This window comes from Nonomuraea sp. NPDC050540, from assembly GCF_044457485.1.
Classification (GTDB): domain Bacteria; phylum Actinomycetota; class Actinomycetes; order Streptosporangiales; family Streptosporangiaceae; genus Nonomuraea.
In genome coordinates this window covers 57,091-113,124 of record NZ_JBITHA010000024.1, presented here as the reverse complement: position 1 = coordinate 113,124, position 56,034 = coordinate 57,091, and the positions used below count along the sequence as shown (strand labels likewise).

The following is a 56,034-nucleotide window of genomic DNA, read 5'->3' as shown; positions in this document are numbered from 1 at the left end:
TCCCATGCTCCTGGTGGACGGGCTTGACCCGTTCGGCGTCGCGGGGATGCCCGTCAGCATGTCGTGCCGGCTCCAGGAGATGCCTTCGGTCGCGGAGTTGCGGCAGGTGTTGCGGCGTACGTCCGCGATGGTGTGGTCGGACGCGCTGGGCCGTGCCGTTCATCTGAAGGACTCATGGTGATCGTGTGCCCATTGCTGGAAGCTGCGCGGTCGTTTCCCGGTGACGTCGGCGACGGTCGAGGTGACCAGGGACGAGGCCGAGCGGTTCTCGGCCGCCGACAGCAGCGCGTCCACGAGGGTGGGTGGGCGGCCGTCGGCCAGCATCTGTGCTCGTGCGTCCTGGACGGCGACCTCTTCGAAGCGGAGCTCGCGGCCGATCGCCGCGCCGATCGCCAGGACCTGCGCGGGGCGGCTGATCGTCTGGGGTCCAGTGAGCCGGTAGGTCGCGCCCACGTGAGCGTCGTCGGTGAGCGTGCGGACGGCGACGGCCGCGATGTCGCGCGGGTCGATGACCGCCGTCGCCGCGGTGAGCGGGCCGCGCACCACCCCGGTGGCCCGGATCTGCTCGGCCCAGCCCAGGGTGTTGCTGGCGATGGTGTCGACCCGCAGTACGGTCCGGGGCAGGCCGGACTCCTCGATCAGGCGTTCCATGCCGGCGTGCAGTGTGAAGATGGGGTCGTCTCGTTCCTCGGGGCGGCCGTCCACGCCGATCGAGGACAGGTAGACCAGGCGCTGGGCGTTCCGGGCGATCGCTTCCAGTACGCCGGGCGCGCCTTGGGCGGTGAGGAAGGGCCACACCAGGAAGACCGTCTTGATGTCGGTCAACGCCTCGGCCAGTCCGTCCGGGGCGTCGAGGCTTCCGGCCGCGACGCTGATGCCGCCGGGCACTCGGGTGGTTGCCGCCGCGCCCGGACGCACCAGGGCGCGGATGCCGGCCGTACCCATGGCGTGGAGCTGGGAGAGCACGTGTCGCCCGACGTTTCCCGTGGCCCCGATCACCAGAATCATCGCCTCATCCCTTCCCGAGGTTTCCGTTCCCGGCAATCGTGCGAATCCGGTGGGCCGCCTGGCGACTCAGAACCGGATGAACGAGCTGAATTCGACATCTCATAGGCTGGTAACGGTGGGAACCGACATCGCGGACGAGCTTGACCGGCGGCTGATCCACGCGCTCCAGCTCGACGCGCGCGCACCGTTCAGCCGCATCGCCGAGGTCCTGGGCGTCTCCGACCAGACGGTCGCGCGTCGCTACCGGCGGTTGCGTTCGGCCGATCTGCTGCGGGTCGTGGCGGTGCCGGCCGCGAACTTCTACGGGCACGGGCGGTGGATGCTGCGCCTGCGCTGTGTCCCGGGGGCGGCCGACGCGATCGCCTCCGCGCTGGCCCGCCGTCCCGACACGGCCTGGGTGCAGGTGGTCTCGGGGGGCACCGAGGTGCAGTGCGTCACCCGCGCCCGAGTGCCCGGCGAGAGCGAGCACCTTATCCTGGAACGCCTGCCTCGCAGCGGACGGGTGGTGGACATCACCGCCTACTCGCTGCTGCACACCTTCTATGGCTCACCCGGACGCGTCCGGCTGCTCAACGCCCTCACCCCGGAGGAGGCGGGCCAACTCGGCCCGGGGCCTGACGCGGTGACAGGAGCCGGCCTGCCGCACTGCGACGCCGACGACCTGCGCCTGCTGAACGTCCTCGCCCACGACGGCCGTACGGGACCGGCCGACCTCGCGGCGGCCACCGGCTGGTCGCCATCGACCGTGCGGCGGCGAATGGACGAGCTCCATGCAAGCGGCGCGCTCCACTTCTACGCCGAGTTCGATCTCGCCTACCTCGGCTACCGCGCGGGCATACGGCTGTGGGCCACGGCCCCGCCCGCCGAGCTGGCCGCCACCGGGGAGGCCCTGGCCTCCCACCCCGAAACGGTCTTCGCCGCCGCCACCACCGGGCCCACCAACCTGGTCGCCACGGTGATCTGCACCGACGCGCATGACGTGTACCGGTACCTCACCGAACGCGTCGCGGCCCTGCCCGCCATCACCCATGTGGAAACGACCCCGGTCATACAGACCCGTAAACGCGTCGGCCGCCTCCTTCGGCCCTTGGCCCCAGCACCGGCTTAGCGGCATCGACGACAGGCGGCCCGCGCCCGCCGGTCAGGTGCTCCGCGGCAGGTGGGCCAGGGCGGCGTGCATCTCGGTGGGGTAGGCGGCCCGCACACGGGCGGGCATCGGGCGGCCGATCATCGGTCGCTCTCCTTCTCGCCGGTGGTGCAGCAGTCGCCGCCGCACGTGGCCGGCTCGATCGACTCGCCGTCGCCAGCGCCGTCGCCAGCGCCAAGGCCAGGGCTGGCGACGGTGTGGGTGCGGGTGCCGGGGTGGCTGGGGAGGGCGCAGCAGGCGTCGCCGCGCCAGGCTTCGCGGCCTTCCTTTACGGCGACGGCCGCGATGACCAGGGCGGCGATCGGGTCGGCCCAGGACCAGCCGAACAAGCTGTTGAGCGCCAGGCCCACCAGCAGCACCGCGGACAGGTAGGTGCACAACAACGTCTGCTTGGAGTCGGCCACGGCGGAGGCGGAGCCGAGTTCGCGGCCGGCGCGGCGCTGGGCGGCCGACAGGAACGGCATGACGGCCAGCGACAGGGCGGCCAGGATCAGGCCGGGCGTGGAGTGCTCGGCCTCGCCGGCGCCGGCCAGGGCGCGTACGGCGTCGAAGGTGACGTAGGCGGCGAGCGCGAAGAACGAGATCGCGATGACGCGCAGTGCCGTCTTCTCCCGCTTCTCGTGGTCGGTGGCCGAGAACTGCCAGGCGACCGCCGCCGCGGAGGCGACCTCGACCACGGAGTCGAGACCGAAGCCGATCAGGGCCGAGGAGGAGGCGATGGTGCCGGCGGTGATGGCCACGACGGCTTCGATCACGTTGTAGGTGATGGTCGCGGCGACCAGCAGGCGGATACGGCGGCGCAGTACGGCCCGCCGCGCCGGTGCCGGCCCGAGGCCGGGCAGGTTCAGCGCGGTCACGCGCCCACCCCTCCCTCGGCAGGCACGGCGGTCTCGGCGCCGCCGGGGACGGAGATGGGGGCGCCGCCGGGGGTGGAGACGGGGCAGAGGGTGACGGCGTGGCCGGTGGCGGCCAGCAGTTGTTCGGCGGCGCCGAGCAGGTCCATCAGTTCGGGCCGGGTCAGGGCGTAGAAGGACTGGCGGCCTTCTGCGCGGTAGTCGACCAGGCCGCAGCCGCGCAGGCACGCCAGGTGCTTGGACACGGTGGACTGCGCCAGGCCCAGCTGGTCGGTCAGGTCCACGACGCGGGCCTCGCCCTGGGCCAGCCGCTGCACGATCTTCAGCCGGGTCTCATCGGCCAGCGAGTGGAACAGCGCCGCCGCCGGGGGGATGCCCGCGGCGATGTCGGTGTTCACACATCGACCGGCATCACTATCAATCGCCATATGGCGATGATAGTCCGGCATCGCGATATATTGTCAACGGTCATGGCGTCCGGGGCTTACCGTCGGGGTATGGCACAGGACATCGCCCTTGACCAGGGATGGGCTCCTTCGGCGTGCACGCTGCCCACGGCCGAGCGGCCGGTGCGGCTGGCCGAGTTCGACGCCTTCTTCGCCGACGCGGTCCAGGCAGTGCGGCGCCCCGGGCGTGAGCTGCTCAGGCTGGAGCTCGTCTTCAGCCCGGAGCGCGCCGCCCGTGCCGCCGAGCTGAGCGCGCGGGAGAACGGCTGCTGCTCCTTCTTCACCTTCACCCTGACCATCGCCGAGGGCCGCCTGACGCTGGAGGTGGCGGTGCCGGCCGTACACGAAGAGGTGCTGGACGCGCTCCAGGCCCGCGCCACGGCAGCAACCTCGGCATGAACGCGCGTCACGCACAGGACCCGCGCCCGCGATGAGCCGGACCACCCGCATGGAAGATCATCAGATTGCCGTCTACCTGGCCGCGATCGCCGCCGGGGCGCTGCTGGGATGGGCGTTGCCCGGACCGGGGGCGGCCCTGGCCGGGGCGATCAACCCGGTGCTGGGCGCGTTGCTGTATGTGACGTTTCTGCAGGTCCCGGCCGCCGGTCTGGTGCGCGCGCTGCGCCAGGGCCGGTTCCTGGCCGCCGTCTTGGTGGTCAACTTCGCCGTGGCGCCGGTCGTGGTCGCGGTGATGCTGACGCTGCTGCCCGCCGATCAGGCCATCCGCATCGGCGTGCTGCTGGTCCTGCTCACCCCGTGCGTCGACTACGTGATCGTCTTCAGTGGCCTGGCCGGCGCCGCCGCCGACCGGCTGCTGGCCACCACCCCGATCCTGCTGCTGGCCCAGATGCTCGCCCTGCCGGCGCTGCTGTGGCTCTTCCTCGGCGCCGACCTGGCCGCGACGGTGCGGCCCGGCCCTTTCGTCGAGGCGTTCGTCGTGCTCATCGTCATTCCGCTCGCACTGGCCTGGGCCACCCAGGCCTGGGCCGCGCGGGCCCGGCCCGGCCGCGTGCTCGCCGCGGCCGCGGGCGTCGCGATGGTGCCGTTGATGGCCGCGACCCTGCTGGTCGTGGTCGCCTCCCAGGTGCCCGCTCTCACCGCCGGCCCGGCCGATCTGGCCGATCTGGCCGGTGTGGTGCCGTTCTACGCCGCTTTCCTGATCGTCATGGCCTTCGCCGGGCTTGGCGTCGCCCGCCTGTTCCGGCTCGGCACCCGCGACGGGCGCGCGATCGTCTTCACCGGCGCCACCCGCAACTCCCTGGTCGTGCTCCCGCTGGCGTTGGCCCAGCCCGCCCACCTCGCCCTGGCCGCCGCCGTCGTGGTCACCCAGACCCTCGTCGAGGTCATCGGCATGCTCGTCTACATGCGGGCCGTACCACGCCTCCTGCCCGCTGCGCCGGAGACCGCGAACCGCGCCGAAACGAGCCCATGAGCAGATGCCCCTCCCTGGATGGGAGGGGCATCGGGGCCGGGCGGCCGCCCCCGTCAGGCCGCCGGCCGGGTCAGGCGGCGGGGCAGGTGGCGTCCTTCTGGGGGAGGGTGCCGTTGAGGAGGTAGGTGTCGATGGCGCGGGTCACGCAGCTGCTGCCGCTCAGGTACGCGCCGTGCCCCTCGCCCTCGTACGTGAGCATGACGCCGGTCTTGAGGCTGGCGGCCAGGCGGGGCGCCCACTCGTACGGCGTGGCCGGGTCGCCCTTGCCGCCCACCACCACGATCGGGGCGGAACCGGTGGCGTCGACGCGCTTGGCGTCGTCGTTGGCGCCGCGCACCGGCCAGTAGCGGCAGATGGAGGCGAGCCCGCCGTTCTCCATCATCGGGTTCACCGCGAGGGTCGCCTTCTTCACGTCCTCGATGTCGGCGTCGGTGGGGCGTTCTGGGCTGTCGACGCAGTTGATGGCCTGGAGGCTGGTCATCATGGTGTTGTACGTTCCGTCGGGCCTGCGGCCGGTGTAGAGGTCGGCCATGCTCAGGAGCGCCTGGCCGTTGCCCTTCTTGGCCGCCGCGACGGCCTGCTCCAGCACGGGCCAGCTCATCTTGGAGTAGAGGGCGGCGATGACGCCGGTCTGGGCCAGACCGCCGGTCAGCTCGCGGTCGCCCACCTTGACGGGCTTGTCGTCCAGGGACTTCAGGAAGGTCTGGAGGTCCTTCTGGACGGCGGCGGGTGTGGCGCCGAGGTCGCAGGTCTGGGCGACGCAGTCCTTGGCGAAGGCGTCGAAGGCCTGCTTGAAGCCCTTGGCCTGGGTGACGGCCCGCTCCTTGAAGCTGACCGAGGGGTCGAGGGCGGCGTCCAGGACGAAGCGGCCGACGTTCTTGGGGTGCTTGGTGGCGTAGACGGCGCCGAGCTGCGTGCCGTACGAGAGGCCGAAGTAGTTGAGCTTGTCGTCGCCGACGGCGACGCGGATACGGTCGAGGTCCTCGGCGGCGTTGGCGGTGCCCACGTGGGGGAGGATCTTGCCGGACTCCTTGGCGCAGGTCGCCGCGAACTCCTTCATCATGCGGTCGAAGTCGGCGGACTGCGGGGAGACGGCGGCGAACTTGTCGATGTCGCCGCACTTGACGCCGGAGCTGCGGTCGACGCCGCGCGGGTCGAAGCTGACCAGGTCGTAGCGGGTGCCGAGGCTGGCGAACGCCTTCGAGGCCAGGGCGAGGGTGTCGACGCCGGAGCCGCCGGGTCCGCCGAAGTTGAAGACCAGGGAGCCGAGCCGGTCGCCGGTGGCCTTGATGCGGATGAGCGCCAGGTCGAGCTTTTCGCCGTCCGGTTTGGCGTAGTCGAGGGGGACGGGGAGCTTGCCGCACTCCAGGGAGGCGTCCTTCAGGGGCTTGCCGTCGGGCCCGGTCAGGTCGGTGCAGGGGGCCCAGACGACGGCCCCGGTCGTCTCCTTCTTCTTCGCGACGGGGGCCGGGTCCGGCTTGGCCGCGGTGCTGCATGCGGTGAGCGCCGTCGCGAGCAGAAGGGTCGTCGTCAAGGTCTTCTTCATGCCCTCAAGCATGGTCAGACCGGATTTGCCCAGGTAGTGGGAGATGACAGCAGTTGCGGGTGACTTATGTCAGCGCCTGCGCCTGACAAACCAGATTCCGAACAGGCCGAAGCCGGCGCCGGTCAGACAGGTCCAGATCCACCAGGTGTTCTCGGGCGCGGGCCGGAAGATCAGCAGAACGACGAGCGCGACCGCCCAGAGCGCGGTGCCCACGGCGATGGCGGCCGGATCGTTGGTCTTGATCGGTTCCGGTTCTGGTCGCCATTCGCGTTTCACATTGTCCAGGGTAGCTTCCAATACCATCTCGATACGATCACCTACGCTTTTCATGTGTTGCGACGGCTGTCACCCTTCGCGCGTGAACAGCACTCTTGACCGGTTCTTCAGCATCACCGCACGAGGTTCGACGCTCTCCCGTGAGGTCCGCGGCGGCCTCGCCACCTTCTTCACGATGGCCTACATCGTGGTACTCAATCCCTTCATCATCGCCACCAAGCCGGACGCCGACGGACAGTTCATCGGCGACGGAACCAGCCCCAACATCGCCCTGGTCGCGGCCGGAACCGCGTTCGTGGCCGGTGTCCTGACCATCCTCATGGGCGTCGTCGGCAGGGTGCCGTTCGCCATGGCCGCCGGGCTCGGCCTCAACGCCTTCGTCACCTTCGGCATCGCCACCCAGATGAGCTGGGAGGAGGCGATGGGCCTGGTCTTCGTCGAGGGCGTGATCATCGGCATCCTGGTGCTGACCGGGTTCCGCGTGGCGGTGTTCAACGCGATCCCCACGCAGTTGAAGACCGCGATCAGCGTGGGCATCGGTTTGTTCATCGCGCTCATCGGCTTCGTGGACTCCGGCTTCGTCCGCGGCAACGCGGTGCCGCCGCTGACCCTGGGCATCGCCGGGGAGCTGACCTCCTGGCCGGTCCTGGTGTTCATCGTCGGCCTGCTGGCCACCGCGGCGCTCGTGGCGCGCAAGGTCAAGGGCGCGATCCTGATCGGGATCGTCGGCACGACCGTGCTGGCCGCGGTCGTCGAGCTGCTCTTCCGCCCGGGGGCGTTCTCCAAGGACAACCCCGGCGGGTGGATGCTGAACGTCCCGCACATCACCTCCGACATGTTCGGCATCACGAACCCGCTGGTGCTGTTCACGGAGTTCGACCCCATCGGGGGTTTCACCCGGGTGTCGGTGCTGCTGGCCGTGCTGCTGGTGTTCACGCTGCTCGTGACGGACTTCTTCGACACGATGGGGACCATCGTCGGCGTCGGCCGCCAGGCCGACCTGATCGGCCCGGACGGGCAGCTGCCCAGGACCAAGGAGATCCTGCTGGTCGACTCGATCGGCGCGGCGGCGGGCGGCGCGGGTTCGGTGTCCTCCAACACCACCTACGTCGAGTCGGCCTCCGGTGTGGCGGAAGGCGCCCGTACGGGCCTGGCCAGCGTCGTGACCGGCGTGCTCTTCCTGGTCGCGATCTTCCTGGCGCCGCTGGTCAAGGTGGTTCCGTACGAGGCGGCCGCGCCCGCGCTGGTCATCGTGGGCTTCCTGATGATGAGCGCGATCAAGGAGATCGACTTCAGCGACTACGAGGTCTCGATCCCGGCGTTCCTCACGATCGTGCTCATGCCGTTCACCTACTCGGTCTCCAACGGCATCGGCGCCGGATTCGTCAGCTACGTGCTGATCAAGGTGCTGAAGGGCAAGGGCCGCGAGGTGCACCCGCTGATGTGGGGCGTCTCCCTCCTGTTCGTCGTGTACTTCGCCCTGGGGCCGATCAGGGACCTCATCGGTTTGTAGCGCCCGCGACCAGCTCGGCCACCTTCGCCCTGGAGGTCAGGCCGAGCTTGGCCAGGATGTGCTCGACGTGCGTGTCGGCGGTCCGCTTGGAGATGTGCAGCCGCTCGGCGATCGCCCGGTTGGACAGGCCCTCGCGCAGCAGCACGGCCACCTCCCGCTCCCTGCGGGTCAGCAGCTCCATCGCGGGCCCGACGGCCACCGGGGCGCAGCCGGGCAGCCGGTCGGCGTCGGCGAGCGCGGCGCCGACCACCTTCTCCAGCGGCGTGCGGGCGCCGTGCTCGCGTTGTTCGGCGAAGCGCTTCTCGCCGAGCGCGGCCAGCACGGCGCCCGTCGCGCTCTGGTGGAACTCCTCCATCACGACCGTGCCGCTCAGCCGCAGCCCGGTCATCCGCCAGAGCCGGTCGGCCGCGCCCAGCAGCCAGGCCGCCCGCTGCGCGCGACCGCGTACGGCGGCCAGCCAGGCGTGCGTCTCCAGGCAGTAGGCCGTGCCGATCATGTCGCCCAGTTCCGTCTTGATCCCGATCGCGGTACGGCCCGCCGTCTCACACCCCTCGTAGTCGCCCTTGCCGAACAGGGCGGCACTGGTGATGTAGTACAGGTATCCGCGCAGCCACTGCTCGCCGGTGCCGTGTCCCAGCCGCAGCAGCCCGTGCTCGCACAGCCGCCGCGCCTCCTCCGGCTCGCCGGCCAGGTGGTGGCGGTAGCCGTCCTGGGCGTCGAGGGCGACCAGCCCGATCCGGTCGTCGACCTCTTCCATGATCTTCAGCGCGGTCTCGGCGGCCTCGGCCGCCTCCCCGAGCCGGCCGGCGAAGCAGAGCGCCAGGTGCCGGTAGAGCAGAATGCGCCCGGCCAGCAGCCGTTCGCCGAGCTCCTCGGCCATGGGCAGGGCCTCGTCGCAGTCGGACAGGGCGGTGTCGAGATCGCCCTGGAAGGCGATCAGGTACGCGCGCACGCCGAGCGCCCTGGCCCGCTGACGGGAGGGCGCGGTGCACCGGTGCAGCACCTGGCCCAGCCAGTAGCGGCTCTCGGTGTACAGGCACGAGATCTGCCAGTAGCCCCAGAGCGCGTTGATCAGGTCGGCGGCCACGTTCGGGTCGGGCAGGAGCATGGCGTGCTCCATGGCCGCGCGCAGGTTGGCGTGGTCGCGCCGCAGCGCCCGGTAGCGCTCCACCTGGTCGTCGTCGATGAAGTGCTCGTCGAAGTAGGCGGCCAGGCGGTGGAAGCGGGCGATCTGCCGGCCGCGCACGGCGGCCTGCTCGCCGCTGCGGGCGAGCTGGTCGGCGCCGTACTCGCGGATGGTGTCGAGCTGGCGGTAGCGGGCGCCCGGTTCGTCGGCGAGCAGGACGAGCGATTTGTCGACCAGGCCGATCAGCGTCTCCATGACGGTCTCGACGGGCAGCCGGTCGTCGGCGCAGACCTCCTCGACGGCCTCCATGTCGAAGGATCCGGCGAACACCGACAGCCTGGCCCAGAGCACTCGCTCCGCCGGGGTGCACAGGTCGTGGCTCCAGTCGATGGTGGTGCGCAGCGTCTGGTGCCGTGGCAGCGCCGTACGCCGGCCACCCGTCAGTAACCGGAAGCGGTCCTCAAGACGCTCGATGAGCTGCTCCAGCGGTACGGCCCGCAGCCGCACGGTGGCCAGCTCGATCGCCAGCGGCATCCCGTCGAGGCGGCGGCACAGCGCGACCACCTGGTCGCCGTTGGCCTCGGTGAGCTGGAAGCCGGGCACGACGGTGGCGGCGCGCAGGGCGAACAGCTCGATGGCGTTCCCGCTCCCGGCGGCGAGGGCGACGGAGTCGGGCACGGGAAGCGGCGCGATCATATACGTATGCTCGCCGGGAACGTCGAGCGGCTGGCGGCTCGTGGCCAGTACGCATACCCGGGGTGTCTCGCGCATGAGGATGTCGGCCAGGCCCGCGCAGGCGTCGATGAGGTGCTCGCAGGTGTCCAGGATGAGCAGGATGTCGCGCTCTTGGAGGTGGTCCAGGAGCGTGTCGAGCTGGGTCTGCCCGGCTTTCTCCGGAAGTCCGAGCGCCGTGCACGCGGTGTGGGTGAGGAGTTCGGGATCGCGCAATGCGGACAGCTCGATGAGGCAGATTCCGTCGGCGAAGCGCTCCTTGACGGCGTCGGCGACCCGCAGGGACAGGCGGGTCTTGCCGACGCCGCCCGGTCCGGTGACCGTCACCAGGCGCTCGCCGGTGAGGAGGGCGGCGAGCTCGGACTGCTCGGTCCGGCGCCCGATGAACGCGGTGACGTCGCGGGGGAGCTCTCCTGGCCGTCTGCGGAACGTGCCTAGTGTCATGTTCGGATCGTATTCATTGCGTAACGATCGGTTATGGGATTCCGCGCAATCCGTGGAGTACGTATGCCGAGAGAGCAGGTCGCCGGGAAATCCGTAGGGGGTACCGATAGCCGGGACGCGGGCCGTACCGGCACCCTGTGGGAGTGTGACCTCCGCTCCGCGCAGGAGCATGGATGTCTCAGCGGGCGGTGATCCGGCGTGGCCTCTGGAGGGGTGAGCCACCCCGGGTCACCGCCCCTTTTTCATGCTCGGCCAGGTCTGCTGTATCAATGGGTGAGATCTTCGGCCTGGAGGGAATGTGTCGGGTATCCATATAGTTAGCAAAGGTAATGACTCATGCTAACGAACACCCAAAAGATGGACCTGCGGAGCGACGCAGGCCTGGCTTCAGCTCTGCGCGTGTCACTGGCGCGGCTGACCAGGCGGCTACGACGACAGGCGACGGCGGCCTCGCTGACACCCACTCAGGTCGCGACGCTCGCCGCCGTGGAACGGCATTCCGCGATAACCCCCGGCGAATTGGCCGAGCTCGAGAAGGTGCAGCCGCCCTCGATGACCCGCGTGATCGCCGGGCTCGTGGAGCGAGGATTGCTCGCGCGTACACCGCACCCGACCGACCGGCGGCAAGTGACCGTGAGCGTGACCGAAGCCGCCTTGAAGCTCCTGAAGGAGGAGCGCAGGCAGAAAGAGGCTTGGCTGACGCAGCGGTTGAAGGAGCTGACGCCGGAGGAACGGGCGGTGCTCAGGCAGGCGGCCCCGATTCTGGAGAAGCTCAGCAAGATCTAGAACCTGAGGAACCCAGGACCGGGATGTTCCGGTCGCTCAGGAATCACAACTACCGGCTGTTCGCCTCCGGCAGCGCCGTCTCCAACCTCGGCGGTTGGATGCAGCGCACCGCCCAGGACTGGCTGGTGCTCGACCTCACGCACGGCAGCGCGGCGGCCCTCGGTACGGCTACCGCGCTCCAGTTCCTCCCGATGTTGCTGTTCGGCCTCTTCGGCGGCGTGCTCGCCGACCGCTACCCGAAGCGGCCCATCCTGGTCGTCGCTCAGTCGATCATGGCGCTGCTCGCGCTCGCCATCGGCATCCTGACCGTCACCGGCACCGCGCAGGTCTGGCACGTCTACGTGATGGCCTTCGCGCTCGGCCTCGTCTCCTGCGTCGAGGTGCCGACCCGGCAGACGTTCGTGGTCGAGATGGTCGGCCGCAAGGACCTGTCCAACGCCATCGCGCTCAACGCCTCGATCTTCAACCTGGCCCGCGTGGTCGGCCCGGCCGTCGCCGGTGTGCTGATCTTCATGCTGGGCGGGACCGGACCGATCTTCCTGCTCAACGCGCTGACGTTCGCCGGGGTGATCTCCAGCCTGATCTTCATGCGGAAGGCGGAGCTGAACCTCGCCGAGCCCGTCCCCAGGGCCAAGGGCCAGCTGCGCGAGGGACTGCGCTACGTGCTGGGCAAGCAGGAACTGCTGATGCCGATCCTGCTCATCGGGTTCGTGTCGATGTTCTCGCAGTCGTTCTCGATGTCGATCGCGCTCATGGCCCGCGAGGTGTTCAGCGCGGGCGCCTCGTCGTTCGGGCTGGCCTCCAGCATGTTCGCGGTCGGCGCGCTCGGCGGCGGGCTGCTGGCCGCGCGCCGCGCCAAGCCCAGCAGGAAGGTGCTGCTCACCGGCGCGATCAGTTTCGGGTTGTTCCTGGTCGCGGTCGGCGTGGCGCCCGTCTACCCGGTCTACCTGGCGCTGCTGGTCCCGGCCGGCATCGCGCTGATCACCGTCAACACCGCCGCCAACGCCAGCGTCCAGCTCGCCACCTCGCCGGAGATGCGCGGCCGGGTCATGGGCATCTACCTGCTCGTGTTCACCGGTGGCGCGCCGCTGGGGGCGCCGCTGGTCGGCCTGCTGTCGGAGTTCGGCGGCCCGAGAGCCGGAGTCATGCTCTCGGGTGCGCTGGTACTGGCCGGAACCGGCATGGCGCTGCTCATGACACGCATGATCGGCGCGCGCCGCAGGGTGGCGCTCGCCACGGCATGATGCCCGCATGAGGTTGTTCGCGGCTCTGGTACCGCCCGACGAGGTTCTCGACGAGATCGAGACGGCGATCGCTCCGCACGCCGGACAGGTACCGGGCCTGCGCTGGCCGGACCGCGCCACCTGGCACATCACCCTCGCGTTCTTCGGCGAGGTGCCCGAGCGCGTCCTGCCCGGCCTCCAGGTACGGCTGGCGCGCGCCGTAGCCCGCCACCCCGCCCTCGACCTGGCCTTCGACGGCTTCGGAGCCTTCTCGTCGGTACGCCGGGCCAGGGTCTTCTGGGCAGGCGTCACCGGCGCCTCGATGGCCCGCCTGGCCGACTCGGTCAAGGCCGGAGCCCGCCGGGCGGGCGCGGTGGAGACCGACGAGAAGCGCTTCCACCCGCACCTCACGCTCGCCCGCGCAAAGCACGAGCAGGATCTGAGCGCGCTGGTGGAGTCGCTGGCCGGATTCACCGGATCGCCGTGGCGGGCCGAGTCGGTCCGGCTGGTCAGCTCGACGCTGGGAGCCCAGGTGAGGTACGAGTCACTGGCCGAGTGGGCGCTCGCACCTCCGGAGCCCGGCTAGGCTCCACAATCGTGGACCGTCCCCGTTTCTGGCTCCTGCCCATCGTGCTCGGCCTTCTGCTGCTGATCGTCGTCGTCGGCGCGCTGGTCACCTGACCTACCAGGCGTAGTCCTCCGGCGCCGTCCTGTGCCCGGGGAAGATCTCGTCCAGGCCGGCCAGCGCCGCCTCGTCGAGCTTGACCTCCAGGGCGGGCAGACTGCTCTCGAACTGCTCCATCGTGCGCGGGCCGATGATTGGCGCGGCCACCGCGCGCTGCTTGAGCAGCCACGCCAGCGCCACGTGCGCGGGGTCGGCGCCCAGGTCGTCGCAGAGCTTCTCGTAGGCCTCGATCTTCTCGCGGTGCTTGTCGAGCTCGACGAGCATCCGCTCGGACGACGAGCGGCCCTTGTCGATCTTGCGCAGGATGCCGCCGAGCAGGCCGCCGCCCAGCGGGCTCCACGGGATCACGCCGATGCCGTAGTCCTCGGCCGCGGGCAGCACCTCCAGCTCGACCGCCCGGTTCAGCAGGTTGTAGTGGCTCTGCTCGCTGATCAGGCCCACGGAGTTTCTGCGCCGGGCGGCCTCCTGTGCCTTGGCCAGATGCCAGCCGGCGAAGTTCGACGAGCCGACATAGACGATCTTGCCCTGCTGCCGCAGGACGTCCATCGCCTCCCAGAACTCCTCCCACGGTGTGCCGCGGTCGACGTGGTGGGCCTGGTAGATGTCGATGTAGTCCGTCCGCAGGCGCTTCAGCGAGGCGTCGCAGGCCTTCCTGATGTTCAGGGCGGACAGCAGGCCGTCATTGGGCCAGTCGGTCATGCCGCCGTAGAGCTTGGTCGCGATGACGGTCTTCTCCCGGCGGCCGCCGCCCTGGGCGAACCAGTTGCCGACGATCGTCTCGGTCGCGCCCCGGCCAGCCGACTGGCCGTACACGTTGGCGGAGTCGAAGAAGTTGACGCCCGCCTCAAGGGCGCGGTCCATGATCGCGAAGGAGTCTTCCTCGGAGGTGAACGGGCCGAAGTTCATGGTGCCGAGGCACAGCGGGCTGACCTTGAGGCCGGAGCGTCCCAGGTTCACGTATTCCATGGACATCACCCTAGGTAGCTGGAGTGCACTCCAGGCTAGGATGACTTTCCGTCGTGATGGTGCTGCTTCGGTCCGCTGTTCCCCTGTTTCTGTCCATGGTGGCCGGGATGGTGGGTTCCCTGGTCGTCGCCGGCGCGCTCGGGCGGCACGCGCCCGTCACGCTGGCCGCCTTCGCCGTCATGACCGCCGTGCTCAACCCCGCCGCCACCGCCGTGGCCGGGGCGCTGCGCGGGCTGATGCCGTTCGTCGCGCCGCACAAGGACGACCCGGTACGCGCGGTGCCGATCCTGCGCGACGCGCGCTGGCTGACGCTGGCAGTCGGGCTCGCCGGGGCGCTGGCGGTGCTCGGGGTGCCGTTGCTGGCCGGTGCCGCGGGGGTGCCGCGGGAGATCGTGGCCGAGCTGGGGCCGCTGCCGTACCTGCTGGCGCTCGATCTGCTCGTGCTGGCGTCGAACGGCGGCGCCAACACGGTGCTCATCGCGCTCGGACGCGCGCGGCAGGTGCTCTGGTCCGGCCTGGCCAACACCACGACGGTGATCGTGCTGACGCTGGTCCTGGTGCCGCGCTGGGGGCTCGACGGGATGGGCGTGGCGTGGCTCGCGGCCGGGCTGGCCGGCGTGCTCGTCTCGAACGTCTGCCTGCGCCGCGCGCTCGGCCGTCCCGTCGGGCAGGCGCGCCCCCGGGTGGCGGAGATCCTCGCGCTGGCGCGGGTCAGCCTGCCGCTGGCGGGGACGGTGCTGGTCAAGTTCGGGGCGCTCGGGGTGGTGACGTTCGCCGCGACGCTGACGACCGTGCGCGAGGCCGCCGCGCACGCGGTGCTCGGGACGCTCACCGGGTTCACGTTCCTGGCGTCGCTGGCGGTGGCGCAGGCGGCGGTGCCGGAGATGGCGCGGGCCACGACCTCGGCCGAGGTGCGGCGGGTCAACCGGCGGGCGGCGGTGCTGGCCGTGAGCGCCTCGGCCGCGGGCGGGCTGGCGCTGCTGGTCTCCGGGCCGGCGCTGGCCGGACTGTTCAGCGAGGACCCCGGTGTGCGGGGGGCGGTGCTCGCGCTGGTGCCGTTGATGCTGCTGTCGTCGATGGCGGACGCGGCACAGGCCGTGCGGGGTTTCGGGCTGTCGGCGCTCAAGCGGGCCGGCGCCTCGCTGGTCTACTTCGCGATCGGGTACGGCCTGCTCGTCGCCGCGGCGGTGCCGGTGGCGCGGGTGTGGGGGATCACCGGGTTGTGGGTGGCCATGTTGGCGGTGAACGTCCTGCTTTATGCGTTGCAGAGCTGGGGGTTCCGCAAGCACAGTGCCCAGGTGGGGATGGCCGGGGCCGCGGAGCGGGCATGATGTCAGGGTGGGGGATGTCTGGATTAGGGCGATTGCCGTGACCGTGCTGGCCTGCGCGCTGCCTGCGGCGCCGGCGATGGCAGCGGCCGATGAGGCGGAAGAGAAGCTGTTCACCTTCCGCGACGCGCGGATCACGGAGTCGAGCGGGCTGGCGGTCTCGCCCACGCATGCCGGGATCTACTACACGCACAACGACAGTTCGGCCGCGGCGGAGTTCTTCGCGGTCGACGGGGCGGGCCGTACCAAGGCGGCCTTCAGGGTGTCGGGGGCGCAGGCGCGCGACTGGGAGGCTATGGCGGCCTCCAAGGACCCCGCGACCGGGCGCGGCGTGCTCTGGTTCGCCGACATCGGGGACAATCTGGACGGCGCCTGGCCGGACATCTCCATCTACAAGGTGATGGAACCCGCCTCGCTGAGAGACGCCACGGTGCCCGCGGTGCGCTACCGGTTCCGGTACGCCGACGGGGCCCGCAACGCCGAGGGGATCATGGTGAACCCCAGGACCGGGCGGTTGTCGGTGGTGTCCAAGGAGTTCACGGGGGCGGTCTACGAGGCGCCGCTGAAACTGCGGACCGGACGCGTGAACATCCTGCGCAAGGCCGCCGCCGCGCCCATGATGGCCACCGACGCGGCCTACGCGCCCGACGGGTCCTCCTATGTCGTGCGGACCTACTTCTCCGCCACGCTTTTCCGGCCTTCCGGCGACATCATCACCAAGATCTCGATGCCGCCGCTGGATCAGGCCGAGTCGATCGCGTACACGGCCGACGGCAAGGCGCTGCTGACCGGGTCCGAGGGGGCGCGCAGCCCGCTCTACCGGGTGCCGCTGCCGGAGCGGGCGCTGGCCTCGGCCGACTCCAGGCCGACGCCGTCGAAGAGCGACCCGTCGAAGAAGGCGTCGGTGGCGGCGGCCGAGACCGCCCAGGACGAACGCGGGCTGAGCGGCCAGGACATCCTGATCTGGCTGGCCGCCGCGCTCGGCGCCACCGCGGTCATCGCGGTGATCGCGCGCCGTAGCCGCTGATCTAAGCTGGACCACCCAGGTACGTCTGAGTACGTTCGCCCAGGCGTGGGGTTGACGTGCAGCGGCATCATTCTCACTATGCATCCTGATAGTGGGAAATTCCGGGTGATGGCGTGCCCGGACTGCGGGGCTCCGCTGGCCGGCACCCCGGGCGTCTGCCCGCGCTGCGCCCTGCCCCTGGCCGGGCCGACAGCGGCCGAGCTGTGGCGGGTCGACTCCGCCCTCGCCGACCTCAGGATGCGTGAGGCCGACCTCCACCGCCGCCGCGGCCACCTCCTCGGCCTGCTCCGCGAGGCACGGTCCAGGGCCCTGCGAGCATCCACGGCCGTGCCGGGCATACCGGTGGTTCCGGGCATGCCGGCCGTTCCGGGTGTGGCGGGCGTCCCGGTGGGTGCGCCCGGCGTATCGGGCACCCCGGGCACCCCGGGCATACCGGCGGGTTCGGCGGGTCGGCCGCCCATGCCGCCCATACCGCCCATACCGCCTGCGCCGGGGGCGCCCAGGTTGTCTGGGGGGCCGGGTGGGGCTGAGCCGGCGGAGGTTTCTCGGCGGACCGCGCAGAATCTGCTGCTGATCCTCGGTGGGCTCCTGCTGACCGTGGCGGCTGTGGTGTTCACCGTGGTCAGCTGGGGATACCTGGGCATCGCCGGGCGGGGCGCGATCCTGGTCGTGGTGACCGGGGTGGCGCTGGCCGTACCGGCGCTGCTGCTCAAGCGGGGACTGACGGCCACGGCCGAGACCGTCGGGGTGCTGGCGCTGGCGCTGATGGCGCTGGACGGGTACGCGGCGCACCGGGTCGGACTGCTCGGCGGGCTGTCGTGGGTCGACTACGGCGCGGGCGTGATCGCGGTCGTCGCGGCGGGGGCGGCCGTCTATGGCAGGGTGCTGCCGCTCCGGGTGGCGCCGATCATCGCGATCCTGCTCGCTCAGGTGCCCATGGTCATGTGGTTCGGTTCGACCGCGACCGGGACGGCTGCCGCGTTCACCGTCACCGCCCTGCTCGACGCCGCCGTCTGGAGCCGCGCCAAGCGCGTCGAGATCCGGGTGACGGCCGCGATCTGCCTGGGGATCAGCGCGCTCGTGGCGGTGTTCGTGGCCGCGGTCGAGTCGGTGGTGGGTGACCTGGTGTGGCCTCCGGCCGGGCTGCTGCTGGTGCTGGCGGCGGCGGGGATCCATGTCGGGATGCGGGTTGTTCCGCTGATGCGCTGGGCGCCGCTGGGGCTGGTGGGACTGGCCCTGATGTTCGCGCTGGGCTCGCCGGTGCGGCCGTTGCTGAACTCCTCGTGGCAACTGCTGCCGTACCCGCTGGCGGCGATGGTCGTCATGGTCGCGGCGCTGTGGCTGCCGGTCGTGATCCGGCGGGCCGGGGTGGTGTCCGGTGCGGTCATGGTCGTGCTGGGTGGGCTGCCGTTGGTGATGGTCGTGCTGAACGCGCTGCTCATGCCGTTCCGCAACGTGTCGGCGGTATGGGCGGGCACGCGATGGGAGGTCGCCCAGCTCGCCCTCGCTCGGCCGGGTGTCGTGTTCCTGGCCGTGGCGGCCGCGGTGTGCGTGGTGGCTGCCCGCCGGTGGAGTGTGCCGGCGGCGCGGGTCTCGGCTTCCGACCTCTCGGGGCTGGTGTTCGGGAGCGGGCTCGTTCTCGCGCTGCCGGCGTTGCTGGTGGTTCCGGCGGCCTTCGGGCTCGGGTACGCGGCCTCGGTCGGGGTGCCGCTGCTGGTCGCGGTGGCGCTCAGCGTGGCCGCGACCAGGTATCCGGCCGCTGCCTGGGGCGCCGGGACGGTGGCCGTGCTCGCGCTGACCGAGGGGCTGGCGGGAGAGGCGGCGACCTACACGGTGCTCGGCGTGCTCCTGGTGACCTGGGCCGTGCTGTACCGGCGTCCGGCCGCGCTGGCCGGCGCCGCGCTGAGCGGCTCGGGCCTGGTGTGGGCGGTCCTCTACGGGCTGGAGGTGGCGGTGCTCGACGCGGCCGCGCTCGGGTTCGCCGCCGGTGCGGTGCTCGCCCTCATCGGCTGGTACGGCACGCCCGAGCCGGCCGCTGAAGCGCAGGCCGGGGGTGCGCGGCAGGTTCCGGGGTTGAGGCTGGGCTGGGCGGTTGGGCGGGTCCTGGCCGTGGTGCTGGCCGGGGTGGCGGTGTTGCCGGTGGTGGACGTGGTGGTGCGGGGGGTGGCGAACTTCTCCGGGCTGCTCGACCCCTGGGGCGGGGCGCCTTCACTGCCGGAGGCTCGGTGGGCGGCGCTGCTCGCGGTCGTGCTCGCCGGGGCTGTGCTGGTCGCGGCGACCCGGCCCGCGGTCGCGGTGGTCGTGGCCGGGGTGCTGGTGGCGGTGGTGCCGGTGACGGTTCGCCTGCCGTACCAGGTGAGCTTGGGGTTGCTCCTGCTGGCCACGGCGGTGGCGGCGGTGCTCGCCGCGCGGCGCGCCACGGCGGGCGGGGAGTGGGTGCTCGCCGGTGACCTCGCGATCGGCGTGGCGGTGTGGCTCGGCGTGCTGTCCGTCGCGGGGGCGGCGGCAACGCAGACCGGGACGATCGTGACGTTGGCGACCCTGGCCGGGGTGGCGGCGGGCGCGAGTCTTTGGGGGCGGGGCGGGGTCGCCGGAGTGGCGCTGGCGAGTGTGCTGGCCGTCGCCGAGGTGGGCGTGGTCGCCGCCGCCCACGGCCTGCGTACGGCCAGCCTCGTCTGCGCCGGAGCGGGAGTCGTCGCGGTGGCGGCGGCGGCTTGGAAGCGGGTGCCGGCCATCGGGTATCTGGGGACCGGGTTCCTGCTGGTGTCCTCCTGGATGCGGTTGTGGGCGGAGGAGGTGACGGTGGTCGAGGCTTACACGCTGCCGTTCTCGCTGGTGCTGCTCGGGATCGGCTGGCTGCGGGGGCGGCAGGGGTCGTCGTGGAAGGCCTATGGGGCGGGGCTGTTGTTCACGTTCGGGCCGAGCCTGCTCGCCGAGCCGACGGCCCTGCGGTCGCTGCTGCTGGGGGCGGCGGCGCTCGCGGTCACCGTGGCAGGAGCCCGCCACCGGCTGCAGGCCCCGGCCGTGCTCGGCGCGCTGACGCTGGCCGCGGTGGCCGTCCGGGAGCTGGCGCCGTGGGTCGCCGGGCTGGTCACGGCGCTGCCCCGGTGGGTGCCCATCGCGGTGGGCGGCATGCTGTTGCTGGTGGTCGGCGCCACGTACGAGGCGCGCAAGCGCGACCTCGTCCGGCTGAAGGACGCCGTCGTCAAGCTCAAGTAGACGGATCAGGAACGGATGGCCGCGCCGACGTTCGGGGCTCGGGCGCGAGGGGCTGCTCGGGTGGCGGGGTTCTGGTACCGGTGGCTGCTCGGACGGCGGGGACGATTTCGGTGGCCCAGCGGGTCAGGGCTGTGGTCGCCGGGGTTCCGTCGGCGATGGGGAAGTAGGTGAAGCCCGCGGCGCCGTACTCCAGGACCGCGCTCGTGAGCTCCTCCACCCACTGCGCGACCGAACCGCCGCGCCAGCGCCCGCTCGCGTCGCGGGTGGCGGGCAGTGGCGCCGTGGTGATGCGACCGGGCAGGTTGTAGATCGTGGCGATGTCGCGTGGGTCGCGCCCGGCCTTGACGGCGGCCTCGTCGATCAGCGGGCGGGAGGTGGCCACGCGGTCGCTACGCCAGTCGGAGGCGTGGCCGGGGATCCAGCCGTCGGCCACTCGGCCGGTGACGGCCAGCGACTTCGGCCCCAGCGAGCCCGTCCAGATGGGCGGTGCCGGGACGGCCGCCGGGATCAGGTCGTTCACCCGGTAGAACTCGCCGTCGAAGGTGACCGGCCCGCCGCCGCCCGACAGCGCGCGTACCACCGTGATGGCTTCTTCCAGCGCCCGTACGGCCCGCGCCGGAGACAGCGGCTCGACCCCCAGCTTCTCGATCTCCCGCCACAGGCCACCGGCGCCCAGGCCCAGGGCGATCCGCCCGCCGGACAGCGCGGACAGGCCGGCGACGGTCCTGGCCAGCATGGGGGCGGGGCGGGTCGGGAGGTTGGTGACGTTGACGGCCGCGGTGACCGCGTTCGTGCGGCCGAGGATGACGCCGAGGGCGGCGTAGGCGTCCAGGCGGTCGTGGAGGTACGGGTGGTCGGAGACGGTGACCAGGTCGAGGCCCTCCCGATCGGCCTGTACGGCCTGGCCGATCAGCTGGTCGTCGTCCAGGCCGAAGCCGAACAAGGTCTTCATCGTGCCGCCTCCGCTCCGAGCAGGCCGAGGTAGGTGTCGAGGAACAGTTCGCCCTTGATGCCCACGGTGGCCTCGGCGCCGAGCACGCCCGCCTCGGGGGCGTAGGAGACGCCGCCGCGCGGGCCGAGCGGCAGCACGATGGCGTCCTGGGCGGGTTCGTAGGCGGTGAGGCTGGTCTGTCCGTCGATCAGGGCGCGGATGTTGGCGGCGGCCACCTCGGCGTGCCGCTGGGCGAAGCGGGCCATCTTCATCTCGGGCACGCTGGTGATGTCGCCGATCGCGAAGATCGTGTCGCTGCCGGGCAGGCGCAGCTCGGGGGTGACGTCGAGCCGGCGGCCGGGGACGAGGTAGCCGGTGTTGGGCGTGGCGCCGTAGCAGGCGAACCAGATGTCGGCGCTCAGTTCGGCGCCCGCCCGCGTGGTCGCGGTGAACGGCGCGGCGTGACCGGGCGCGGTCGGCGGCGGCTCGCTCAGCGAGGTGCCGAGCAGCAGTTCGACGCCGAGCGCGGCGAGCTGGGCACGCAGTTCCGCGCGGAACTCGGCGGGGAATTCTCCGGGCAGCAGCTCCGGGGCGGGATCCACGACGGTGACGTGCTTGTCCGGCCAGGCGGCCTTGATCTCCCCGGCGAACTCCAGCCCCACGGGCCCGGCGCCGAGCAGCAGCACGCGCGGGGCACGCGAGAGCGCCTCGTGCGTGGCCCAGAGCTTGGCGCGGGCGTCCACGCTGTCGTCCACGTCGAGCTTGGCCGGGTAGGTGTGGCGCGAGCCGGTCGCCAGGACCACGAAGTCGGAGGTGACCCGGTCGCCAGAACCGAGCTCCACGGCCGAGCCGAACATCCTGGCCGCCCGGTCGTGCCGGATCCGGCCCCGGGTCAGCAGGCCCTCGTACGGGATGAAAAGCCGCTCGGCCCACACCGGGTCGGTCACCGCGCGCAGTGCCGCGACGTTGTGGACGAAGGTGTCGCGGGGTTCGACCAGGGTGACGTCGGCCACGTCGTCCAGGGCCTTCGCGACGGTGATGCCCGCGTATCCGCCGCCGATCACGGTAACGGTCGCTGTCATGGAGTCCTCCAGAATGGTTCAGATTATGAACAGTTCTTATCATGAACCATAGAGGTGGTGGCAAGTGGGCTAGCCTGGGCCTGGAGGCGAGATGACCGAGATCGACGTGACCGAGACCAGGGAGCTGGCCACGGCCCTGGTGGGTCTGTCGCACCATGTGCTGCACATGTTCAACGACATCGGGCGGGGGCACGACCTCACCGCGCAGCAGACGGAGCTGGTGTGCGCCGTGATCGTCCGGGACCGGGTGCGGATGAGCGATCTGGGCAAGATCATGCATCTGGAGAAGTCCAACCTGAGCGGGCTGGTCGACCGTACGGAGAAGCGGGGCCTGATCGTACGCAGGCGCGATCCCGGGGACCGGCGCGTGACCTACGTCGAGCTCACCGACGAGGGACGCCGGGTGGCGGTGAGCACCCACTGCGAGGTCACCAGGCGGCTGAACCAGCTCGTCGCCCAGATCCCCGCCGAGGACCAGCGCAGCCTCACCGTGGTAGTCGAGAAGATCACCGAGTCCTGATATATAACAGTGCTGTTGTATCTTGGGATGATGTTTCCTGAGATCGAGCCCTATGACCATGGCCACCTCGACACCGGCGACGGCAACCTCGTGTACTGGGAGGCCTGCGGGAACCCCGGCGGCAAGCCCGCGCTCGTCGTGCACGGCGGCCCCGGGTCCGGATGCTCGCCGAACATGCGCCGCGGGTTCGATCCGGAGCGCTACAACATCATCCTGTTCGACCAGCGCAACTGCGGGCGCAGCCGTCCCCTCGCCGCCGACCCCGCGACGGACCTGACCGCCAACACCACCCAGAACCTCATCGCGGACATGGAACGGCTGCGCGAGCACCTCGGCGTGGACACGTGGCTGCTGTACGGCGGTTCGTGGGGATCCACGCTGATCCTCGCCTACGCGCAGGCACATCCCGAGCGGGTGTCGGCGATCGTCATCGTGAGCGTCACCATGACCCGCCGCTACGAGATCGACTGGCTGTACGACGGCGTCGGCCGCTTCTTCCCCGAGCAGCGGGCCCATTTCCGCGCGGGCGCGCCGGAAGGCGCCTCCGGCGCCGTGCCAGAACTACTGGCCGCCTACGGACGGCTCATGGCCGACCCCGATCCCGAAGTGCGGGCCAAGGCCGCGGTCGACTGGACGACGTGGGAGGACTCGGTCATCTCCCTGGAGCCGAACGGCAAGCCGAACGCCTACTCCAACCGGCCGTCCGAGGCGCTGCTGACCTTCGCCCGGATCTGCGCGCACTACTTCTCCAACGGGGCCTGGCTGGAGGAGGGCGCCCTGCTCCGGGACGCGCCCAAGCTGGCCGGGATTCCGGGAGTGCTGATCCACGGGCGCTTCGACCTGGGGTCGCCGCTGGAGAACGCCTGGCAGCTGGCCCGCGTGTGGACGGATGCCCGGGTGGTCGTGGTGGAGGACTCCGGTCACACCGGCAGCTCGACCATGCAGGCAGAGGTCCTGTCCGCTCTGAACTCCTTCGCCTCCTGACCCACACTCCCGTCTCGGTTCTGGGTCGGTTGTGGCGCGCTCCGCCAGGGGTCAGCGGGGGCGGCGGAGGGTGGCGGTGAAGGTTTCGCCGCGCAGGGCCCGTTCCACCGCGTCGATCGCGCGGGACAGGCGGACCAGGCGGGGGCCCTCCTCGCGGTACACGTCAAGGACGGCCTCCACCGCGTGCGGCGGCAGGTGGCCCTTCAGGTCGACGGCGGCGCCGCGGTAACCGGCGCGAGCCGCCTCAATGGCCGAGTCGACGTGGTGGGCCGCCATCCTGGCCAGCGCGATCGGGTGGCGGCGCAGCACCTCGTGCGCCCGGTAGTCGGGCGGGACGGCGTCGAGCAACCAGGCCACGGCCGAGGTCTCCCAGTCGGGCACGCTGGGCGGTCGGACCTCGGCCGGCCACTCGGGCGGGACATACATACCGCCATCGTACTCATGTTCGAGTGTCCGTCCATGGAGGCGGGGCCTGTACGGCGAACCAAGTAAGCGCTAGCTTGCGAAGCATGCGTGTCTTGGTGACCGGCGCCTCGGGATTCGTCGGCTCGTACGCGGTCGCCGCGCTCCTCGGTGAAGGCCACGAACCCCACATTTTCGTGAGAAATCCGGAAAAGGCGGCTCGTGTCCTCCGCCGCCTCCGTCTCACCTCCGAAGCCTCTGACCTCCCCACCCACGTCGGCGACATCCGCGACGCCGGAGCCGTCCGCGCCGCCCTGTCCACCTGCGAGGCCGTCCTCCACGCCGCCGCCGACATGGGCGTCACCGGCCACGCCGCCGACCTCGAAGGCGCCAACGTCGTCGGCCTGAAGAACGTCCTCGGCCAGGCGGTGGAGCTGGGCCTGGACCCGGTCGTGCACGTCTCCACGGTCGCCGTCTTCGTCCCGCCCGCCGAGCCCGTCATCACCGTGGACACCCCGCTGGCCGGCCCGCGCAACGGCTACGGCCGTTCCAAGGTGAGCGGCGAGCTCTACGCCCGCGGCCTCGACGGCGTCACGATCGTCTACCCGGGCGGCGTCGCGGGCCCGCACCAGCCGACGGTCGACGCGCTCAACGAGGGCTTCCGCGCCGGCGTGGCCCTGGGCTGGCCGATGGTGCCGGGCGGGGTGAGCGTGCTGGACGTACGCGATCTGGCGCTTTTCCTCGCCCGCTGCATGACGCCCGAAAAAGGCGCACGACGCTACATGATCGGCGGAAATTTCCGGACCTGGCGCCAACTGGCCGACCTCTGCGAACAGCTCACCGGCCGCAAAGCGCGCAGGTTCCCGATCCCCGCCGCCCTCCTGCGTACGGCCGGCTCCGCCCTCGACGTCGTCAAACGCGTCAAGCACGTGCCCTACCCGCTCACCCGCGACGCCGCCGACTTCATGCTCACGCTGGTCCCGACCGACGACCGCCCCGCGCTGAACGAACTCGGCGTCACCCTCCGCCCAGTGGAAGACACCGTTTCGGATACATTGCGCTGGCTGTCGGCCGAAGGCCACCTGAACGTCCGAAGAATCGGCAGACTAGCCCCGTGACGGAGAAGATTGGGGTCGTCGGCGCCGGCATCCTGGGCCTGGCGGTGGCCAGAGAGCTCGCCCTGGTCAGGGGCGCCGAGGTCACCGTGCTCGACAAGGAGCACCAGGTGGGCGTCCATCAGACCGGCCACAACAGCGGCGTCGTGCACGCGGGCATCTACTACCCTCCGGGTTCGCTCAAGGCCCGGCTCTGCCGCGAGGGCGTGGCCATGCTCCGGGCCTACTGCGTCGAGCACGGCCTGCCGTACGAGGAGGTCGGGAAGCTTGTCGTGGCGGCGGGCCGGCACGAGCGGCCGGGACTGGCCGCGCTGGCGGCCCGCGCCAGGGAGAACGGCGTGCCCGGCATCACCGAGCTCGACGCGCTCGCGCTGCGCGAGATCGAGCCGCACGCGGTCGGGGTGGCCGCGATCCACTCGCCGCACACCGCGATCGCCGACTTCCCCGCCGTCGCCCGCCGCCTCGCCCAGGACGTGAGCGAACACGGAGGTTCGGTACGGCTGGCGCACCCGGTCAAAGCCATCAGGGAACGGGCGGGAAAGGTCGAGGTCCTGGCCGCCGGGCGCGTCTTCGCCTTCGACCGCCTGGTGGTGTGCGCGGGGCTCGGCACCGACGCGGTGGCCGCCATGGCCGGCCACCGGGGCGACGTACGGATCGTCCCCTTCCGCGGCGAGTACTACGCGCTGGCCGGATCGGCCAAGGACCTGGTCAGAGGCCTGATCTACCCGGTTCCCGACCCCAGGTACCCGTTCCTCGGCGTCCACCTGACCCGGCACATCGACGGCGAGGTCCTCGTCGGCCCGAACGCCGTGCTGGCCCTTGCCTACGAGGGCTACACGTGGCGCGACGTCCGCGACGCCCGGCGCATCCTCACCTGGCCCGGCACCCTGCGCATGGCCAGGAGACACTGGCGCACCGGCGTCAAGGAGGTCTACGGCTCGCTGGTCAAGCAGGCGTTTCTCGACGCCGCCCGCCGGTACGTCCCCGCCCTGACCGCCGCCGACCTGGAGCGTGCGCACGGCGGCGTCCGCGCCCAGGCCGTCGCCCGGGACGGCGCGCTGGTCGATGACTTCGTGGTCGATGTCCACGACAGGGTGGTTCTGGTGCGTAACGCACCGTCTCCTGCGGCCACGTCGAGTCTGGCCATTGCGCGGCATATCGCGGGAGTTGTTCCAGCACCCATCAGCTGAGTGCATCCTTAGGGGTGATGGAATCACGCCTGCTGATCGTCGAGGACGACGCCAACATCCTCGACCTCCTCGCCGCGAGCCTGAAGTTCGCGGGCTTCGACGTCCTGACCGCCAGGGGCGGCCACGAGGCGGTCGCCGCCGTGCAACGGCACCGCCCCGACCTCATCGTGCTCGACGTCATGCTGCCCGACATGGATGGGTTCGACGTGGTGAAACGGCTGCGGAGCGGCGGCGCGGCCACTCCGGTCGTCTTCCTGACGGCGCGTGACGGCACCGAGGACAAGATCCGCGGGCTGACCCTCGGCGGCGACGACTACGTGACCAAGCCGTTCAGCCTCGAAGAGGTGATCGCGCGCATCCACGCGGTGCTCCGCCGTACCAGCGCGCAGTCGCCGCCGCCGCGGCTCACCTTCGCCGACATCGAGCTCGACGAGGAGAGCCACGAGGTGTGGCGCGGCGGGCGGCTGGTGCCGCTGTCGCCGACGGAGTTCAAGCTTTTGCACTACTTCATGACCAACGCCGGACGGGTGCTGTCCAAGCCGCAGATTCTCGACCACGTCTGGGACTACGACTTCAGAGGCGAGGTCGGCATCGTGGAGTCGTACGTGTCGGTGCTCCGGCGCAAGATCGACAAGGGCAATCCGCGGCTCATCCACACCCTGCGCGGGGTCGGCTACGTCCTGCGTCTGCCACCGGGGCCCTGATGCGCGGGCTGCCACTGAGGATAAAGCTGATCGCCGCGATGCTCGCGCTGCTCGGGCTCGGGCTGACGTTCATCGGCGTGATCAGTGTCTCGGTGCTGCACCGCTACCTCATCGACCGGGTCGACGGCCAGATCATCCTGCTCAGCCAGCGGGTCCAGAACAAGCTCCGGCACGACCAGTTGGACAAGGCGCGCAAGGGGCTGCTCATCGAGTCCGACACGATCGTCATGGTCCGGCGGCCCGATGGGCGGCTGGCGCCGCCGTACACCAATGTCAGGGAAGTCGACCTCAAGTCCAAGCCGGGGCCGACGGCGGTCGTGGGAGCGCCCGTCACCGTGCGGGCGATCAGCGGCGAGGGCGAGTGGCGGGTGCTGCGCACCAACAGTCCCTACGGCGAGGCGACCGTCGCCGTGGACCTGTCGGAGGTCCGCGACATCACCCGCCGCCTGGTGCTGATCGAGTCGCTCGGCGGCGGCGGCATCCTGCTGATCCTCGCCGTGGTCGGCGTCGCGCTCGTGCGCCGCAGCCTGCGCCCGCTCGTCGTCATCGAGCGTACGGCCGGCGCCATCGCGGCAGGCGAGCTGAGCCGCCGCGTGCCCGACGGCGACCCGCGTACCGAGGTCGGCAGGCTCGCCAGCGCGATCAACGGCATGCTGGCCCAGATCGAGTCCGCCTTCACCGCGCGCTCCGCCTCCGAGGCCGCCGCCCGGCGCTCGGAGGACCGCATGCGGCAGTTCGTCGGCGACGCCTCCCACGAACTGCGCACGCCGCTGACCTCCATCCTCGGCTACGCCGAGTACTCCAGGCAGAACCCCGGCGCCGACCCGGCCGAGATGATGCGGCGCGTGGAGAAGGCGGCGGGCCGCATGAGCCTGCTCGTCGACGACCTCCTGCTGCTGGCCCGCGTCGACCAGCAGCGGCCGCTGCAGATGCGGCCCGTGGACATGCTCGCGCTGGCCGCCGACGCCGTGCACGACGCCCGCATCCTCGCGCCCGACCGCAACGTCAAGCTGGACGTCGTCGGCGACGCCGCGCTGATCGTCTCCGGCGACGAGGTACGGCTGCGCCAGGTCGTCGCCAACCTCATGTCCAACGCCCTGCACCACACGGAACCCGGCACCCCGGTCGTCGTCAGGGCGGGAGCGGGCAGGATCACGGCGTTCGTCGAGGTCGCCGACCAGGGCCCCGGGCTCACGCCCGAGCAGGTCGAGCGGGTCTTCGAACGTTTCTACCGGGCCGACTCCGCCCGCTCCCGCCGCTCCGGCGAGGACCGGGGCAGCGGGCTCGGCCTGGCCATCGTCCGCGCGCTCGTGCATGCGCACGGCGGCGACGTGCTGGTCAGCAGCACGCCGGGCGCCGGCTCGGTCTTCAGGGTGGAACTCCCACTCGACTTGGAGTGACTCTTCAGCTTTCCCTAAGGTCGCTCGGGCACCCTGTGGCTGTGAGTACCCCAGAGGCCCTGATCATGGTGGTGGACGACGAGCCCAGCATCAGGGATCTGCTCTCCGAGAGCCTGCGCTACGCCGGGTTCGAGGTGCTGACCGCCGCCGACGGCAGGGAAGCCGTCGAGATCGCCGAGCGCTCCTCGCCCGACCTCGTCGTGCTGGACGTGATGCTGCCCGACCTCGACGGGTTCGAGGTGGCGCGGCGGATCGAGGCGCCCGTGCTGTTCCTGACCGCCAGGGACGCCACGGACGACAAGATCACCGGGCTGGCCGTGGGCGACGACTACGTGACCAAGCCGTTCTCCCTGGAAGAGGTCCAGGCCAGGATCCGGGCGGTGCTGCGCCGTACCCGGGGAGAGATCACGCCGCCCAAGCGGCTGCAGGTCGGCGACCTCGAACTCGACGAGGAGACCCGCGAGGTGTGGCGGGGCGGGCAGAGCGTGCACCTGTCGCCGACGGAGTTCAAGCTGCTGCACTACTTCATGTCCAACGCCGGGCGGGTCGTGTCCAAGGCGCAGATCCTCGACCACGTGTGGAGCTACGACTTCGGCGGCGACACCGGCGTCGTCGAGTCCTACGTGTCCTACTTGCGGCGGAAGATGGATGACACCGAGCCGCGGCTCATCCACACGCTGCGCAGCGTCGGTTACGTGCTGAGGGAGCCGTCGGCCGGTTAGCGTGTCCTCATGGAACTGGTGAGCGCATTAGAGTCACTGCGCCGCCGTCTCGACCGCGAGCTCTTCCCGCTCGCGATCGGGCAGGCGGCGGCCGATCGGCTCGCGCTCAAGGAGCTGACCGGCCAGCTCGACGACTACCTGCTGCCGCGGCTGCGTTCGATCGACGCGCCGCTGCTGACCGTCGTCGGCGGCTCCACGGGCGCGGGCAAGTCCACGCTGGTCAACTCGCTGGCCGGCGCCGACATCGCCGAGCCCGGCGTGCTGCGGCCGACCACGCTCGTGCCCACGCTCGCGGTCAGCCCCGCCGACCACGCCTGGTTCATGGGCCAGAACGTGCTGCCCGGACTCTCCCGCGCCACCGGCGACAGTCCCGGCGCGCTGCGCGTGGTGACGGTGGACACGCTGGTCCCCGGCCTCGCGCTGCTCGACGCGCCCGACATCGACTCCGTGGTCACCGCCAACCGGCAGCTCGCCGCCCAGCTTCTCGCCGCCGCCGACCTCTGGCTCTTCGTCACGACCGCCGCCCGCTACGCCGACGAGGTGCCCTGGAGCTTCCTGCGTTCGGCCCGCGACCGGAGTACGGCTCTCGCCGTCGTCCTCGACCGGGTCCCGCCCGAGGCCATGACCGCGGTCTCCGCCGACCTGACCCGCCTGCTCGACGTCAACGGGCTGGCCGGCGCCAAGCTCTTCACCGTGCCGGAAGCCGTGCTGCCCGACGAGAAGGCGCGGCTGCCGCAGGAGTCGGTGCGCCCGATCGTCTTCTGGCTCACCGAACTGGCCGCCGACGCCGCCGAGCGTTCCCGCATCGTGCGCCAGACGCTCTCCGGCGCGCTCGACAGCCTGGCCGCCCGCGTGCCAGCCCTCGCCGACGCCGTCGAACGCCAGCAGGAGGGCTTCACGGCCCTGCGCTCCATCGTCACCGCCGCCTACGCGGGCGGCATGGCCGACTTCGACGCCGGCATGCGGGACGGGTCACTGCTGCGCGGCGAGGTGATGGCCCGCTGGCAGGACTTCATCGGGACCGGCGACCTGATGCGCTCCCTGGAGAGCCGGGTGGGCCGGCTGCGCGACCGGATCGTCGGCTTCTTCACCGGCAAGGCGCACACGACCCAGCTGCGCGACGCCCTGGAGAGCGGCGTCGAGGCGCTCATCAGGGGCGCCGCCGACGGGTCGGCGGAACGGGCGCTCGAAGGCTGGTCCGCGGCGCCCGGCGGCCCCGGCCTGCTCGACCGGGTCGGCGCGGTCGAGGCCGCCAGACTGGGACGGGCCTCCTCCGCGCTGGGCGCCGCCGCGGAGAAGGCGGTGCGCAGCTGGCAGGACTACGTCCTCGACCTGGTGCGGCAGGAAGGCGCGGCCAAGCGGACCACCGCGCGGGTCGCCTCCTTCGGCGTCAACGGGGCGGGGGTGCTGCTGATGCTGGCGGTGTTCGCCTCCACCGGAGGGCTGACCGGGATCGAGGTGGGGATCGCGGGAGGGACGAGCGTACTGTCGCAGAAACTGCTGGAGGCCATCTTCGGTGACCAGGCGGTCCGTACCCTGACCACCAAGGCCAGGGAGGACCTGCGCGACCGCGTCCAGGCCCTGCTCGACGCCGAGTCCGCGCGCTTCACCGACCTCCTGGCCGAGGCCGAACCCCCTCCCGACACGGCCGGCGCCCTCAGAACCGCCGCCGCCGACATCACCGCCCACCGAAACGACCTGCCCGCCGCCGGAGGTGAGGAGGGGTGAAACTGCTGCGCCGCGGACCGTCCCTGGACGATCGGCTCAACGCCCTGCTGGAAGCGGCCGACCTGGCCGGGGGACGGCTGCCCGCCGACGTCGTCGCCGCCGCCCGGGAGGTCGCGCATCGGGCCGGCGTACGGCGGAGCCTGTCCGTCGACCACACCGTCGCCGCCCTCGCCGGAGCCACGGGCAGCGGCAAGTCGTCGCTGTTCAACGAGCTGACCGGCGCCGAACTCGCCACCGTCGGCGTCACCCGCCCCACCACCTCCACCGCCCAGGCCGCGTTGTGGGACGGCGACGGGGCCTGGCCGCTGCTCGACTGGCTGGAGATCCCCCGCCGCCACGCCGTCGCCGCCGACACCGGAATGGCCGGGCTCGTCCTTCTCGACCTGCCCGACCACGACTCCATCGAGCTCGGTCACCGGCTGGAGGTGGACCGGCTGGTCGAGGTGGTGGACCTGCTGGTGTGGGTGCTGGATCCGCAGAAGTACGCGGACGCGGCGGTGCACGAGCGCTACCTCAGGCCGCTGGCCAGGCACCGGGAGGTGATGGTCGTGGTCCTGAACCAGATCGACCGGCTGCCGCCGGCGGCCGTCTCGCGCTGCCTCGCCGACCTGCGGCGGCTGCTCGCCGACGACGGTCTGGACGGGGTGCCGGTGCTGGGGGTGTCCGCCCGCACCGGGGCCGGGCTGCCCGAGCTCCGCGCTCTGCTCGGTGAGAAGGTGGCGGCCCGGCTTTCCTGGGCCGGCCGCCTGTCCGCGGACGTCGCCACCGCCGCCGACGCGCTGGCCGCCACCGGCTCCGGCGCGGTGGAGGTTTCCGGGCGGCTTTCCGGCGGGGTGTCCAAGGCGCTCACCGCCGCGCTGGGTGCGGCGGCCGGGGTGCCGTTGGTGGTCGACGCGGTGGGCAAGGCGCACCGGCATCGGGCCGTGGTGGCGACCGGGTGGCCGGTGACGCGGTGGGTCCGGCGGTTCCGGCCGGATCCGTTGCGGCGGTTGCGGATCGGGGTGTCGTCCGCCGCCACCGGAGAGATCGTGGGGAAGACTTCGCTGCCTGAGGCATCGGCCGTGCAGAAGGCGCAGGTGGAGACCGCGATCAGGGACGTCGGCGAGGCCGCGGCCGACGGGCTGCCCGGGGTCTGGGCGGCGGCGGTACGGCGGGCTGCGCGGTCGCGGGCGGGGGAGCTGGCCGACGCCCTGGACAAGGCGGTGTCCATCACGTCGCTGCGTGCGGCCCGGCGGCCTCGGTGGTGGCGGGCCGTGGGGGCGGTGCAATGGGTGGTGTTCGCGGCGATGGCGGCCGGGGCGCTGTGGCTGGGCGTTCTCTTCGGCCTCGGCTACCTGCGGCTGCCTGAGCCGCCGACGCCCACGGTGCTGGAGGTGCCATGGCCGACGGTGCTCCTGGTGGGGGGTGCGCTGGCCGGGGTGCTGGTGGCGTTGCTGTCCCGGGTGGCGGCGTGGATCGGCGGGCGGCGGCGGGCCCGCGGAACCGCCAAGGCGTTGCGCGCGGCGGTGGGAGAGGTGGCCAGGACCGACGTCCTGGACCCGGTGACCACCGAACTCGACCGCTACACCGCCTTCACCACCGCCCTGACCCAAGCTCGCCGGTAGCCTCACCCACCCGGACGGCGTGACCAGGCCCCCTGCCGGGTCACGCGAGGGGCTGAGGCGCGGCTCGCGTGGTCTGGTTGTGTGGCCGGGCCGGGGGTTGTGCGGGGTGGCTCTTACCGGGCCCTGGCCGAGGGGCTAGCGGGGGGTGAAGGCGATGGGCATGTGTTTGATGCCGTTGATGAAGTCCGAGCGCATACGCCGTACCGGGGCCGTGTGGTTGGCGGCGGGGAAGCGGCGGACGAGTTCGCGGATCATGCAGGTGATCTGCAGCCTGGCCAGGTTGGCGCCGAGGCAGAAGTGGGGGCCGCCACCGCCGAACGTCACGTGGTCGTTGGGCGTGCGCCGCAGGTCGAGGAGGTGGGCGTCGGGGAAGACGGCCTCGTCGTGGTTGGCGGAGGCGTAGAACGTGACGACCTTTTCGCCCTCCCGGATCGGCCGGCCGGAGATCTCGGTGTCGGCGGTGGCGGTGCGGCGGAAGTTGTGGATGGACGAGCCCCAGCGCAGGAACTCCTCGGTCGCGCTGCGCCACAGCGCCTCGTCGCCCAGTCCGGCGGAGAGTTCGCGGTAGGCGGCGGGGTGGTCGATGAGGGCCTTCATGGCGTGGGAGATGAGGTTGCGGGTGGTCTCGTTGCCCGCGACGCACAGGATGACGAAGAAGGAGTCGATCTCCTCCCGGGTCAGCCGGTCGCCGTCCACCTCGGCCTGGACCAGCGCGGTCAGGATGTCCTCGCGCGGCCGGGTGCGGCGCTCGTCCACCAGCGCGTCGCAGTAGGCGAAGATCTCGGCCGCCGCGATCTCGCCGTCCTCAGGGCTAGTACGGAAGTCGGGGTCCTGGAAGCCGACCATGCGGTTCGACCAGTCGAAGATCAGGTGGTGGTCGCTCTCCGGGACGCCGATGAGGTCGCAGATCATCTGCAGCGGCAGATACTCCGCGACGTCGGTGACGAACTCGACCTCGCCGCCGCGTTCCAGCACGTCGTCGGCGATCCGCTCGGCCCTCGCCTGCACGGTCGCCGCCAGCTTGCCGATCATCTTCGGCGTGAACCCGGCGCTGACCAGCCGCCGGTAACGGGTCTGCTTCGGCGGGTCCATGTTGAGCAGGGTCAGCTTGGCGATCTCGATGAACTCGGGCGACTGCGTCCTGATGAACGTCGTGCCCAGTTCGGTGGACCACGTCTTGGCGTCGCGGCTGATGGCCTTCACGTCGTGGTAGCGGGTGACCGCCCAGAAGCCGGTGTCGTCGGGGACGTCGTGCCAGTAGACGGGCGCGTTGCGGCGCAGGTAGGCGAACTGGTCGTGGGGGACGTGGCGTTCCCAGGTGTTCTCGAGCAGGTCGATGCGCATCGGGCTCCCTTGTGGCGCGGGGGATCGGGGCCTGGTTTCCGGTACGGCGGGCCGTACCGGATGAGGGGGTCAGAAGCCGAGCAGGTCGCGCAGGGCGAGCACCACGGCCGCCCGCTCCACGGCGGGCGGGTCGAGGCGGTGCTGTACCGCGCAACCGATGAGTAACCCGAGCACGGCCACGGCCGTCTGCTCGGGCGATCGCCTGAGCGGTACGCCCGCGGCCGCCGCCCAGTCGGACAGCCCCTCGGCTAGTCGGGCACGGATGTCGGCGTAGCGCCTGGCCAGCGGTTCGCCGATGTGGGGATCGCGCGCGCCGTGCAGCCACAGCTCCAGTTCGAGCAGGAGCCATGCCGCACCGCGATCCGGTTCGTCACGGGTGAGGACGTCGAAGAGGGCGGCCAGCCGGTCGTCGAGTTCGGTGATCTCCTCGAACCCGGCGAGCAGGTCGGCCGCGGTCTGGTCCTTCCACGCCTCCAGCAGGGCGAGCAGGAGACCTTCCTTGCCGCCGAAGTGGTTGTAGAGGGCGCCGGTGGTCCGGTCGGCGGCCTCGGCCACCGCCTCGGCGGAGACGGCGTGGAACCCCTTTCTGGCGAAGAGGTCGGCGGCGGCGTCGATCAGCCGGGTACGGGTCTCGGCCCGTCGCTGATCCTGGGTCGCCACGCTGACACCTCCGGTATATCGAGGTTCCGATATATATCTCTTTCCCTATATTTCATGACTTGCCGGGTTGGTCAAGGGGTCGGGTTGTTTCAGGTGCGCGGGAAGAGATCGGTGGCCGTGGCGTCCAGGGTGAGCAGCAGGGGACGCAGGAGCGGATGGTGTTCGGCGCCCCTGCGGACGGCGGCGAACACGCGGCGCTCCGGGCCCGGCGCCTCCCGCACCACCACGCCGGTGAGATCCAGGTCCCGCAGCGCCAGCCGGGGCACCAGCGCCACCCCCGAACCCGCCCCCACCAGCGCCACGACCGCGCGGAAGTCGTCGGAGGAGTGGGCGAAGTCCGGGGTGAACCCGGCCTGCTCGCCGGCCACGGCGATGACGTCGTGCACCGGGTTGCCCGGGTAAGGGCCGATCCAGCTCTCGGCCGCCAGCTCGGCCAGCGCGACGCCGCCCGACTTCGCCAGGGGGTGGCTGGTGGGCAGGACCAGGTCGAACGGCTCGGCGTACAGGGGGACGCGGGTCAGGCGCTGGTCGGCCGGTGCGCCCCGGTATTCCACGGCGATGGCCAGGTCGGCTTCGCCGTCCAGGAGCATGGTGAGGCTGTGGTCGCCTTCGGCGTCGCGCACCCGCACGTCCAGGCCGGGGGAGGTCTCGCGCAGCGTGCGTACGGCGGGGGCCAGGAGGGCGGCGATCGCGGTGGCGAACGAGGCCACGGTGACCTCGCCGGCCGCCCCGGTCGTGTAGGCGGCGACCTCGGCTTCCGCGCGTTCGAGCTGGGCCAGGACCTCGTTGGCGTGGGCCAGCATGATGCGGCCGACCGCCGTGAGCCGCACGCCGCGGCCATCGCGGATGAACAGCCGGTGCCCGACCTCGTGCTCCAGCGCGCCGAGCTGCTGGGACACCGCCGACGGCGTGAGGTGGAGCGCCGCCGCCGCGGCGGTGACCGTCCCGTGGTCGGCCACCGCGCGGAGCGTGCGCAGGCGCCGCGTCTCTATCACGCGGCCGAGCATAGGGTCTATCCGATGCGTGCCGTGATGAACGCGTCCACGGCGCGGTCGACGTCCTCGGTGGAGTGGGCGGCCGAGAGCTGGACGCGGATGCGCGCCTGCCCGTGCGGCACCACCGGGTAGGAGAAGCCGATCACGTAGATGCCCAGCTCCAGCAGCCGCTCCGCCATGGCTCCGGCCTCGGCCGCGTCGCCGATCATGACGGGCGCGATGGGGTGGTCGCCGGGCAGGATGTCGAACCCGGCCTCGGTCATCCGCGCACGGAAGCGCGCGGTGTTGGCGCGTAGCCGGTCGCGGGCGTCGTTGGAGGTCTCCAGCAGGTCGAGGATGCGCAGGGACGCGGCGGCGATGACGGGCGCGAGCGAGTTGGAGAACAGGTACGGCCGCGACCGCTGCCGCAGCAGCTCGCAGATCTCCTTGCGGGCCGCGACATAGCCGCCGCTGGCGCCGCCGAGCGCCTTGCCCAGCGTGCCGGTGATGATGTCGACCCGGTCGGTGACGCCGTGCAGCTCAGGTGTGCCGCGGCCGGTGGGGCCGACGAAGCCGACGGCGTGTGAGTCGTCGACCATGACCATCGCGTCATAGCGGTCCGCCAGATCACAGATCTCCTGCAACGGCGCGAGATATCCGTCCATGGAGAACACGCCGTCGGTGACGATCAGCCGTCGCCGCGCGTCCGAGGCCTCCTTGAGCCGCGACTCCAGCTCGCCCATGTCCCGGTTGGCGTAACGGAGGCGCCTGGCCTTCGACAGCCGGATGCCGTCGATGATGCTCGCGTGGTTCAGCGCGTCGGAGATCACCGCGTCCTGCGCGTCGAGCAGCGTCTCGAACACACCGCCGTTGGCGTCGAAACACGAGCTGTAGAGGACCGTGTCCTCCATGCCCAGGAAGTCCGACAGGCGGGTTTCCAGCTCCTTGTGCACCTCCTGGGTCCCGCAGATGAACCGCACCGACGCCATCCCGAACCCCCACCGCTCCAGCGCCTCCCGCGCCGCCGCGACGACCTCGGGGTTGTCGGCGAGGCCGAGGTAGTTGTTGGCACAGAAGTTCAGGACCTCGGCCTCGCCCACGCGTACGTGGGAGTTCTGCGGGGTGCTGATCACCCGCTCGGGCTTGTGCAGCCCGGCCTCGGTGATCTCGTCGAGCGTCTCACGCAGCTGGTCGCGGACGGTGGAAAACATCAAACCTCCAAGATCTGGTACGGCGGGCGGCGTTCACTCCCAGTCGAGAATGACCTTGCCGGTACGGCCACTGGCGGCGGTGTCGAAGGCGGCGTCGAAGTCGCGGTAGCCGAAGCGGTCGGTGATCACGGGGGAGAGGTCGAGGCCCTTCTCCAGCAGGACCGACATGTTGTACCAGGTCTCGTACATCTCGCGGCCGTAGATCCCCTTGATGGTGATCATCGACGTCACCACCGTGGACCAGTCGATCGCGAACTCCTCCGCCGGAAGCCCCAGCATCGCGATCTTCCCGCCGTGGGTCATCGTGGCGATCATCTCCCGCATGGCCCGAGGGTTGCCGGACATCTCCAGCCCGACGTCGAACCCCTCCCGCATCCCCAGCTGCTTCATCCCGTCCGCGATGGGCGTCCGCGCGACGTTGAGCGCGAGCGTGACCCCGAGCTTGCCCGCCAGATCAAGCCGTTCCGGGCTCACATCGGTGATCACGACGTTGCGCGCGCCGACGTGGGTGGCGACCGCGGCGGCCATGAGCCCGATGGGCCCGGCGCCCGTGATCAGCACATCCTCGCCGACGAGCGGAAAGGACAGCGCCGTGTGGACGGCGTTGCCGAACGGATCGAAGATGGCCGCGATGTCGGGGTCGACCGGCACCCGGTGCACCCAGACGTTGGAGGCCGGGATCGACACGTACTCGGCGAAGGCGCCGTCGCGGTTGACCCCCAGCCCGATCGTGTTGCGGCACAGGTGGCGGCGCCCGGCCATGCAGTTGCGACACTTCCCGCACACGAGGTGTCCCTCGCCGCTGACCAGATCCCCGACCTTGATGTCCTCGACCCCGGCCGCGACCTCGACGACGGTCCCGCTGAACTCGTGCCCCACGATGAGCGGCAGATCGAGAGTGTGCCGGGCCCAGTCATCATATTTCCGGATATGCAGGTCGGTGCCGCAGATGCCGGTACGCAGGACCTTGATCAGCACCTCACCCGGCCCCACCGTCGGCTCCGGCACGTCCCTCAGCCACAGCCCCTCTTCGGGCCGCTCCTTGACCAGCGCCTTCATGGCAACCAACCCCCTCGTCTGAACCTTACGCACTGTGCCCGGCGGGCTTCGGGCATGTCCATCGAGGTTTCCTTAACTCCCCCAACAGAGAACCTTCACGCCCCTGCCAGACCCCCCAATCCCACGGCCCACCCCCTCAGCGATCCCTGGCGTGTCGCCCACCCCCAGCCGGGGACCGCTGGGGGAGACCGCCCGCAGACTCGCCCCCACCCGAGGGCCTTCGGGCTACCGGCCACATGTCACCCCGCCCGGCGACGCCCCTGCCGGGACGCCCTGCGGCCCTCCCGCGCGGGCCATGCGGACCCACCGTGGTCTTCCCGCGCGGGCGAAGGACGCATGTTCGTCTCCCCTGTCAGGCGGGCGGGTGGCGGGGTTGGGGTGGTTGACGGCAAACGGTTGGGGTGGGGTGCCTGGCTGTGATTACGTAACAAGGTTGGCTAAGTACACTGTTCGTTCAACCAGAAGGGTGGAGGTCAGGTGGTACAGCAGAGCGGCGACGCCTCCCTTCTGCGCAGGCTCAACTCGGCGGCGATCCTGCGGATCCTGCGGGCCGGCGACGATGTCACGCTCACCGAGCTGGCCAAGGCGGCGAAGGTGTCCAGGCCGACGGCCGAGGCGATCGTGGAGGAACTCCTGGCCGAGGGCTGGGCGGAGGAGTGCGAGGAAGAGCTGGGCGACCGGCAGCGCGGGCGCCCGGCGCGGCGCTATCGGTTCCGGGCGGCGGCCAGGCACGTGGTGGGGATCGGGATCGGCGGCTCCACGATCCGGGCCATGACCGCTGACCTCAAGGGGAACGTGGTCGGTTCGCGCTCGATCGGGGTGCCGCGCGAGGTGGACGCGGGCGAGCGCATGGCCGCCGTGGTCGAGCTGGTGGAGGAGAGCGCGGCCGATCTCGGGCTGACGGCCGGGGACCTGGCGGCGGTCGGGGTCGGGACCACGGGTGTGGTCGACGGCGAGGGCCGCGTGGTCAAGAGCGTCAGGCTGCGCGACTGGACCGGTCTGGAACTGCAGGCCGAGCTGCGCAAGGCCCTGTCCGCGCCGCTGCTGGTGGAGAACGACATGCGCCTGGCCGTCCTGGCCGAGCACTGGCGGGGCGTGGCGCAGGAGTGCCGGGACGTGGTCTACCTGTTCACCGGCAACAGGCTGGCGCTCGGGCTGCTCATCGACGGCGTGCCGTACCGGGGCGCCCACGCGGCGTCGGGCGAGCTGGGCGAGCAGCCGAACGGCAACTGGTCGGCGTTCGGGAGCGTGATCGCCTACGCGATGGCCGCCGAGCCGGGCGAGCTGAGGGCGCCGAGTGACATGGCGGAGTTCGCGTTCGAGCGCGCCAGGTCGGGGGATCCGGCGGCGGTGGAGGCGGTGGAGCAGTTCGCGCTGAAGCTGGGCGAGGGGCTGGTCACGATCGTCAACCCGCTCGACCCCGAGATGGTGGTGATCGGCGGTGCGCTCGCGCGGGGCCGTGAGCTGCTGGTCGGCCCGATCCAGGCCTATCTCGACCGGGTCTGCCTCTACCCGCCCAAGGTGGTCGCCTCCGAGCTGGGCCGCGAGTCGATCGTGGTGGGCGCGGTACGGCTGGCGCTCAACCACGCCGACAGAACCCTCTTCTCCGTAGGGCTTTAACGCTGTCGAGTTGCTTATCTCCAGGGTAGTTCACGGCCCTGGTGTCGCTTACGCCGGAATTTCTGCCTGATTTTCTATAGATTCTTTCATAAATCCTCGCTAACCTTCAGGACTGGTCAAGGAGCCTGAAGGGACGGCAAGTGGAAGATCTACGCATCGGGGTCATCGGCCTCGGGCTGCGGCTCAGCCTCGCGGTGGCCGCGCACCGGCCGGGCCGCGGTTCGGTGGTCGCCGCCCTCTGCGACTCCGACCCTGCCGCGCTGAAGAAGGCCGAGGAGCGATTCGGCTCGCCGTACCTCACCGAGGACCACCGCGACCTGCTGGAACGCGACGACATCGACGCCGTCCTCGTCGTGACCCCGGACGACACGCACGAGCGGCTGGCGGTCGACTGCCTGGAGGCGGGCAAGGCCGTCTATCTCGAGAAGCCGATGCACATCACGGTCGAGGGCTGCGACAACATCCTGGAGACCGCGCGCAGGACCGGTACGCGGCTCTACATGGGCCACAACATGCGCCATATGGGCGTCGTGCGGCTGATGCGGGAGATCATCCAGAGGGGCGACATCGGCGCGCCCAAGACCGTCTGGGTGCGGCACTTCGTCTCCTACGGCGGCGACTACTTCTTCAAGGACTGGCACGCCGAGCGGGCCAGGACGACCGGCCTGCTGCTGCAGAAGGCCGCGCACGACCTGGACGTGATCCACTGGCTGGCCGGTGGCTACACGACCAGGGTCAACGCGTTCGGCGACCTCGTGGTCTACGGCGATCTGCCCCGCCGCGCCCCGGACAGGCCGAGGCCGGAGGGGTGGCTGAAGGAGTTCGACTGGCCGCCGGCCGCGCGCAAGGACCTCAACCCGGTCGTGGACGTCGAGGACCTCTCGGTCATGAACATGCGCCTGGACAACGGCGTCATCGCCGCCTACCAGCAGTGCCACTTCACACCCGACTACAACCGCAGCTACACGGTCATCGGCGCCGAAGGCCGCCTGGAGAACGACGGCGGCCACGTCAAGGTGTGGAACCACGGTCCCACCGGGTATCGCGCCGAAGGTGACATCACGTACAAGGTGCCCGAGACGAAGGGCTCACACGGTGGTTCCGACGAGCGGATCGTTAGCGAGTTCTGTGGGTTCGTGCGGGAGGGCGGCGTGACCGACACCTCGCCGGTGGCCGCGCGGATGAGTGTGGCGGCGGGCTACATGGCCACGATGTCGCTGCGCGACGGCGGCGTGCCGTACGACATCCCTGCCCTGGACCCCGAGCTGGTGGCCTACTTCGACCGCGGCCAGGTGGAGCGGTGAACGTCCGGCGCTGGCTGGCGGGCGAGGGCGTCTGCCGTCCCGCGGAGATCCGCGCGGAGCTCGTCCCCGGCCTGAGCGACGACGAGGGCGGCCCGCGCTTCGCCGAGGAGGGCTACCGCCTCACGATCACGCGCGACGCCGCCGTCGTGGAGGCACCCTCACCGGCCGGTCTCCTGTACGGCTCCCGCACCGCCGAACAGGCGCTGGCCAGGGACGGCGAGCTGCCGGTCGGCGTGGCCGTGGACTGGCCCGACTACGAGGTACGCGGCTTCATGCTCGACGTCGGCCGCCGCTTCTTCACCCCCGGCTACATCCGCGACCTGATCGGGCACATGGGCGAGCTCAAGCTCAACGAGCTGCAGCTCCACCTCAACGACAACGGCTTCAAGAAGGAAGGCGGCGGCTGGGACGGCGTCCAGGCCGCGTTCCGCCTGGCCAGCGCGCGCTTCCCCGGCCTGTCGGCGACCGACGGCGTGTACACGCGGGCCGACTGGGATTCCTTCGAGGACGTCGCCGCGGCCAACGGCGTCCGGCTGATCCCGGAGATCGACGGCCCCGCGCACTCGCTGGCCTTCACCCGCTTCCGCCCCGACCTGGGCGAAGGCGACCACCTGGACCTGTCCAGGCCGCGGACGACCGCCTTCATGATGGAGCTGTTCGACGAGTTCGTCCCGTGGTTCCGCGGTCCGGCGGTGCACTTCGGCGCCGACGAGTACTTCGCCGACCCCGGGTTGTTCCGCGACTACTTCAACGCCATGGCCGCCCACATCAGGTCGCACGGCAAGCAGGCCCGCGCCTGGGGCAGCTTCACCCGGATGACCGGCGACGCCGAGGGCTATGACCGGGACGTGACGATCAACACCTGGGCCAACTCCTGGTACGACCCGGTCGAGGCGATCAGGGACGGCTACCCGTTCATCAACACCAACGACGAGACGCTCTACGTCGTCCCGAAGGCCGGCTACTACCACCCGGACGGGCTGGACGCGGAGTTCCTGGCCCGTGAGTGGCAGCCGCACGTCTTCCCGGGCGGCAAGTCCGTCGAGCCCCGGCATCCGCTGCTGCGCGGCGCCATGTCGGCCGTGTGGAACGACATGACCGAACTCGACTACACCGAGCAGGACGTGGACCGGCTGATCCGGCCCACGTTCGCCATCCTCGCCAGCAAGATGTGGAACGGCTCGCCGTACCCGCGAGAAGGGATCTAAGTGGAAGACCTGCGCATCGGAGCCGTTGGTCTCGGCCTCCGGACGAGTCTGCACCTGGCCGCGCACCGGCCGGGCAAGGGGTCGGTGGTGAGCGCGCTGTGCGACATCGACCCGGCCGTCCTCAAGCGCCAGTCGAAGCGGTTCGAGGCCGACTTCCTCGCCGAGGACTACCGCGACCTGCTGGAACGCGACGACATCGACGCGATCATCCTGGCGACCCCGGACGACACGCACGAGCGGCTGGCGGTCGACTGCCTGGAGGCGGGCAAGGCCGTCTATCTCGAGAAGCCGATGCACATCACGGTCGAGGGCTGCGACAACATCCTGGAGACGGCCCGCAGGACCGGTACGCGGCTGTATGTCGGGCACAACATGCGCCACATGGGCGTGGTCCGGCTGATGCGGGAGATCATCCAGAAGGGCGTGATCGGCGAGCCGAAGGCCGTCTGGGTGCGGCACTTCGTCTCCTACGGCGGCGACTACTACTTCAAGGACTGGCACGCCGACCGCCGCTACACCACCGGCCTGCTCCTGCAGAAGGCCGCGCACGACCTGGACGTCATCCACTGGCTGGCCGGCGGCTACACCAGCCGCGTCAACGCCTTCGGCGACCTCATGGTCTACGGCGACCTGCCCCGCCGCGCCCCGGACACGCCCAGGCCGGAGGGGTGGCTGAAGGAGTTCGACTGGCCGCCTACAACGCGCCGCGATCTCAACCACGTCGTCGACGTGGAGGATGTGTCCGTGATGAACATGCGCCTGGACAACGGCGTCATCGCCGCCTACCAGCAGTGCCACTTCTCTCCCGACTACTTCCGCAACTACACGGTGATCGGCACCGAGGGCCGCCTGGAGAACTTCGGCGACGGCCCCGGCGACGTGGTCAAGGTATGGAACACCGGCCCGAGCGAGTACCGGGCCGACGCCGACATCACGTACAAGATCCCCGAAGCCAAGGGCTCGCACGGCGGCGCCGACCCGGGCATCATCGGCGAGTTCTGCAGGTTCGTCCGTGAGGGCGGCGTGACCGACACCTCGCCGGTGGCCGCGCGCATGAGCGTGGCAGCGGGCTACATGGCCACGATGTCGCTGCGCGACGGCGGCATGCCGTACGACATCCCGGCGCTCGACCCCGAGCTGGTGGCCTACTTCGACCGCGGGCAGTCATGACCTACCACCTCCGCTACCAGGTGCTGCCCGGCCGGGATCCGGCCAGGCTGGCGGCGTACTGCGCCGGGCACGGGATCGAGGAGGTCGTGCTCATCTACGGTTCCGAGGAACTGCACGCCGGCCACCCGGTCGGCGTCGGCGAGGACCTGTGGTTCGAGCACGTGGCCGAGGTGAAGGACACGCTGGACGCGCACGGGATCGGCGCCAGCCTGAACCCGTGGGTCACCGTCGGCCACGCCGACCGGGGTCGCACGCAGGACCTCGGCTTCGCGCCCATGGTCTCCCCGCTGGGCGAGGCGGCCACGGCGACCGCCTCGTTCGCCTGCCCGGTCTGGCGCGACTGGCTGGCCGGGCACTACGGGCGTTTCTCCCGGCTGGGCTTCCGCGTGCTCTGGTTGGAGGACGACTTCCGCTTCCACAACCACGCCCCGCTCACCTGGGGCGGCGGCTTCGAGCCCGAGATGCTGGAGCGGTTCGCGCTCCTCGCGGGCGACAAGCCGACCCGCGAGGAGCTGGTCGCCGCGATCACCGCCACCGGCCCGCCGCACCCCTGGCGGGCGCTGCTGCAGCGCACCTGGCGCGAGGCGCAGCTGGAGGTCCTCGATCTGGTACGGCAGGCCGTGGCCGGACGGGCCAAGCTCGGGCTGATGAGCTCCGGGCTGGGCGTGGCCTCGGTCGAGGGCCGGGACTGGGCGGCGTTCTTCGACCGGATCGAGGTGCACCGGCCGCACTTCGCGCCCTACGGAGACGCGCCGGGGCGGCGGCTGTCGTACTCGATCGCGATGCTGGAGCTGCAGCGGGGGCTGCGTCCAGCCGGGGTGGAGGTGGCGCCGGAGATCGAGAACTGGCCGCACACCGAGTGGACCAAGTCCGACACCCAGACGTGGTCGGAGATGGTGACGGCCCGGCTGTCCGGTGCGGGCGGATTGCTGCTGGACGTGCATCCGTTCGTGACCGGTGACCCGCAGCGCTATCCGCGCGTGGGCCGGATGTTGTCGCGGTCGCGCCCGGCCGTGGACCGGGCGTTCAGTCCGGATATTTCGGTTCATGGGGTGGGGGTGCCGTGGTGGCCCGACACCGCCGCCCACGTGTGGGGCGACGGCGGGCTCGACGGGCTGCGGGCCGACCCGCTGCGGGCGGCCGAGTACCTGCTGCCCTACGGGGTGCCCGTCCAGGCCGGGGTGGGCGCGGTCAACGCCGTGTTCGGCAAGGTCGCCTGGGGTGTGCCCGATGGCGAGGTGGAGACGTTGTTGTCCGGCGGGCTGCTGCTCGACGGGCACGCGGCGCTCGTGCTGGCCGAGCGCGGGTTCGGGGAACTGCTCGGGGTGCGCGTGGAGGAGGTGGCCGAGCGGGACGCGCCGGCGCGGCAGCCGTACAGCATGGAGCGGGTTCTGGACAGCGGGCAGTTGCTCAGCGTGAACGTACAGCCGGCCGTCGCGCGGCTCGCGGCCCTGCCCGGAGCCGAGACCTGGACCGAGATCCTCACCCCACGCGGCGAACACTGGGGCGACGGCCGCGTCGCCTTCACCAACCGCCTGGGCGGCCGCGTCGTCACCCTGGCCGCCTGCACCCCCGAGTCGCTCGGCCGCTGCGACGACGGACAGGCCCTCGCCCACCGCGCCCTCCGCTACCTGAACGCGGAGCTTCCCCTGGTCACCGGCGGCCCGCACCTGCTGCCGCACCTGGCCAGAACCGGCACGGGCTGGCGCCTGGCGATCGCCAACGGCTCGGCCGACCCCGCCCGCCCCGTCGCCGACCTCGACCGGGACGTCACCGCGACGCTCCTGGCCCCGCTCGCGGAACCCGTGTCCGTGCCCGTGCGGCGCGCCGAGGGCCGCGTCCACGTCGAGGCCGACGTCCCGCACCGGGGATACGTGCTGCTGGAGTGGCGTTGAGGGTCCTGTCGTGGAACATCTGGGACGGTGGCCGCGCCGACCTGCCCCTCATCGTGGAGCAGGTCGCCGCCGTCGCCCCGGACGTCTTCTGCTCCATCGAGACGTACGGCGCCGCCGAGACGATCCTGCGGGGTCTGCCCGGCTACACCGGAACCCGGATCACCGCCAGGGACCGCGACAACCTCTGGATCTTCAGCCGCCTGCCGGTGACGCACGTGTTCCCGCCGTCGTTCGACGACTTCCGCTTCGGCGGCATCCGCGTGAGCAGGCCCGGCTCGTCCGGTCGTCCCGGGTTGGCCGGCGGGGCCGAGGTCAATGTCTTCGTCACGTGGCTCAACTTCTCCGAGCCCTGGCTGGGTGACGTGATCGCCTCCGGCGCCGGGCCCGAGGCGATCCGGGAGGCCGAGCGGGTACAGCTGTCCGAGCTCGGCCGGATCGTCGGCGAGGAACTGCCCCGCCTGCTGGACGGCGACCCGTCACCGGTGGTGCTCGCCGGTGACCTCAACGTCCTGCCCGCCGCCGACTGGCCCCACCTGCGCACCACCCAGATCCTGGTCGACGCCGGATACACCGACACCTTCCGCGCCGTCTCACAGGACCCCGGCCACACCTGGAGCACCCAGCCCGACCGCGCCCACGTACGCATCCCCGAGCGCATCGACTACATCTTCGCCAAGGGCCTCAAGGCCGCCGGCTCCAGGATCATCACCGAACGCCTGCCCCACCACCCGCCGGGCCCGTTCTACTCCGACCACGCCGCCCTGGTCACCGACTTCCACCCCTGAACCCTGGAACCCCCGGACATCCACGGACAGTAAAGAGTGTGGATGTGACGACGCGTGCCCGGATCCGGGACGGAGACCAGCAGGCCTTCGGCGACCTGTTCGACGAGTTCGCCAAGGCCGTCTACAACCACGCCTACCGGCTGACCGGCGACTGGTCGGCCGCCGAGGACGTGGTGTCGCTGACGTTCCTGGAAGCCTGGCGGCTGCGGGAGCGGATCGAACCGGAAGGCGGTTCCCTGCGCCCCTGGCTCCTGGGCGTGGCCACCAACGTGGCCCGCAACCTGCGGCGTTCCGCCCGAAGACACCAGGACGCGATGGCCAGAATGCCCAGACCGGAGATCGTCCCCGACTTCGCCGACGAGCTGATCGAGCGGGTGGCCGACGCCCAGCGCCTGGACGACGCGCGCGAAGCCTTCGTACGGCTGCGCGAACACGAGCAGGACGTCCTCGCCCTGTGCGTGGGCGCGGGCCTCGACTACGCGGAGGCGGCCGAGGCGCTCGGCGTCCCCGTGGGCACGGTCCGCTCCCGCTTGTCGCGGGCCCGCAAGAAATGGGAACTCGCCGCCGCCCGCCGACAGGTAAGAGGTGACCGCGGTACCGCGGTCCGGTCCGTCAAGGAGAGCACCCCATGAACGTCTTCCCGGAGGAGCGCGACCTTCCCGGCGGCCGTCACCGTGACCTGAAGGAGTTCGTGATGGCAGAGATCCAGCCCCGGCCGCGCCGCAAGTTGTTCCGCCCGATGATCCTGGCCCCGGTGCTGGGCGCGGCCGCCGCGGCGACCGTGGCCCTCCCGCTGGTCCTGGGCGGCGGCACCCCCGCCCACGCCGTGGAGAAGAACCCCGACGGCACCCTCACCGTCACCATCAACGAGGCCAAGGACCCCAAGGGCCTGGAGGCCAACCTCAAGGGCATGGGCTACAACGTGGTGGTCGACTTCGTGCCGCAGGGCAAGCAGTGCAGCCCGAAGAAGCGCAGTGACAGCTGGGTGCCGCGGGAGCAGTCCAGGCTCACCGTCTTCCCGTCCACCGTGGACATGAGCGACGACCCCGGCTTCCAGCTCGACCTCGCCAAGATCGGCCCTGGCCAGACGGGCGTGCTGATGTTCGCCGTGGGCAAGGACGAACGGCACGTGGTGGCCGGCATCTGGGACGGCATCTCCAACGGCCCCGTGGCCCGCTGCGAACTGGTCGACAGCGACGGCGCCCCCCTCGAAGTCGACTGACGCGACCACTCCCCAGGCCCGCCGGCCCAGCACCCTCACCGGCTTCCGGATCTGGGCCTGGGGAGCCCGCCATCTGGGCGGTGTGATGCCACTCACGTGAACGACGTTCAGGATTGAACGGTGTTCAAGTTCCGTGTCACCCTCCCGGGTGGAGGGTGGGCTCCAACTGCCTGACCACCCAGATGGGCAAGGGGTGGGACCTCAGGAAGGCTGCCCGAGCGGAGCGAGGTCCTTCAGGGGTCGGGCCCCCGGCCCAACTGGAAGAACGCGCGGAGCGTAGCGGAGCTCCTTGCCTTTAGGGGTTGCGCGGTTGGGGGTCTTTTTCGAGGTCGGGGAAGGGGGATGGCTCCGGTACGGCCGCGCCCAACTGCCGGGGCAGCCCGGGCTTCTCGGCTTCCTGGGCGGAGGCCACGGCTTCGGCTGCCGCCTCCGAGGCCTTGGCCACTTCCTCATCGGCCGCCGACGCGTCCGTGATCTCGTCTCGGGTGGCGGCCGAGCGGGGCAGGGCTTCGGTGAACGCCTTGGACACGCCCTGCAGCGCGGAGGTCACCTCGCTGGGGATGACCCAGAAGGTGTTGCCTTCGCCCTGAGCGAGCTGCGGCAGTACCTGGAGGTACTGGTAGGCGAGCAGTTTGGGGTCGGGGTCGTTGCGGTGGACGGCCTGGAAGACCTGGTCGATGGCGCGGGACTGGCCTTCGGCTTCGAGGATGGCGGCGGTGCGCTGGCCTTCGGCGCGCAGGATGCGGCCCTGCTTGTCGCCTTCCGCGGTGAGGATCTGGGATTGGCGCTGGCCTTCCGCGGTGAGGATGGCGGCCCGCTTGTCGCGTTCGGCCCGCATCTGCTTCTCCATCGCGTCCTTGATGGTCTTGGGCGGGTCGATCGCCTTGATCTCGACCCGGTTGACGCGCAGGCCCCATTTGCCGGTGGCCTCGTCGAGGACGCCGCGCAGTTGGCTGTTGATGGTGTCGCGGGAGGTGAGGGTCTTCTCCAGGTCCATGGAGCCGACGACGTTGCGGAGGGTGGTGACGGTGAGCTGTTCGACGGCCTGGATGTAGTTGGCGATCTCGTAGGCGGCCGCGCGTGGGTCGGTGACCTGGAAGTAGAGGACGGTGTCGATCTCGACGACGAGGTTGTCCTCGGTGATGACCGGCTGGGGCCGGAAGGAGACGACCTGCTCGCGCAGGTCGATCATCGTGTAGACGCGGTCGACGTAGGGGATGACGAAGTTGAGTCCGGGTTTGAGTGTGCGGTGGTACCGGCCGAGCCGCTCGACGTTGCGGGCCCTCGCCTGCGGCACGATGCGTACCGCTTTGAGTACCGTGATCACCGCGAAGAGGGCGATGACCAAGCCGACGATCAGCAGCTCCATATGATCACTCCCGGGGATAGACGAGGGCGGTGGCGCCCTCGATCTCGATGACGTCGACGGTCGCCCCGGTGGGGATGACCAGCGTTTCGTCATAGGCGCGTGCGGACCATTCCTCGCCACCGATGCGCACTCTGCCGTCGCGGCCGGTGACCTCGGAGATCACGTACGCGGGCTTGCCGACCAGCGCCTCGATGCCGAAGCGCTTGAGCTGGGGCTGGCGGATGTGCCGCATGGCGATGGGCCGGACCGTGAACAGCCCGGCCGCCGACGACAGGGTGAAGACGAGCAGTTGAAGCGGAATGGGCAGGCCTAGTGCCGCGGTGGCGGCGGTCAAGAGAGATGCGACGCCAAGGATGCCCAGAGCGGCCGTGAGGGTGAAGATTTCCGCCACACCGAGCACGACGGCGAGGATTATCCAGATGACCCAATCTTCCATGCGTTGGCCCTCCTGACAGGTGAACGGGCCTAGGTCTGCTTGGTGTTCCCCCTCCTACGTTAAACCTGGAGCGGGCGCTTGTTGCACCCATCCGCCGCCGGATGCCGGATCGTGAAGTGCGCTGCCCAGCTGCCATTTCTCCCAGGAAAGCTGCCAGAAGCCCCAGCCGTTGTTCCATTCGAGTGGGCGGTCGGTGCCGGTGATGCTGACGGGGTCGCCGCGCAGGGAGTTGGCGAAGAACCAGGCTGCCTGGTCAGGGCGGGAATTGATGCAGCCGTGGCTGACATTGGCCCGGCCCTGGGCCCAGACGTTGTTCTTCGCATGCACGTATTCGCCGGAATTCGAGATGCGCACGGCGTGGTCGATCATCAGGTCGTAAAAGCCGGGATCGCCTTTCTTCCGTCCCGGGGACACCATGCGCACCGGGTTTCCCTTGTCCATCGTGAGATGGACTCCGCTGGTGGTCGTGTATTCGCGGGTGGTGGCCATGCCGGCGCTGATGGCCATGTTCTGGACGACCTGGCCGTCGCGCCTGACCACCATCTGGTGGGTGCGGGTGTCGACGGTGCTGGTCTGCTTGCGGCCCACGGTGAAGGCGAGTGTGTGGTCGCCGGTGCCGAAGACGCCGGGGGAGGCGCGTACGCCGGTCAGGTGGGCGGTGAAGGTGACCTTCTGCCGGGCCGGCCAGAAGCGGCTGGTGCGATAGACGACCTGGGTGTCGCCGGTCCAGCGCCAGGCGCCCTCGATCGGCTTGGCCGCGGCGACCTCCAGCGCGCGCTCGACGGCGGCCTTGTCGCGGACGGGGCCGTCGAAGGTGACGATGATCGGCATGCCGACCCCGACCTCCTCGCCGGGCAGGGGCGAGACGGAGGAGACGTTGAAGGCCCGGCCGGCGGCGCGGGTGCGGAAGCGGCCCATGGCGATGGACGAAGGACCACCGGCGGTGGCGGCGGTCGCGGTCACCGCGTACTCGGTGTCGGGCTCCAGAGCCCACCTGGAACGCCAGGTGGTGCCGCTCGGGTCGAGGGCTCCGGGCACCGGGCGGCCCGCGGCGTACGCGAGGACCTGGCGCAACGTGCCGCCGCCTGCCTTGACCACGAGACCGCGGTCCGGCCGGGCGCGGTCGGAGTCGAAGGCCGGAAAGGTGGTGATCACCGGAGGCGCGGCCGCGGGCGTCTCGGCCGTGACCGAGGAGCACCCCACGGCCGTGAGCAGGACGACGAGACAGTACGCCGCGGCACGCCGCATCTCACTCCTGGATTCCTGGGGGCGGGGAGCTCCTAGAGTAGCGGTGAGTCACGGCTTGAGCACGTTGAGTCACCTACCGGACAGTTCCGGAAACCTCCCCCAGGCCGAGCCCGCCGACGGTGGCGGTGATGGTCACCGTGTCGCCGTCCTCCAGGAATGTGCGCACCGACCCGTCGGGCAGCTTGATCGGCTCGGTGCCGTTCCAGCTCAGTTCCATGAGCGAGCCGCGCTGTCCTGGCTCGGGCCCGGAGATCGTGCCGCTCCCGTAGAGGTCGCCGGTCCGCAGCGCCGCGCCGTTCACGGTCATGTGGGCGAGCATCTGGTCCGGCGTCCAGTACATGCTCCGGTACGGCGGCCGCGACACCACAACCCCGTTGAGCAGGACTTCCAGCTCGATGTCCAGCCCCCAGTCGCCCTGCCTGCGCAGATAGTCGAGCGGCGCCGGATCCTGCGCGCGCCCCGGCACCCGCGGCAGCGCCTCCAGCGGCGTCACCCACGGCGAGATCGAGGTCGCGAACGACTTGCCGAGGAAGGGCCCGAGCGGCTGCGCCTCCCAGCCCTGGATGTCGCGGGCGCTCCAGTCGTTGAGCAGCGTCACGCCGAACACGTGGTCTTCGAACGCCCCGGCGGGAGCGCCGATCGCGGACGGCGTGCCGACCACGAAGCCCAGCTCGGCCTCGATGTCGAGCTTGGCGCACGGCCCGAACACCCCGGCACGCAACTGCCCGCTGGGCCGTGTGACCGGCGTGCCCGAGACCACCACGGTCCCCGAGCGACCGTGGTAGCCGACGGGCAGGTGGCGCCAGTTGGGCAGCAGGGCCTCCGCGTTCGGCCGGAACATCTTGCCCATGTTGGTGGCGTGGTCGACCGAGGCGTAGAAGTCGACGTAGTCGGCGACCTCGACGGGCAGGTGGAGCGTGACCTGGTCGAGCGGGATCAGGTGCGGCTCGGCCAGCGAGAGGTCGTCGGTCAGCTTGGCCTGGATGAGCGCGCGGGTGTCGTGCCAGGCGTGCCGCCCGCGGGCCATGAAGGCGTTGAGGCTGCCGGTGGCGAACACCTCGTCGTGCAGAAACGCGGACAGGTCCAGGACGCGGTCCTCGAAGCGCACGCCCACGCGCGGGGCCTCGCCCCGGCGGGAGAACACCCCATAGGGCAGGTTCTCGACGCCCCACCTACGCTCCGTCACTGATCACTCCTAGTGTCTTGAGGTCGTCGATGGGCGTGCTGGTGCTGCACGAGCCGTAACTGACCAGCAGTTCGCGGGCGCGCTTCGCGCTCTCCTCCGGTACGGCCAGCGCCAGCCGTACCAGGTGACCGACGTCGGTCGTGCGCAGGACGGGCACGGGATCGCGGTGCTCCACGGCCTCGCAGACGGCGAGCACGAGGTTGAGGAAGCCGTGCCGGTCGACGCCGAGCGCGGGGTCGAAGTGGCGTACGGCGTGGTGCAGCCCGGCCGTGGCCTTGAACGGGATGTCGTTGTCCACGCAGTGGGTGATGAAGGCGCCCAGGTGCTCGGCGGGCGGGAAGGCGTCGGCGGTCATTCCGCCGCAGCGCACCTTGAGCCCGGCTCCCTCGGGCAGGCCGGTGACCCGGGATCGGGGCGGTACCTCGATGAACAGGCGGACGCCGTCGGGCAGGTCCAGGCGGCCGGCCTCTTCCGGCGGCAGCCGTACCTCCACGAAGTCGATGGGGAGGTCGGCGAAGGCGGGCGGTTCGTCGGTGTCGAGGATCAGGCCCATGCGGGTGGGGCGGGGCTCGGCGCGGCGCAGTGTGTCGAGGCGGGAGGCCGGGCACAGGAAGCGGTGGGTGAGCAGGGGGCTGGCCGCTTCGAGGTCGCGCTGGTGGCGGGCGAGGCCCTCGTCCATGTGCAGCGAGGTCGGCGGGAACAGGCCGGCGTCGTCGACGAGGGCCGTGAAAAGGGTGTTCATCGTGCCCAGGTCCAGGCGTAGCCGGGGTCCTCGCACGACAGCGCGCCCTGGCCGAGGTCGAGCGGGCGGAAGGTGTCGACCATGACGGCCATCTCGCTGGTGTGGGTGGCGCCGGCCTCGATGACGGCTTCGACCGCTCCCGGCTGCGGGCCGTGGGTGAAGCCGGCCGGGTGCAGGGAGATCGAGCCGACGTCGATGCCGGAGCCCGCGCGGGCGGAGTAGTCGCCGCCGACGTAGAACATGAACTCGTCGGAGTCCACGTTGTGGTGGTTGTAGGGGATCGGCACCGCGTCGGGGTGGAAGTCGAGCGGCCTCGGCATGAACGAGCAGACCACGAAGCCGGGGCCCTCGAACGTCTGGTGCACGGGCGGCGGCGCGTGCGTCTTCTTCACGATCGGCTCGAAGTCGTTGATGTTGAAGGCGTAGGGGTAGAGGTAGCCGTCCCAGCCGACCACGTCGAACGGGTGGTTGCGGTAGACGAGCCTGGTCAGCCCGCCGCGGGTGCGGACGAGGACCGGGACCTCCTCGCCCTCGGCGGTGAAGGGCTCCTGCGGGGTGCGCAGGTCGCGCTCGCAGTAGGGGGCGTGCTCCAGGAACTGGCCGTACTGCGACAGGTAGCGCTTGGGCGGCCTGATGTGCCCGGAGGCCTCGATGGCGAGCACGTTCACGGTGCCGGACGGCACCCACCGGTGAATGGTGCCGGTGGGGATGACGACGTAGTCGCCCTCCGCGGCCTCGATGACGCCGTAGGTGGACTCGAAGCGCACGTTGCCGCGCTGGATGTAGACGCACTCGTCGCCCATGGAGTTGCGGTACAGCTCGCTGGGGCGGTCGCTGGTGGCGTACGACAATCGGACGTCGCCGTTGGCGGACAGCAGCATCCGGCCGGTCACCAGGTCTCCGGCGGAGGCGAGGTCCTGGGTGCGGAAGTGGCGCGGGGAGAGCGGCAGGTTCGCGCTGGTCGTGGTGGGCAGGAGCGGTTCGACCGCCTCGGCCTTGACGATCGCGGTGGGGAGATGGCGGTGGTAGAGCAGGGAGGAGTCGGATGAGAAGCCCTCTTCGCCCATGAGCTCCTCGGCGTACAGGCCGCCGTCCGGGCGCCGGAACTGCACGTGGCGCTTCCTGGGTACCTCGCCTACGAGCCGGTAGTACGGCATCTCTCTCAACTCCGTCCGGTTATCGGACACTTATGTCCTCTATGTGTAACTACCGTCCTTCATGGCGGGCCGTACTGTCAACCAAGGGCGGCGGCGAGTTCCCCGGCGGCCACCAGGACGCGGGGACCGGTGCCCTCGGCGAGTCCGCCGAAGCTCACCACCCCCACGGACGCCTCCAGCCACGGCAGTCCCGTGACCGGCGCGGCGATGCCGCGGGCACCCTCCTGGAGCTGGCCCTCCGTCACCTGATACCCGGTGTTGCCGCCGCGCATCGCGAGGATGGCCTGGCCCGCCGCGCCCTTGGCCAGCGGGTGCCGCGAGCCCTCGCGGTAGGCCACGTGCAGGTCGGTCCAGGACGGCTCGACGACCGCGACCGCGAGCCCGTCGTCGCCCTCGGCCACGGTCAGGTGCGCGGTGGCGCCCACCTCCTCGGCCAGGCGCCGCAGCGTCGGCAGCGCCGCCGCCCGCAGAAGCGGCTGTACGGCCTGCGCCAGCACCAGCACCCCGAACCCGAGATGCACCCGGCCCTCGGCGTCCCGGCGCGCGAAACCCTCGTTCATCAGCGTCGTGACCAGCCGGTACACCACCGGCCTGCTCAGCTCCAGCGAGGCGGCCAGTTCGGTGGGCGTGCGGCCCCCGTGCCCGTCGGCGAGCAGCCGGAGCAGGCGGAGCCCGCGCTCCAGGGTCTGGGCGGATTCTGCGGCCATGCTGTTGATTATGCGTGGTGCTGGTGTGACGCTCCGCACCGAAGCGGGTAAGTACCCGGTTAGTCGGACCGGGGGGTAAATATGCGGCAAATGTGGCTTGTCCTGATCGGCGGGCTGGCTATCTGTGCGTTGATCCCCGCTCTGCCTTCGGTCGGGGAGCGGGCGTCCTCCCTGATCCGCAGCAACGGCATGAGCCCGCCCCGGACATCCAAGCCCGGCCTGCTGGTCGAGACCACGTTCTACGCCACCCTGGGCATCGAGGTCGGCGAGCGGGTCCTGCCCTTCGACGAGCAGGCCCAGATCCGGCCCAAAGAGGTGGCGCCCGGCGTCCGGGTGGACGAGAGCGGCAGCCTGCAGGGCAAGCCGCTGAGACCCGGCACCTTCTCCTCGCCGATCGAGCTCTGCCGCGGGCGCACCTGCGCCGAGGACACGATCACGCTCATCGTCTATCGGAACGTTCCATGGGAGCCGCGCAACCTCACCTTCCCCGGCAAGGTCGGGGAGCCGATGAACGGGGAGATCTCGATCAACGGGGGCCCGACCGGCGTCCTGCCCACGTTCACCGTGACGGACTACGACAAGCTGCCTGAGGGCGTGAGCATCGGCCCTGACGGTCATGTCGGCGGTGTCCCGGCCGCGAGCGGGCACTTCGAGATCCCCGTGCGCATCTGCGTGGCGGGCAACTGCGCGGGCGTCGTGGTGAAGATGATCGTGGTCTGAGGGCCTTGCGGCGGGCGGCGTCGAGCGGCCACGGTGGTGGCATGAAATCGGTCATCGTGGTCGGAGCGGGTATTTGGGGTGCGTCGCTGGCATTGCGGCTGGCCGAAACAGGCTGGCAAGTGACGCTGATCGAACAGCACAAACCCGGGCACGTACGGCAGGCCAGCGCGGGCGAGACCCGGCTCCTGCGCGCCGCGCACGGCGACGGCGAATGGTACGCCCGGTCCTTCTGGCAGGCGCTCGACGGATGGCGCCGCCTGGAGGAACGGGCCGGTGAGCAGCTCTACCACGAGGCCGGGATGCTATGGCTGGCCCAGGATCCCGACGGGTGGGAGCAGGCCAGCGCCCGGATGCTGAAGAACCTGGACATCCCCTGCGAGGTGCTGGAGCCGTCGGAAGGGGGCAGGTTCTTCCCCGAGTTCCGGCCCGACGGGCTCAGCTTCCTGCTCTGGGAGCCGAAGGCCGGGGTGGTCAGGGCGCGGCGGGCCACCCAGGTGGCGGCGGCGCTGGCCGTACGGGCCGGGGCGCAGCTCGTCAGGGCACGGGCGCTGCCCGCGGACGGCGGAGTCGTGATCGACGGGCGGAAGCTCACCGCGGACCGAGTGGTCTGGGCGACCGGGGCGTGGATGCCGGAGCTGTTCGACGCGCCGCTGACCGTCACCAAGCAGGACACGTTGCACTTCGCGGTGCCGGCCGCGTGGACCGTGCCGGGGATGCCCGCCTTCGTGGATCACAGCGCCTCGTTCTACGGGCACGGCGACGTGGACGGGGTGGGGATGAAGGCCACCTCCGACGTGGAGGGCGAGCCGTACGAGCCGGAGCACGGCCCGCGCACCGTGGACGCCGCCGGCGTGGAGCGGGCCAGGACGTATCTGGCGCGCAGGTTCCCCTCGCTGGCCGGCGCGCCGGTGCTGTTCAGCCAGGTCTGCCAGTACGCGCTCACGCCCGACGCGGAGTGGATCATCGCCGAGACCGCGCCGGGCGTGTGGCTGCTGGGCGGGGACTCCGGGCACGGGTTCAAGCACGCGCCCTCGCTGGCCGCGTACGTGGCCGGAGTCCTGGACGGCGAGCACGCCCCGGACGCCCGCTTCGGGCTGGGCGAACGGGTGCCGAACAGGGGCCTGCGGACCAGCGGAGAGTCCAGGTAAGGCCAGCCCTACCAGCGCTTCGGGGGAGTGCGGGGCAGATCAGGACGGTGATCGCGGCGGACACTTCGGGGAAGGAACTCGGAAGGGAACGAAGATGTCTGCTCCGCACTCCGTCCGCACCGCCGCGGGCCTGTGGCTCACCGCGGTCGCGCTCGGCGCCGCCGAGACCGCGATCGCCGTCAGCGGTCCGCTGATCAGCGGCGAGGCGAGCGTGGGCGAGCTCGCCGGGGGTCTCGGCCTGCGCCTGGCGATCTACGCCGCCGCCATCTACCTCGCCCTGGCCCTGCGAAGGGGCAGGAACTGGGCAAGGCTCACACTGACCGCGACCCTGGGCGTGTTCGGCACGATCTCGCTGGTCATCGAGCCGATCCGGTACTTCATGGCCGGCGGCGGCCTCACGGAGGCCCTGACCTCGGCCGGCGCGGCCGACCTCGCCATGGGCGTGAGCCGGGTGCTCCACCTGACCGCGGTGCTGGGGGCGGTCGCGCTGATGTTCCAGCCGAGCGCCAACGACTACTTCTCGGGGAACTCCGGCGCCCGCAGGTTGCGTACACCCGGTGAGAGAAGGGCCGCGGCCGTCGACACCACGACCACGCCCGCGCAGACCAGCATGGCCGACCTCGCGTCGACCATGACCGCCAGGCGGCCCGCCAGCAACAAGCCGAGCGGCCCGAACATCAACGACCCCAGCGCGTCGTAGGCGCTCACCCGCGACAGCGCCTCGGGCGG

Annotated in this window: 53 protein-coding genes (2 of these 53 cut by a window edge); 30 read left to right on the top strand and 23 right to left on the bottom strand. The window is 71.0% G+C overall.

Annotated elements, in window-relative coordinates; all coding sequences use genetic code 11:
• Positions 1-181: the 3' portion of a hypothetical protein gene (locus ACIBI5_RS48645; RefSeq protein WP_397257734.1), read on the top strand. Its footprint begins 158 nt before the window's first position; only the last 181 of its 339 coding nucleotides appear in the window; its start codon lies beyond the left edge, outside the window; its stop codon occupies positions 179-181.
• Here ACIBI5_RS48645 and ACIBI5_RS48640 read toward each other — a convergent pair.
• Positions 160-1,008, bottom strand: a complete 849-nt coding sequence (locus ACIBI5_RS48640) for an NAD(P)H-binding protein (RefSeq protein WP_397257732.1) — start codon at positions 1,006-1,008, stop codon at positions 160-162. The two genes, ACIBI5_RS48645 and ACIBI5_RS48640, sit on opposite strands and share 22 nt — an antisense overlap.
• Positions 1,009-1,123: 115 nt before the next feature.
• Here ACIBI5_RS48640 and ACIBI5_RS48635 point away from each other — a divergent pair, with 115 nt between their 5' ends.
• Positions 1,124-2,116 carry an Lrp/AsnC family transcriptional regulator gene (locus tag ACIBI5_RS48635; RefSeq protein ID WP_397257730.1) on the top strand — a complete coding sequence of 331 codons (993 nt, stop codon included), beginning with the start codon at positions 1,124-1,126 and terminating at the stop codon, positions 2,114-2,116.
• A 119-nt stretch (positions 2,117-2,235) separates the two neighbouring features.
• On the opposite strand, the gene ACIBI5_RS48630 is transcribed toward ACIBI5_RS48635, so the two are convergent.
• Positions 2,236-3,012, bottom strand: coding sequence for a cation transporter (locus ACIBI5_RS48630; protein WP_397257728.1), 777 nt, complete (start codon positions 3,010-3,012; stop codon positions 2,236-2,238).
• Positions 3,009-3,437 carry an ArsR/SmtB family transcription factor gene (locus tag ACIBI5_RS48625; protein WP_397257726.1) on the bottom strand — a complete coding sequence of 143 codons (429 nt, stop codon included), beginning with the start codon at positions 3,435-3,437 and terminating at the stop codon, positions 3,009-3,011. Before ACIBI5_RS48625 ends, ACIBI5_RS48630 begins: the two co-directional genes overlap by 4 nt.
• 69 nt (positions 3,438-3,506) lie before the next feature.
• Between ACIBI5_RS48625 and ACIBI5_RS48620 the strand changes: the two genes are divergently transcribed.
• Positions 3,507-3,854 (top strand): hypothetical protein, encoded by a 348-nt coding sequence (locus ACIBI5_RS48620; RefSeq protein WP_397257724.1) that lies wholly within the window; start codon positions 3,507-3,509, stop codon positions 3,852-3,854.
• A gap of 49 nt (positions 3,855-3,903) precedes the next feature.
• The gene (locus ACIBI5_RS48615; protein ID WP_397257722.1) at positions 3,904-4,887 is read left to right on the top strand and encodes an arsenic resistance protein; all 984 of its coding nucleotides are present in this window, start codon (positions 3,904-3,906) and stop codon (positions 4,885-4,887) included.
• A gap of 70 nt (positions 4,888-4,957) precedes the next feature.
• Here the strand turns inward: ACIBI5_RS48615 and ACIBI5_RS48610 are convergent, their stop codons facing one another.
• A complete protein-coding gene (locus tag ACIBI5_RS48610; protein ID WP_397257720.1) occupies positions 4,958-6,433 on the bottom strand; it encodes an alpha/beta hydrolase in 1,476 nt (491 codons plus the stop codon).
• Between the two features lie 69 nt (positions 6,434-6,502).
• Positions 6,503-6,709: a DUF2530 domain-containing protein gene (locus tag ACIBI5_RS48605; protein WP_379618274.1), complete on the bottom strand. Its 207-nt coding sequence runs from the start codon at positions 6,707-6,709 to the stop codon at positions 6,503-6,505.
• A 52-nt stretch (positions 6,710-6,761) separates the two neighbouring features.
• Here ACIBI5_RS48605 and ACIBI5_RS48600 point away from each other — a divergent pair, with 52 nt between their 5' ends.
• Positions 6,762-8,222, top strand: coding sequence for an NCS2 family permease (locus tag ACIBI5_RS48600; protein ID WP_397257718.1), 1,461 nt, complete (start codon positions 6,762-6,764; stop codon positions 8,220-8,222).
• Here the strand turns inward: ACIBI5_RS48600 and ACIBI5_RS48595 are convergent.
• Entirely contained in the window at positions 8,209-10,524 is a 2,316-nt protein-coding gene (locus ACIBI5_RS48595; RefSeq protein ID WP_397257716.1) for an ATP-binding protein, read from the bottom strand. The genes ACIBI5_RS48600 and ACIBI5_RS48595 overlap by 14 nt on opposite strands.
• A 336-nt stretch (positions 10,525-10,860) precedes the next feature.
• Here ACIBI5_RS48595 and ACIBI5_RS48590 point away from each other — a divergent pair, with 336 nt between their 5' ends.
• From ACIBI5_RS48590 to thpR, 3 genes are read left to right on the top strand one after another with little or no spacing between them, the layout of a single operon-like run.
• Entirely contained in the window at positions 10,861-11,310 is a 450-nt protein-coding gene (locus ACIBI5_RS48590; RefSeq protein WP_184972061.1) for a MarR family winged helix-turn-helix transcriptional regulator, read from the top strand.
• Positions 11,311-11,333: 23 nt separating this feature from the next.
• Complete coding sequence (locus tag ACIBI5_RS48585) at positions 11,334-12,554, top strand: MFS transporter (RefSeq protein WP_397257714.1); 1,221 nt, start codon at positions 11,334-11,336, stop codon at positions 12,552-12,554.
• Between the two features lie 7 nt (positions 12,555-12,561).
• Entirely contained in the window at positions 12,562-13,119 is a 558-nt protein-coding gene (gene thpR / locus ACIBI5_RS48580) for an RNA 2',3'-cyclic phosphodiesterase (RefSeq protein WP_397257712.1), read from the top strand.
• 96 nt (positions 13,120-13,215) lie between these two features.
• On the opposite strand, the gene ACIBI5_RS48575 is transcribed toward thpR, so the two are convergent.
• On the bottom strand, positions 13,216-14,184 hold the full coding sequence (locus ACIBI5_RS48575) for an aldo/keto reductase (RefSeq protein ID WP_397257710.1): 969 nt from the start codon (positions 14,182-14,184) through the stop codon (positions 13,216-13,218).
• Between the two features lie 107 nt (positions 14,185-14,291).
• Between ACIBI5_RS48575 and ACIBI5_RS48570 the strand changes: the two genes are divergently transcribed.
• From ACIBI5_RS48570 to ACIBI5_RS48560, 3 genes are all read left to right on the top strand, one after another.
• A complete protein-coding gene (locus tag ACIBI5_RS48570; RefSeq protein WP_397257708.1) occupies positions 14,292-15,515 on the top strand; it encodes a polysaccharide biosynthesis C-terminal domain-containing protein in 1,224 nt (407 codons plus the stop codon).
• A 37-nt stretch (positions 15,516-15,552) separates the two neighbouring features.
• On the top strand, positions 15,553-16,539 hold the full coding sequence (locus tag ACIBI5_RS48565; protein ID WP_397257706.1) for a hypothetical protein: 987 nt from the start codon (positions 15,553-15,555) through the stop codon (positions 16,537-16,539).
• A gap of 78 nt (positions 16,540-16,617) precedes the next feature.
• Positions 16,618-19,758: an SCO7613 C-terminal domain-containing membrane protein gene (locus ACIBI5_RS48560; RefSeq protein WP_397257704.1), complete on the top strand. Its 3,141-nt coding sequence runs from the start codon at positions 16,618-16,620 to the stop codon at positions 19,756-19,758.
• Here the strand turns inward: ACIBI5_RS48560 and ACIBI5_RS48555 are convergent.
• Both ACIBI5_RS48555 and ACIBI5_RS48550 read right to left on the bottom strand, forming a co-directional pair.
• On the bottom strand, positions 19,751-20,710 hold the full coding sequence (locus ACIBI5_RS48555) for an LLM class flavin-dependent oxidoreductase (protein WP_397257702.1): 960 nt from the start codon (positions 20,708-20,710) through the stop codon (positions 19,751-19,753). The genes ACIBI5_RS48560 and ACIBI5_RS48555 overlap by 8 nt on opposite strands.
• Positions 20,707-21,771 (bottom strand): NAD(P)/FAD-dependent oxidoreductase, encoded by a 1,065-nt coding sequence (locus ACIBI5_RS48550; RefSeq protein ID WP_397257700.1) that lies wholly within the window; start codon positions 21,769-21,771, stop codon positions 20,707-20,709. The genes ACIBI5_RS48555 and ACIBI5_RS48550 overlap by 4 nt, the downstream gene beginning before the upstream one ends.
• Before the next feature lie 91 nt (positions 21,772-21,862).
• Here ACIBI5_RS48550 and ACIBI5_RS48545 point away from each other — a divergent pair, with 91 nt between their 5' ends.
• Complete coding sequence (locus tag ACIBI5_RS48545) at positions 21,863-22,291, top strand: MarR family winged helix-turn-helix transcriptional regulator (RefSeq protein ID WP_397257698.1); 429 nt, start codon at positions 21,863-21,865, stop codon at positions 22,289-22,291.
• A gap of 27 nt (positions 22,292-22,318) precedes the next feature.
• A complete protein-coding gene (pip, locus tag ACIBI5_RS48540; protein WP_397257696.1) occupies positions 22,319-23,275 on the top strand; it encodes a prolyl aminopeptidase in 957 nt (318 codons plus the stop codon).
• A 51-nt stretch (positions 23,276-23,326) separates the two neighbouring features.
• On the opposite strand, the gene ACIBI5_RS48535 is transcribed toward pip, so the two are convergent.
• The gene (locus ACIBI5_RS48535; protein ID WP_397257694.1) at positions 23,327-23,701 is read right to left on the bottom strand and encodes a hypothetical protein; all 375 of its coding nucleotides are present in this window, start codon (positions 23,699-23,701) and stop codon (positions 23,327-23,329) included.
• An 83-nt stretch (positions 23,702-23,784) separates the two neighbouring features.
• Here ACIBI5_RS48535 and ACIBI5_RS48530 point away from each other — a divergent pair, with 83 nt between their 5' ends.
• The 7 genes from ACIBI5_RS48530 (at position 23,785) to ACIBI5_RS48500 (ending at position 32,140) form a co-directional block, all read left to right on the top strand.
• Positions 23,785-24,795, top strand: coding sequence for an NAD-dependent epimerase/dehydratase family protein (locus tag ACIBI5_RS48530; RefSeq protein ID WP_397257692.1), 1,011 nt, complete (start codon positions 23,785-23,787; stop codon positions 24,793-24,795).
• Positions 24,792-25,982 carry an L-2-hydroxyglutarate oxidase gene (lhgO, locus tag ACIBI5_RS48525; protein ID WP_397257690.1) on the top strand — a complete coding sequence of 397 codons (1,191 nt, stop codon included), beginning with the start codon at positions 24,792-24,794 and terminating at the stop codon, positions 25,980-25,982. Before ACIBI5_RS48530 ends, lhgO begins: the two co-directional genes overlap by 4 nt.
• Positions 25,983-25,999: 17 nt before the next feature.
• Positions 26,000-26,686: a response regulator transcription factor gene (locus ACIBI5_RS48520; protein ID WP_397257688.1), complete on the top strand. Its 687-nt coding sequence runs from the start codon at positions 26,000-26,002 to the stop codon at positions 26,684-26,686.
• Positions 26,686-28,086: a sensor histidine kinase gene (locus ACIBI5_RS48515; RefSeq protein WP_397257686.1), complete on the top strand. Its 1,401-nt coding sequence runs from the start codon at positions 26,686-26,688 to the stop codon at positions 28,084-28,086. Before ACIBI5_RS48520 ends, ACIBI5_RS48515 begins: the two co-directional genes overlap by 1 nt.
• A 65-nt stretch (positions 28,087-28,151) precedes the next feature.
• Positions 28,152-28,808, top strand: a complete 657-nt coding sequence (locus tag ACIBI5_RS48510; RefSeq protein ID WP_184972393.1) for a response regulator transcription factor — start codon at positions 28,152-28,154, stop codon at positions 28,806-28,808.
• A 9-nt stretch (positions 28,809-28,817) separates the two neighbouring features.
• Positions 28,818-30,536, top strand: coding sequence for an ABC transporter (locus tag ACIBI5_RS48505; protein ID WP_397257684.1), 1,719 nt, complete (start codon positions 28,818-28,820; stop codon positions 30,534-30,536).
• On the top strand, positions 30,533-32,140 hold the full coding sequence (locus ACIBI5_RS48500; RefSeq protein WP_397257682.1) for a GTPase: 1,608 nt from the start codon (positions 30,533-30,535) through the stop codon (positions 32,138-32,140). The genes ACIBI5_RS48505 and ACIBI5_RS48500 overlap by 4 nt, the downstream gene beginning before the upstream one ends.
• Positions 32,141-32,275: 135 nt before the next feature.
• Here the strand turns inward: ACIBI5_RS48500 and ACIBI5_RS48495 are convergent, their stop codons facing one another.
• The 5 genes from ACIBI5_RS48495 to tdh form a co-directional block, all read right to left on the bottom strand.
• Complete coding sequence (locus ACIBI5_RS48495; protein WP_397257680.1) at positions 32,276-33,484, bottom strand: cytochrome P450; 1,209 nt, start codon at positions 33,482-33,484, stop codon at positions 32,276-32,278.
• Between the two features lie 69 nt (positions 33,485-33,553).
• Complete coding sequence (locus ACIBI5_RS48490; protein ID WP_397257678.1) at positions 33,554-34,144, bottom strand: TetR/AcrR family transcriptional regulator; 591 nt, start codon at positions 34,142-34,144, stop codon at positions 33,554-33,556.
• A gap of 89 nt (positions 34,145-34,233) precedes the next feature.
• Positions 34,234-35,139: a LysR family transcriptional regulator gene (locus tag ACIBI5_RS48485; RefSeq protein WP_397257676.1), complete on the bottom strand. Its 906-nt coding sequence runs from the start codon at positions 35,137-35,139 to the stop codon at positions 34,234-34,236.
• A 17-nt stretch (positions 35,140-35,156) separates the two neighbouring features.
• The gene (locus ACIBI5_RS48480; RefSeq protein ID WP_397257674.1) at positions 35,157-36,329 is read right to left on the bottom strand and encodes a glycine C-acetyltransferase; all 1,173 of its coding nucleotides are present in this window, start codon (positions 36,327-36,329) and stop codon (positions 35,157-35,159) included.
• A gap of 33 nt (positions 36,330-36,362) precedes the next feature.
• Positions 36,363-37,388 (bottom strand): L-threonine 3-dehydrogenase, encoded by a 1,026-nt coding sequence (gene tdh, locus ACIBI5_RS48475; RefSeq protein ID WP_397257672.1) that lies wholly within the window; start codon positions 37,386-37,388, stop codon positions 36,363-36,365.
• Positions 37,389-37,865: 477 nt separating this feature from the next.
• Here tdh and ACIBI5_RS48470 point away from each other — a divergent pair, with 477 nt between their 5' ends.
• The 8 genes from ACIBI5_RS48470 (at position 37,866) to ACIBI5_RS48435 (ending at position 46,592) form a co-directional block, all read left to right on the top strand.
• Positions 37,866-39,008 carry an ROK family transcriptional regulator gene (locus ACIBI5_RS48470; RefSeq protein ID WP_397257670.1) on the top strand — a complete coding sequence of 381 codons (1,143 nt, stop codon included), beginning with the start codon at positions 37,866-37,868 and terminating at the stop codon, positions 39,006-39,008.
• A 140-nt stretch (positions 39,009-39,148) separates the two neighbouring features.
• Entirely contained in the window at positions 39,149-40,312 is a 1,164-nt protein-coding gene (locus ACIBI5_RS48465; protein ID WP_397257668.1) for a Gfo/Idh/MocA family protein, read from the top strand.
• Complete coding sequence (locus ACIBI5_RS48460) at positions 40,309-41,520, top strand: glycoside hydrolase family 20 protein (protein ID WP_397257666.1); 1,212 nt, start codon at positions 40,309-40,311, stop codon at positions 41,518-41,520. The genes ACIBI5_RS48465 and ACIBI5_RS48460 overlap by 4 nt, the downstream gene beginning before the upstream one ends.
• Entirely contained in the window at positions 41,521-42,690 is a 1,170-nt protein-coding gene (locus tag ACIBI5_RS48455) for a Gfo/Idh/MocA family protein (RefSeq protein WP_397257664.1), read from the top strand.
• A complete protein-coding gene (locus ACIBI5_RS48450) occupies positions 42,687-44,585 on the top strand; it encodes a hypothetical protein (RefSeq protein ID WP_397257663.1) in 1,899 nt (632 codons plus the stop codon). Before ACIBI5_RS48455 ends, ACIBI5_RS48450 begins: the two co-directional genes overlap by 4 nt.
• On the top strand, positions 44,582-45,370 hold the full coding sequence (locus ACIBI5_RS48445) for an endonuclease/exonuclease/phosphatase family protein (protein WP_397257661.1): 789 nt from the start codon (positions 44,582-44,584) through the stop codon (positions 45,368-45,370). The genes ACIBI5_RS48450 and ACIBI5_RS48445 overlap by 4 nt, the downstream gene beginning before the upstream one ends.
• A 44-nt stretch (positions 45,371-45,414) precedes the next feature.
• Positions 45,415-46,002, top strand: a complete 588-nt coding sequence (locus ACIBI5_RS48440) for an RNA polymerase sigma factor (protein WP_397257659.1) — start codon at positions 45,415-45,417, stop codon at positions 46,000-46,002.
• Positions 45,999-46,592, top strand: a complete 594-nt coding sequence (locus ACIBI5_RS48435; RefSeq protein WP_397257657.1) for a hypothetical protein — start codon at positions 45,999-46,001, stop codon at positions 46,590-46,592. The genes ACIBI5_RS48440 and ACIBI5_RS48435 overlap by 4 nt, the downstream gene beginning before the upstream one ends.
• Before the next feature lie 295 nt (positions 46,593-46,887).
• On the opposite strand, the gene ACIBI5_RS48430 is transcribed toward ACIBI5_RS48435, so the two are convergent.
• The 7 genes from ACIBI5_RS48430 to ACIBI5_RS48400 form a co-directional block, all read right to left on the bottom strand.
• Positions 46,888-47,961, bottom strand: coding sequence for an SPFH domain-containing protein (locus ACIBI5_RS48430; RefSeq protein ID WP_397257655.1), 1,074 nt, complete (start codon positions 47,959-47,961; stop codon positions 46,888-46,890).
• A gap of 4 nt (positions 47,962-47,965) precedes the next feature.
• On the bottom strand, positions 47,966-48,397 hold the full coding sequence (locus ACIBI5_RS48425) for an NfeD family protein (RefSeq protein ID WP_397257653.1): 432 nt from the start codon (positions 48,395-48,397) through the stop codon (positions 47,966-47,968).
• A 54-nt stretch (positions 48,398-48,451) separates the two neighbouring features.
• Positions 48,452-49,645 carry an Ig-like domain-containing protein gene (locus tag ACIBI5_RS48420; RefSeq protein ID WP_397257651.1) on the bottom strand — a complete coding sequence of 398 codons (1,194 nt, stop codon included), beginning with the start codon at positions 49,643-49,645 and terminating at the stop codon, positions 48,452-48,454.
• Between the two features lie 73 nt (positions 49,646-49,718).
• Complete coding sequence (gene fahA, locus ACIBI5_RS48415; protein WP_397257649.1) at positions 49,719-50,831, bottom strand: fumarylacetoacetase; 1,113 nt, start codon at positions 50,829-50,831, stop codon at positions 49,719-49,721.
• Positions 50,818-51,573: a hypothetical protein gene (locus tag ACIBI5_RS48410; RefSeq protein WP_397257647.1), complete on the bottom strand. Its 756-nt coding sequence runs from the start codon at positions 51,571-51,573 to the stop codon at positions 50,818-50,820. The genes fahA and ACIBI5_RS48410 overlap by 14 nt, the downstream gene beginning before the upstream one ends.
• On the bottom strand, positions 51,570-52,730 hold the full coding sequence (locus ACIBI5_RS48405) for a homogentisate 1,2-dioxygenase (RefSeq protein ID WP_397257646.1): 1,161 nt from the start codon (positions 52,728-52,730) through the stop codon (positions 51,570-51,572). The genes ACIBI5_RS48410 and ACIBI5_RS48405 overlap by 4 nt, the downstream gene beginning before the upstream one ends.
• A gap of 77 nt (positions 52,731-52,807) precedes the next feature.
• On the bottom strand, positions 52,808-53,437 hold the full coding sequence (locus ACIBI5_RS48400; RefSeq protein WP_397257644.1) for an IclR family transcriptional regulator: 630 nt from the start codon (positions 53,435-53,437) through the stop codon (positions 52,808-52,810).
• A gap of 90 nt (positions 53,438-53,527) precedes the next feature.
• On the opposite strand from ACIBI5_RS48400, the gene ACIBI5_RS48395 reads away from it, so the two are divergent.
• Both ACIBI5_RS48395 and ACIBI5_RS48390 read left to right on the top strand, forming a co-directional pair.
• On the top strand, positions 53,528-54,157 hold the full coding sequence (locus tag ACIBI5_RS48395; RefSeq protein ID WP_397257642.1) for a hypothetical protein: 630 nt from the start codon (positions 53,528-53,530) through the stop codon (positions 54,155-54,157).
• A gap of 41 nt (positions 54,158-54,198) precedes the next feature.
• Positions 54,199-55,305 carry an NAD(P)/FAD-dependent oxidoreductase gene (locus ACIBI5_RS48390; RefSeq protein WP_397257640.1) on the top strand — a complete coding sequence of 369 codons (1,107 nt, stop codon included), beginning with the start codon at positions 54,199-54,201 and terminating at the stop codon, positions 55,303-55,305.
• A 513-nt stretch (positions 55,306-55,818) separates the two neighbouring features.
• On the opposite strand, the gene ACIBI5_RS48385 is transcribed toward ACIBI5_RS48390, so the two are convergent.
• Positions 55,819-56,034, bottom strand: partial view of an MFS transporter gene (locus ACIBI5_RS48385; RefSeq protein ID WP_397257638.1) — the 3' end only. It continues 1,032 nt past the right edge of the window; 216 of the gene's 1,248 nt are visible here — the last part of the coding sequence; its start codon lies off the right edge, out of view; the stop codon is at positions 55,819-55,821.

Bases quoted from the DNA above. Each gene is read 5' to 3' on its own strand.
- ACIBI5_RS48640 (WP_397257732.1), bottom strand. From the start codon at position 1,008: ATGATTCTGGTGATCGGGGCCACGGGAAACGTCGGGCGACACGTGCTC.
- ACIBI5_RS48625 (WP_397257726.1), bottom strand. From the start codon at position 3,437: ATGGCGATTGATAGTGATGCCGGTCGATGTGTGAACACCGACATCGCC.
- ACIBI5_RS48620 (WP_397257724.1), top strand. From the start codon at position 3,507: ATGGCACAGGACATCGCCCTTGACCAGGGATGGGCTCCTTCGGCGTGC.
- ACIBI5_RS48615 (WP_397257722.1), top strand. From the start codon at position 3,904: ATGGAAGATCATCAGATTGCCGTCTACCTGGCCGCGATCGCCGCCGGG.
- ACIBI5_RS48610 (WP_397257720.1), bottom strand. From the start codon at position 6,433: ATGAAGAAGACCTTGACGACGACCCTTCTGCTCGCGACGGCGCTCACC.
- ACIBI5_RS48600 (WP_397257718.1), top strand. From the start codon at position 6,762: ATGTGTTGCGACGGCTGTCACCCTTCGCGCGTGAACAGCACTCTTGAC.
- ACIBI5_RS48595 (WP_397257716.1), bottom strand. From the start codon at position 10,524: ATGACACTAGGCACGTTCCGCAGACGGCCAGGAGAGCTCCCCCGCGAC.
- ACIBI5_RS48590 (WP_184972061.1), top strand. From the start codon at position 10,861: ATGCTAACGAACACCCAAAAGATGGACCTGCGGAGCGACGCAGGCCTG.
- ACIBI5_RS48585 (WP_397257714.1), top strand. From the start codon at position 11,334: ATGTTCCGGTCGCTCAGGAATCACAACTACCGGCTGTTCGCCTCCGGC.
- thpR (WP_397257712.1), top strand. From the start codon at position 12,562: ATGAGGTTGTTCGCGGCTCTGGTACCGCCCGACGAGGTTCTCGACGAG.
- ACIBI5_RS48575 (WP_397257710.1), bottom strand. From the start codon at position 14,184: ATGGAATACGTGAACCTGGGACGCTCCGGCCTCAAGGTCAGCCCGCTG.
- ACIBI5_RS48570 (WP_397257708.1), top strand. From the start codon at position 14,292: ATGGTGGGTTCCCTGGTCGTCGCCGGCGCGCTCGGGCGGCACGCGCCC.
- ACIBI5_RS48560 (WP_397257704.1), top strand. From the start codon at position 16,618: ATGCATCCTGATAGTGGGAAATTCCGGGTGATGGCGTGCCCGGACTGC.
- ACIBI5_RS48555 (WP_397257702.1), bottom strand. From the start codon at position 20,710: ATGAAGACCTTGTTCGGCTTCGGCCTGGACGACGACCAGCTGATCGGC.
- ACIBI5_RS48550 (WP_397257700.1), bottom strand. From the start codon at position 21,771: ATGACAGCGACCGTTACCGTGATCGGCGGCGGATACGCGGGCATCACC.
- ACIBI5_RS48545 (WP_397257698.1), top strand. From the start codon at position 21,863: ATGACCGAGATCGACGTGACCGAGACCAGGGAGCTGGCCACGGCCCTG.
- pip (WP_397257696.1), top strand. From the start codon at position 22,319: ATGATGTTTCCTGAGATCGAGCCCTATGACCATGGCCACCTCGACACC.
- ACIBI5_RS48535 (WP_397257694.1), bottom strand. From the start codon at position 23,701: ATGTATGTCCCGCCCGAGTGGCCGGCCGAGGTCCGACCGCCCAGCGTG.
- ACIBI5_RS48530 (WP_397257692.1), top strand. From the start codon at position 23,785: ATGCGTGTCTTGGTGACCGGCGCCTCGGGATTCGTCGGCTCGTACGCG.
- ACIBI5_RS48520 (WP_397257688.1), top strand. From the start codon at position 26,000: ATGGAATCACGCCTGCTGATCGTCGAGGACGACGCCAACATCCTCGAC.
- ACIBI5_RS48515 (WP_397257686.1), top strand. From the start codon at position 26,686: ATGCGCGGGCTGCCACTGAGGATAAAGCTGATCGCCGCGATGCTCGCG.
- ACIBI5_RS48510 (WP_184972393.1), top strand. From the start codon at position 28,152: ATGGTGGTGGACGACGAGCCCAGCATCAGGGATCTGCTCTCCGAGAGC.
- ACIBI5_RS48505 (WP_397257684.1), top strand. From the start codon at position 28,818: ATGGAACTGGTGAGCGCATTAGAGTCACTGCGCCGCCGTCTCGACCGC.
- ACIBI5_RS48495 (WP_397257680.1), bottom strand. From the start codon at position 33,484: ATGCGCATCGACCTGCTCGAGAACACCTGGGAACGCCACGTCCCCCAC.
- ACIBI5_RS48480 (WP_397257674.1), bottom strand. From the start codon at position 36,329: ATGTTTTCCACCGTCCGCGACCAGCTGCGTGAGACGCTCGACGAGATC.
- tdh (WP_397257672.1), bottom strand. From the start codon at position 37,388: ATGAAGGCGCTGGTCAAGGAGCGGCCCGAAGAGGGGCTGTGGCTGAGG.
- ACIBI5_RS48450 (WP_397257663.1), top strand. From the start codon at position 42,687: ATGACCTACCACCTCCGCTACCAGGTGCTGCCCGGCCGGGATCCGGCC.
- ACIBI5_RS48435 (WP_397257657.1), top strand. From the start codon at position 45,999: ATGAACGTCTTCCCGGAGGAGCGCGACCTTCCCGGCGGCCGTCACCGT.
- ACIBI5_RS48430 (WP_397257655.1), bottom strand. From the start codon at position 47,961: ATGGAGCTGCTGATCGTCGGCTTGGTCATCGCCCTCTTCGCGGTGATC.
- ACIBI5_RS48425 (WP_397257653.1), bottom strand. From the start codon at position 48,397: ATGGAAGATTGGGTCATCTGGATAATCCTCGCCGTCGTGCTCGGTGTG.
- ACIBI5_RS48420 (WP_397257651.1), bottom strand. From the start codon at position 49,645: ATGCGGCGTGCCGCGGCGTACTGTCTCGTCGTCCTGCTCACGGCCGTG.
- ACIBI5_RS48410 (WP_397257647.1), bottom strand. From the start codon at position 51,573: ATGAACACCCTTTTCACGGCCCTCGTCGACGACGCCGGCCTGTTCCCG.
- ACIBI5_RS48405 (WP_397257646.1), bottom strand. From the start codon at position 52,730: ATGCCGTACTACCGGCTCGTAGGCGAGGTACCCAGGAAGCGCCACGTG.
- ACIBI5_RS48400 (WP_397257644.1), bottom strand. From the start codon at position 53,437: ATGGCCGCAGAATCCGCCCAGACCCTGGAGCGCGGGCTCCGCCTGCTC.
- ACIBI5_RS48395 (WP_397257642.1), top strand. From the start codon at position 53,528: ATGTGGCTTGTCCTGATCGGCGGGCTGGCTATCTGTGCGTTGATCCCC.
- ACIBI5_RS48390 (WP_397257640.1), top strand. From the start codon at position 54,199: ATGAAATCGGTCATCGTGGTCGGAGCGGGTATTTGGGGTGCGTCGCTG.